Origin of the sequence: Peptoniphilus sp. oral taxon 836 str. F0141, assembly GCF_000179335.1 — a bacterium.
In the GTDB taxonomy this organism is placed as follows: Bacteria; Bacillota; Clostridia; order Tissierellales; family Peptoniphilaceae; genus Peptoniphilus_A; species Peptoniphilus_A lacrimalis.
Map to the genome: position 1 here is coordinate 1 of NZ_AEAA01000121.1, position 57671 is coordinate 57671.

Genomic DNA, 57671 nt, shown 5'->3' on the forward strand with positions numbered 1-57671 from the left:
GCCACCTTGTGAATGAGCGTTTTGAAATGATAGAATAGAAAAAGCCGACTACTGAATTAATTTTTGTTGTTTCAGTATGTCGGCTTAATTGTTACTTTCATTTCAAATTTTAAAAGTCAAGGGCGAGCGTTAGCGAGTTTATTTACCCTTGACTTTTAAAAAGCGAATGGTTGTTGCTCCCTGCAAGGGTTTGGCTCCGCAGGACGCAAGCACCCTTTAGGGTGTATAATTGCGCCCTTAGAAAATCTAAGGGATATTTGATTATTTTATTTTTCTTAATTTTCTCTCATTATTTTTAGTGTTTCTTTGAATTCTTTTGTCTTTGTTGCTTCTTCTAGTAGGATTTTTATTTCTTCATCTGTTAGTTCTTCTGCATTTTCTATAAGGCTTTCTAATATTGCTCCTCTAGTTATTAGCCTATGAGTTCTTTCTTTTCTTCTTTTTATTATGTCTTGTTTTAATATCTTCTTTTCTTGATTTTTTAGTTGCCTTAATCTTTCTTCTGTATCATCAATTTTATCTTTTATTTCTTTTGACTCTTGTCTTATTTGATCTAAATTTTTCATACTGATCTCCTTTCTTGTATTAAAAAAGAGATAACATTTCTGCTATCCCTTTCAAAGTTTCACTATTAAAATTTTATGTCTTTTGAAATATCATCTATGTATCTATAATGATTTTCTATTTTTTATTCTTTCTCCATTTGTTCCATTATTTTTTTATTATTTTATAATAATTTCCTCAAATTTAAGATTTAAAAAGGCTAAGTTTTTCTTACCAATATATCTTATATTGAATTAAAATTGCTACCTTAAATATCTTTCCGATTGTCGCATATACATATTATAATACTCTCCTTTTTTTGCCATCAATTGTTCATGTGAACCACTTTCTTTTATTTTACCATTTTCTAAGAAGTATATTGTATCCATTTTATATAAATTAGACAGATGATGAGATATTAATATTAGAGTCTTATCAGAGCATTTCTCCATCAATAAATCAAATATTTCACTCTCAGCAAGAGGGTCTATATTACTTAATGGTTCATCAAAAATGTATATTTTTTTGTCTTGAGAAAAAATTCTCGCTATTGCAATACGTTGCTCCTCTCCTCCCGAAAATAAAGTCCCTTTATTACTAAATTCTCTAGATATTTCTGTGAATATCCCGTTATCACAATTTTCTATCCTTTGCAACATTCTTAGTACTCGTAGCACTTCTATTACATTCCCAAAATCAACATCTTTCTCTGTTACTTCTTTCATTAAAACATTATCAATTATAGGTAACGAATACATTTTGAAATCCTGAAAAAGAACACTTATATTGTCCCTTATAATATTTATTTTTAAATCTTTATATAATTCATTTTTAAAATATAAACGACCCGATGTGGGATCATATAATCTACACAATAATTTTATTAATGTAGATTTACCTGCTCCATTTTCACCAACTATAGCAACTTTCTCTCCTTGCCTTATTTTCATATTTAGGTTTTCTATGGCATATACATTTGTTTCTGGATACATATAACTAACATTTTCTAACTGTATCTCAAGATTTTTCTCATCAACATAATCTACTTCACCATCATATACTTTTACATTGTATTCCAAAAAATTGAATAGATTTTCTAAATACAAACCATGTTCATATATTTCTGGAATAACCCTGAATAATGTGCTGATATACTCAATCAATCGCTGGTTACTGCCGGCTAGTGCTACAAAATCTCCTATAGAAATTAATTTAAAGAAAACTTTTCGTACAATATAAATTACTGTAATCAGATTAACGCCTTGAACAATCAAGTTCTGAAACACTAATACATATGAGTATTTTTTAGAAAAACTTTTAATTATTTTAATTATATTTGACAAATTATAGTTAAATTTCATTTTAATCAAAGATACGAATCCAGAGTGCATTCTTACATCCTTAGCATATTCTCTATCAGTACTAATTTTAAGAAAATAATCCACTTTTCGCTCTAATGGTGTTATTTTTTCATAAAAATCATATTGCATACTTATAGCTTTTTTATTTAAAAATAAGGACATTAATACACTTGAAAATGAAAATATAATTACAATTGGTTCCATAGTTATTATTAAACCAATAAATGCACCAATTCCTAAAATTGATGTCACAAAATTTGAAAGTGTTTCTTGAATATCTTCTATTCTTTTCTCTATCTGATCTTTAGATTTTTTAAATTCATCGTAATATTCCATTTTTTCAAAACACTCTAGCTCAAATTTAACACTCTTATCAAGCAGTAATTTTTGAAAATGACCCACTATAATTCTTTTGTTTTTAGCTATAAAAAACTGCTCTATAAATATATTTCAAATAAACAAAGTATAAATTTCTAATTATCTTTTTATATTTTCTTAAATGCTCGTAAAGCCTTATTCTATGTGCTTTCGAGTATTTTTACTGTAGGAAGATACTTCACGTTTCTTTGCATATTTCCTCATGTCTTAGCTGTCAGAAGTGGTAAATAAGTAGTAAATTCATTTGTACTACTAAGCAACAAGACGCTCCTGTTGCTTCTCTTTATTCAAGCGTTTCATTTCTGCCATTGCAGAATCGAATGTTGCATGTGCGTAATAGTTCAGCGTCATGGCTATATTAGCATGTCCCATAATGTACTGTAATGCCTTTGGATTCATTCCTGCATTTGCATAGTTGGTACAGAATGTATGTCGCAAACTATGTGGAGTGATGTGTGGCAATTTATCCTCGTTATACTTATTGTATTTCTTAACAAGACCTTTCATCATGCCGTTGTAATCACTTGCCACTTTTGGATAGTTCTTTCTATTAAGAAAGAGGAAATCACTATATCCATCAATCTCAACACGCTTATCATTCTTTCGATTCGCTAACACTCGCTTAAATGCTTGATAGGCTTCTTCAACCATAGGAACTTGACGTTCGCCACTTTTGGTCTTTGGTGTTTCAATGTAGTACCCAATTTCAGTATCTCTCAATAGCTGATGGTCTATATTGACAAGACGATTCTCAAAATCTAAATCTGGAAGTGTCAAACCACCAAACTCTGAAATACGAAGACCTGTTTTTAAGAGTATCAGAATTTCATCATAATTTTTGCTGTAGGTTTTATCAGCTTTTGCAAAGGCTAACAGTTTTTCTTCCTGTTCTTCTGTTAGTACGGTCTTAGGGACAGTATCATCATCAAGAACTGCTTTCAGTTGAAAGTCAAATGGATTCTTCCGAACACAATCATCTTGTATAGCAATATAGAATGAAGCCTTTAAAGAACGTTTGTAGTTATTGATGGTTTGATAAGCATAACCATTTTCACTCATTCTAATAGCCCATTCTTTAGCGTCTGATGGCTTAATACTGTCAATACTTCTTACACCTAACTTGTCTTTCTTCAAAATATCCATAAGATATTTGCGTCCAGTTTCAGTGTTTTTTCTAACCTTTGGTCTTTGAGCGTTCTGTTTTGCGTAAAGCTGGCAGAGTGTCATTTTCTTTCCTACAACATCAATACCATCATGAATGTCTTTCTGTAACTCTGCGATTTTCTCTCTAAGTGAGATACAATCACGCTTTCCTGCTGGTACTCGGTCTGTAGCCACAAGTTTCCACGAGTAAACAAATTGCGGTTCTCCAAATGAATCTATATATTTGTATAAGTATCTTCCGTCTTTTCGTTGGCTCTCTCCAGTCTTTAAGATTCGACCTTTATTGTCACGTCTTTTTTCTGACATGGCATTTGCTCCTTTCCTTTATGGAAAGAGCCTTGATACGACTTAATACTATTTTATCATATACAAGACCCTTTGGCGACGCTAGATTGCGTCCAATGTATCTATAATTTTTTCAAATTGTTTTCGTTTAATCTGAATACGATTGCCATTCATAATCAGCCAATTTGCATTTTTATTTTCCTCTGCCAAGCGTCGTAGCTTGTTTTCGCCAATACGAAAATATTTTGACGCTTCTTCAATGGTTAGGGTATAACGTTCCCAAATAGGAATGTCAGTCTGCTTCATAAAATCCTCCTTTCCAAATCACTTATTTGGATTTCATAAAAGTTGTTTTACCAGCAATCGAACAGCTTTAGCAAAGCTCACGGGAGTTCCACCCCTGCATGGTTCTCATGTAGCCATACTCATTGCCTGCGACGGTTTTATCACGCTCGGACTATTGACTGTATGGGAGTATCATTATCACGATAAGAATGTCGTTGCAGGCAATCCTGCTAAAGATTGCTTCTCGGATCACTAACATGAATCGCTCGCTATCTTTATAAGATAGGTCATGGCGGTTAGTTCCGTTGGCTCTTTTCTTATCGAAACGTATTCGATTACTTTTATTCAGTTTTCAAAGAACAATGGCTCGTTAGCCTATCAAAACACATTGAAAGCTCAATATGCTTTGGTGGAATAACAAACCTCCCTGTTCGGGAAGCGTGGAATGGTTTAGCACGCTTCCACGAAAGGAGAGAGGATATTACTTAATTTCAAATGACAAAATCTTTGTAATCAGTCTGGTTTCCATTCTTCCACGTAAGACTTCATCAACGACCATACTTTGATTGCCATATTCATCTTTCATAAGTCGTAGGGAACGCTTCGTTATGTACCCTCTGTAATGATGTAGAATCTGGTTAATCGCTTCGGTATCGCCATCTGTTGCCTTTACAATGAGAGGAAAGGGAATCATAGGATATTGTGTTTTCATTCTTCAAATTCCTCCATAAACTTTTTAATTAAGGCTAGTCCACTGGTTCTATGCCGATAGACAGTAGAACGGTTCAATTTCAACAGGTCTGCAATTTCTGAATCGCTCATGTCCATAAAGTAAAACAGCAGTAGAATTTCACGTTTCTTGTCTGGCAACTCACGTAATGCTTCACTCAACAAATCATTTTCAACGCCTACTGATAACCCATTGAGTGTAAAAATCTGAAAGTCAGTTGAATAGTTATCTGTTGTCGCAAACTGGCTAACAAGATAATCGCCAACATCCGAAAAGGACACCTCACGCTTTGCAATCCTTGAAAGATAAAGCATATAATTCTTTCGCTCGTCTTCCATAGCACGTTTACAGATATAGTCAAACTGATTTTCTATTGTGGTCTGAAAAGAAGATGGTTTCATGTTTCTCACCCCCTTTCTGTCTAGGAAAGGAAGTGAGCCTTGCTCGTTTATCTCCTTTCACTCTTAGTCCCAATGTGAAAGGGGGATTTGTTGCATTACTGATAAATAAACTTTGTAAAAAAGTTCTGAATAGCCAAAAAAGCATATAAACAGATTTATTTCTCTGTTTACATGCTTCTGTTATTCTATCTATATGATTTATAAAACCACATTGGTGGACGTACTTATCTATTGCAGATAGACGACTTTTTTTGACAAGAACCCAATGTAAGGAAATTTATTGTATATGATGTACTTCATGGCGACGTTGACCTCCAACAAACCGCCATTTGGAAGTAATATACAATATTTTAACAGCGTAAATAGCACTACCATATAACGGTTTTTTTTATTGGCGTTTAGTAGTGCTTTTTATTAAATATAAACCTATAAACCATATAACACGTTTTTCTATACCTGTTTTTAATTCAGTAGGAACAATAAAATGTATAGAGGTGGTCTACTATGCGTAAAAAAGAAGATAAATATGATTTTAGAGCCTTTGGTTTAGCCATTAAAGAAGCTCGATTGAAACGAGGTTTAACTCGTGAACAAGTGGGAGCATTGATTGAAATTGACCCACGGTACTTAACTAATATTGAAAATAAAGGGCAACACCCCAGCATACAAGTTCTTTATGACCTTGTATCGTTACTTCATGTTTCCGTTGATGAATTTTTCTTACCTGCTAATAACTTGGTAAAAAGCACCCGACGATTACAGATAGAGAAATACATGGATAGCTTTACAGACAAAGAACTATCCTTAATGGAATCTTTAGCCAGCGGTATCAACGAAGCAAGAAACATCGAAGACTAATTAAAAGAATCCATACATAACGGAAAGAGCCGATAAAATGAGATTGTATTAATCTCATTTTATCGGCTCTGCGTCTTTGCGTCTGGCTCTGTAATCACAGTTACTTTGAACTGCTTTATTTCAATTAAATTTTCTTGTCTGCATTTCGGACAATAGAGGAGGAATTTTTTTAATTCAGTATCTTCCCTTATCTTTAATCGTGTTTTATTTCCACATACAGGACACAATATCCACTTGTAGTTTATAATAACTATCTCCTCCTTTACACTTTAATTCAAATCTTTATTAAAAAATATTTCATCTTATTTAACAAGAAACCATATTTATATAACAACATAAAATACACTAAGTTATTTTATTGAACATATATCGTACTTTATCTATCCGACTATTTGGACGACGGGGCTGGCAAACAGGTTCACCGGTAGTAACATGGTACCCTTTTAACTCTGTTAAACAAACACTACGTCCATTTGTAAAGAAAGTTAAATCACTACGATATTCTTGAATACACCGAGCAGGGATTTCTCCACTAAGAATGACCTCATTATTTTTCAATTGAGTGTCTACGATGTTCGCACAATATTTAGGAGCATCGTTGTATGCTCGTGAAAGATATTCCTGTGGCGCATAAATTTTAAAACTAAGATATGGCTCTAACAATTCTGTTCCAGCTTTTTTTAAGACTTGTTCCAATACAATAGGAGCAAGCATCCGAAAATCTGCTGGAGTACTAACAGGGCTATAGTATAAACCGTACTTAAAACAGATTTTACAATCCGTCACATTCCAACCATATAATCCTTGTTCGCAACCATAGCGTATCCCTTCCATAACTGCATTTTGAAATGATTGATTTAAGTATCCAAGAGAAACCGAGCTCTCATACTGCATTCCACTTCCCAACGGAAGCGGTGATACAGATAAACCAATGGAAGCCCAGAAAGGATTTGGCGGCACTTCGATGTGAATGGTATATTCTGCATTTTTTAACGGTCTCTCCATATAAATGACTGTAGGCTCTTTTAGTTCTATCTCCACATGATACTTTTCTTGCAACAGTGCACTAATCACTTCCATTTGTACTTTCCCTAAGAAAGAAAGTATAATTTCATGTGTCGTAGAATCCACGTAATATCGTAGAAGCGGATCACTATCTGAGATTTCCAAAAGGGCATCAAGCAACATTTCTCTCTGTTCAGGTTTACTCGGTTCAACAGTTGTTTGTAGTAGAGGGTGCGGATTTTCAATCTTTTTTCTCTGTGGCAATAGTTTTGTATCTCCAAGAACACTATTTAACTTCAAAAACTCATTTTGCAAAATAACAATTTCTCCAGAATAAGCTCTATCAATCTTACATAATTCACCATTTATTGAAGTATACATTTCTGTAACTTTTATTTTTTCTTTTTCTGATACTCTAACCGAATCTCGTAAATGTAGTACTCCACTATAAAGGCGTATATATGCAAGACGTTGTCTTTTTTTTGTATATTCAATTTTGAAAACATTTCCGCAAAGTTCAGACGGACCTCGATGTGTTGATGAATAAAATTTATTAGTAATAACTTCTATAAGGTTATCAATCCCTATATTACTTTTTGCACTTCCATGATAAAGAGGGAACAGAGAACAATTCTGAAATCTTATGCTTTCCTCTTGTTCGAGTTCCAATGCTTCTAATGATTTACCGGACATATATTTCTCTAAAAGGTCATCGTTTCCCTCTATTACCGTATCCCATTGTTCAGATTCGGTAAAGTTCGTCACACACATATTAGGATACAGTTCTACCTTCTGTTTGATTACAATTTCGGCAGAAAGTTTCTCTTTAATATCCTGATAAACCGTTGATAAATCAATTCCATTTTGGTCAATCTTATTGATAAAAAAGATTGTGGGAATCCCCATTTTCCTAAGTGCATGAAATAATATACGAGTTTGTGCTTGTACGCCATCTTTTGCAGAAATCAGTAGAATTGCCCCATCTAAAACTGATAATGAACGATATACTTCTGCTAAGAAATCCATATGTCCTGGCGTGTCTATGATGTTCACCTTCGTATTTTCCCACTGAAAAGAGGTTATTCCTGTCTGAATTGTAATTCCTCTCTGACGTTCTAAAAGCGTATTATCCGTCCTCGTTGTACCTTTGTCCACGCTTCCTAATTCTGTAATCGCTCCACTGTTATATAATAAGCTTTCTGTTAAGGTAGTTTTTCCTGCATCAACATGAGCTAAAACTCCAATATTAATAATTTTCATGTGATTTTCCTCCATTCAAAAACCCAAAAGGGCATAAAAATCCCAGTGATAAATACTTTTATCACTGGGATTTTTATGCATAACCATAGGTATACAAAGCATACAGATATTCTCTGGATACTTTAGAATCACATGATAAAGGTATTCTTAAACTGGGTACAAAAAACTAAGCCCTCCTAAAAAAGGACATCTAATTATTTGTTCCCGCTATCAAATTGACAGTTTATTTAAGAATACCTTGCCGCATATTTATTAACTCCTTTTAAATAGTCACTTAAATAATAGCACGTAAGAGCATATTTGTAAAGGAATCTCCAATTTTTTATCAAAGAGAGTACGTGATTACAAAATAGCTGTAATAATGTACCAATATTTGTTATTCTATAATCTTCCAATTACTCCCGTTCTTTTCAAGTACCAAATCAAATTGAGATACCTGCGTTGCTTTGGTCTGCTGGTCGATATACTCCACTGTCAGCGATACCGTGACTTGATTATCCTTACGATTGTGAATAGGATTTACCAGTTCTTGAAAGATGTACTCTTTTCCGATTGGTTTTAATATCCCGTCATTCACATAGTAGGAAAGTTCACTGGCTGTCGCTGTAGGATAGAGCTTGAAGAACGTCGTTAAAAACTCATTGATTTCATTGGTTGTAATGGAATCAACCGTCCCCTCACTTTCAATGGCTTTTGGTTTATAACTTGATTTCTTAGGTATGTTGGTAATGGTCGGATTCTTAACCAGTACCATATTTCCAGAACCATCTACATAGACACTCACTATATAAGCAGAGTGGACGGTCTTTGTATTTTCTCCCTCTGTAATGAGCTGGTCTACACTGTAGGTTACATTAAACTCATTGTCGCCAGTTGGCTCTACCGTCCATATCTGAAATCCTCTTACAGAAGACGATACAGGAATATCTTTGCGTACTGTATCAACATTGAGAGCTTGAAGTTCATCTGTCAGATAGCCTTTTAGACTTTCCATTCGATTATCAATGGACTTATCGGATTGCTCCCATGAATAGTAGACTTTCGCAAAGTTCTCTACAAAATTTTCTACATGATGAGTATCAACGTATTCCTTTTCTATGATAGTTGTTTCGTGAATAGTATGAGTATCTATAGCTGTAAAGTGCTTGAATATCGCAAAGCTGAAACTAAGCCCTAAAAGTACCCACAAGGCAATCACAACCTTTTTATGAGGATTGACCTTATAGTAGACACGAGGTTTCTTTTCCTTTGGTATCTGTTTTTCTTTATTCTGATTTTTTCTAAATTTCATCATTAAATCTTCCTTTCTCATTGTTTGATTCGTCCTGCTCCCACTAAATGCTGTTGCCAGTAGGGGCTTGTTAAGTCGGCATAACCGATTGGGTCGCCTGCATGAAACATACGGTTATTGCCAAGGTATATCCCAACATGAGTAATATAAGAGCCAGCGTTATAGGTAGAATGAAAGAAAACCAAATCGCCAGCTTGTGCTTCCGATAGTGGGATATGCTGGGTCACATCATATTGCTGTTGTGCGGTTCGTGGTAAGTTAATTCCAGCTTTTCCATACGTCCATTGTGTCAGTCCGCTACAATCAAAAGAAGTAGTCGGGGAAGCTCCACCGTAAACGTATCGCCAGCCCTCATATTTCAGTGCTTCGTCCATGATGGCTTGTACCGTATCATCATCAAACTCTGTTGTGACAAGATACTGCGTTACCAGTTGCACATAAAACATATTGCCATAGTTGTATCGCCAGCCCCCATTGATAGGTATGGCTATGGGATTGGGGTAAGACACTTTTTCGCCACCTGAATACTCTTTTGAGAAACTTTGAGCCAGTTCAAAGGTATATTTATTTCCACGATTAGCCACATACCCTAAGAAACCACCACCATAATTGTAGGACTGGATAACCGATTCTAAATCTACACTGAGCCTTTCGCTACTGGCTAATAATTCACTGAAATACTTCACACCTTGCTTAATGGATTCTTCTGTACTCAATGAATTAGGTGGAAGACCGAGGGATTCCGAGGACTGCATAACATCTTCCGCAGTACCGCCCGATTCCACCTGTATAATCGCAAGAAGTATGTTGACATATTCTTCAACGCCATATTCTTTGGCATATTTTTCTACCATAGGCTTATGAGCCAGCACTTCTGCGGAAACATTCACACCTCCATAATGAATATTGGAAATTCCGCTGTCCTGTTCATCTGAAAATAAAATGGCAACAAACAGAAGCAGTGAGAAGACCATCAAGAATAATCCAGAACCACCAATCACTAAAGTTTTCAACTTCATGGTTTCTTACCGACTTTCTTAATGGTGGCGGTTTTGATTGGTGGTCTACTTCTTGTATTTTGTAGTGGTACTCTTTGAACAGTAGACGGACGTTCTTTTGTGATTGGACGTTGTGAAGTTCTATCTGCTGTAGTGGTTGAAGTTGCTGGCTTTTGAACGGTTTTTTCTTGAACGGTATTGCCTTGGCGTTCCACTTTTGGACTTGAAAAATCGGACTTAACTGCTGGACGCTCTTGTTTGGCTTGTTGAGATTCCTTATATGAAGTCTGAATATTAGACTGTTTTGAGGTCTGTTCATCATGATATTGTTCTTGTCTTGTAGTCGGTCTTTCATGAACAGAAGAAGCAGGCTGTTTTTTCTGTTTGACCTGTTCCATTTCAGAGCGACGCTTCGCAATGGTTTTTCGCCTTTGTTCCTGCTGTTCCTTGCGTCCACTGGCTCTGTCCGCTTTGGTTTGAGAAATACTACTGGTTAAATCACGGACATTCTCTTTTACTTTGGATTTTCCTTGATATACTGCATATCTTGCATTGGTCGGCAAATCTTTAACCTGTTCTTTCAAACCACTAGCAGTGTCTACCATTCTGTCTTTGGTATCAGCTACTGTACCGATGGTTTGACCGATACGTTTTCCAAGTGTTGATTTTTCCTTTCCGTCTGGTCGGGAGTGATCTGCTTGTGTCCTTGCAGAACTCCCCGAACCCGACTGTCCTTTTTTACCTGTAACAATGGCAGACCCAGCCCCTAGAGTAGTCATGGAACGTCCAAGTTTCCGCTGTAGACGGTGCATGTGAGCGTGCATAAGCATACGAGGTTTTCTCATCACACGACTTCCCACACTTTGAGAATCGTTACTCTGTAGAGAAAACATACTCATTAAATCGCCCAGCTTGAAGTAGATTCCTGCAAAGGTCACAATCTGTAGAAAAGCAATCAAAAAGAACGGATAACCAGCCGATAAGGTATAGAGCATGGTTGAAATACTAAATGCTGTCGTAATAATCAATGTGATTCCAGCTCGTGTCAAAATGGTATTAAAGAGCTTTGTTATGGCTCGTTTTGACATACCATCAAATGATGGAATCATGCTTAAAATAAAGCTCACAGGCAGAAACATAGCATAGATGATAAAAAGTACCTGCGAGAAAATCATGATTCCTGTTAATAGGAATACAAATATGGAAATCCCAATATTGAAGACAAATAGGAAGAAGACTGTACCTAAACGGTTAATGGTCTTTGTAATGGTTAGATTGGTATTGCTTCTGTCTTCAATTTCTTCCGCAACAATTTTTTCTCTGTCTTCGCCATTGTTGGAATCTGGGCTGGTGGAGAGCAGGCTTTCCACACGGTCAATACCGATACTTTCAATGTCTGAACTGTTGTATTGAAGCAGTAGCCACGGTTGCTGAACCTGTATGGAAAACAGGCTATCTCTGATTAAGTCCACGCTGTCCTTGCCTTGACTATCGGAATGGGGCATGACAATCTTCGTGCCAAGTGATAAACTGGCATTACTGATGTCTGATGAAAAGTCATTGATTTTTTTAATGTAGTCGGGAGCGTAGGCAATAAAGGAAGCCGATAGGATAAACACCAGCACAAAATTCATAATGGCATGAATTGCCTTTGTGGTTTCTCTCTTTATCAGTCCCGTATAGGCAACATAAACCCCAAGAACCAAAATCAAGAGTAAGAGGAATCCAACATAGAAACCCTCTGTTGAAAATCCGTTTGCACTCACACCAGCTAAGGTCTGCATATTCTTACCAATGGAATCTGCTGTAGCGGAAATGAAGTCTAAGGAATAGGCTTCCTGTACTAAGTAACCTGTCGCATTGGAAACATACAAACTGATTGTCCAAATAAAATTGGTAATGGCATATAGTCCATACATGACCTGTTTTCCAATCCCGTCCGACCAGTTCCACGGAAGCCAGCCCCAGCTATTATCCACATAAAAATCCAGTTGATAGTTTTCAAGTGGGTATCGGCTGTATTCATTTGCCACATTGACCGTATCATCTACCAAGCCCGCAGCTTGAACCACCGTTCCCAGCATGGCTAAAAGAAAAATGGCAATCACAAGTGTGAAAGCCACTGTCATTGCCACTTTACCTAGACGTTTCAGCGTCCAGTTTGATTTTATTCTGTTTACTATTGATGGTTTCACATTTACACCTCTTTTCGCACAGGTGGTCTGGTATCAAAGGCATGGAGCAGTTCTTCAAATACAGGGTGGAACTGTATCACACCGACACGACCATATAAATCACTGATAAGGCATTGCCCGTTTTCCAAATCACGCAATCGCTTCTGATTGTTTTCGTCCTCTGGGTCTACACCAAAAAAGGCTAAGGTCTTTTTAATCTCGTTAAGGTCAGTGGAACGAAATGCAAATTTTAAGCCGAGGTTATTTTTCAGTTTTTCATCTAAGAGGTCGTCTGTATTTTGGGTCACGAAATATACCCCAGCGTTCATAGCACGACCAGCCCGAACCAGCTTCATAGATAGTGTTTTTCCTTGTGCTACCTGTAAAAAGCTCCATGCTTCGTCTAAATCTACAATCTTGAAAATGCTTCGGTCTGTATGGATAAAGTCTAAAGCAAAGGTACTAATGACAATCAGCATAGCAACGGATAAAAGCTCCATAGTGGTATATTCCTCAAAGGAAGTTTCCTTGTCGGGAAGTACCAAGTCCGCAACCTGTATAATGTTCAGTTGTTTTTCTAAGCTGATAGACTGCTCCACATAACCATTACTGAATAATAAATGTGCAAAGTCATAGTCTGTAAAACTTTCGATATGGTCGGCTATACTGGTACTTAGTGGCGTATTCTCAACCCGTAATTCCTCAATCACTTTCATCAACCCTCGTACTTCACTATTGGTTACTGCACGAATGGCTTTTCTAAGGATTGGGAAGCGTTCCCCATCACGAGAGGAAATCCCCGTAAGGAATGTCAGAATATCAATAGCCAGTGATTCAGAATCTTTGGGATTTTTCATAATCACATAAGGGTCAAGTAAGCCTTTGTTTTTCTCATCAGAAGTCAGAGTGACGATATTGATTTCATGGGAAATCTCTGGCAAGGTTTCTTTCCATCTGCCACGTTCTGCTTTTGGGTCTACAATCACTGCTTGTGCCCCATAAAGCACCGCATAATAGACGATAAGGTTATTCGCAAAGGATTTACCACCACCCAGCGAACCAACAAAAGCCGACGCTAACGCATTGGTTACTGAACCCTTAACCCCTTGACTGGCAAGAGCAGGTTTCAGATAGACATTGCGTCCAGTATCTAAGCTGTAGCCAACATAAATCCCCTCATTTTCCCCCAGCATTTGAGTAGCACCAAAACCTAAACCAGCGAGGAAATCAGAGGTCACGTATTGAATATAATCATTCATATAACGCTTGCTGGCAGGTAAAAATTCTTCATGTAAGCCGAGCATATCCCCAAATGGTCGTACCAGTTTTACGCTTAAATCGTCATAAAAATCTTTCACTTCATTACAACGACGTTTGAGTTCGTCAAGATCATTTGCTGATACCCTTACCACATAAGACAGCTTGTACATAGATTCCTTGCTTTGGTCTAAATTGGTTTCCAGCTCATTCACACTTTCCAGAGCTTCCGCCACATTGGAGCTGGTTTCATTATCACTTTGCCAAGCGTGGTTATCCAAGTCTTTCAGTTCTTTCTTTTTATTGCGGACAGTAGATAGGGCTTTACGATTCGCTACAATTTCCACATTCATTGACGTATCAATCGGGAATGTAAATTGCTGTTGCTGGTAGTAGAAGATTTCAGAGGACGGGAAGTCCAGTTCTCCGACAATGCTGTTAATGGTAAAGTAAGCTACATAGACGGTTTCATCTTCCTGCTGGATTTTCAAATATCGCTGTTTTTCTTCCACCAAACAGCGAGTAGGCTTAATCAAGTCATAGTATTTAATCAGCGTTTCATTATCCAGCTTTTTCTTTGATAGATGGTACTCATACTCTTCATAGGCAGTGCCTGTCTGTCCGTAAAGGTGTTCAATCAGATAGCCGAAGTCGTCCTTATCTAACCTGCGGATTTTGAAACGACGAGAGATTTTATTTTCTAAGAGCTTTTCCATCTTCTGAAAACGCAGGATTTCATCATTACTCATACTAACAAAATCGCCCATCAGCTTATGGTTCACATCATAGACAAAATCAGACAAAGCATTTTTTGCTTCAACGGTAAGACTTTTCATAGAAAACTCCTGATCGTTGAGAAGCAACTTAAAGCCGATAAAGAAACGGTAGTTCACTTGATTTTCGCCAATCATGGATATTAAAGCGTCTGTCTGTTGGTCGATTTTGTCATAGGCAACCGCTTTGAGCTTGCCAGTGACTTCATTTTTGGAACGCTCTTGTGCAGAACGTATGCTGGATTCTGTACTGATTTGTAAAGCATGAATTTTGCCATCACGATTTTGTGCGATAAGCTGTCTGAAAGAATCATGCACTTGTATTTTCTGTTCTGGACTTAGAAATGAGTAATTGTAAGGAACAAGCTCATAGTAAGCATAACATTCCCCGTCTTTATTCCAGACGAGATTGTTTTCAATGTATTTAATTGGATATGCCATAAAATTCACTCCTAACTGCTGTAATGGCTTCTTGTGGCTGGTTTCTGCCAAGCGTTACTTTTTTTCCTGCATAGGTCAGCTTTGGTCGCAGTGCATAAGCAATGACAGACTTCAAAAATCCATAAGGCTTTTTACCATCAAAAGTTTTTGTAGACATAAACCATGTGAAAGCCACAGGAATCCCAAAGTATTTGAGAAATGCTCCCTCTATCATGGAAAGAGGGGGCAAGTTGCCAAGTATCATCACTGCAAAGAGTGACACGACAAACCATGTCATTTGCGTAAAGGTTATGGGAAACGGAAGTCTAAAATCATTGATAGAATACAGTACCTTTTCCACAGACCAGATACTGGTATAGCTTCGTATTTTCTTCATGTAATCAATCCTTTCATAAAAAATAGGGGTAGCTGATTGAGCCACCCCGTAAAATAGAAAATCTGCCAGTAGTAATGTACCGACAGATTTAATAGACGATTTCAAAAATCCCATGATTGGTTGAGATAAACGTTCCTGAAAGGTCTAAATCCCGACCATAGGCTTGATAATCAATATAGTTTTGAAGACTAGCTGGTACTTCGCCTAAAGCACCCGTTTCTTCAATGTAGTAGCGTGCCACGTCATACATATCATCACAATCGGAATGAATGATAATATCCTCTTGATGTTCGCTTAGTTCTTCAATGCTTGAAAAATGAGTGAGCAGAGCAGATAGCTCCGATTGTAATTCTTCGGGTAATTCCGATACCATTTCCCATAGTCGATTGAGTTCGCCAATGGAAGTGTATTCGTCAACCGTAAAGGGTAACTCGTAGTCATGAATGGCGTATTCCTCATATTCATCATTCAAGCCGATTTTCTCTTTGACTTCCTCAAAGTCAATGGGAAAGGTAAACCACGCACCGACCAATTCGCCCTCATTGTATTTGCCTAAATTCGCAATATAGACTTGCATATCGTCCATATATTCACGTCCTTTCTTTGTAGAGATTCAAAAATCCCTACCGCACTTCGTTTGGTGTACCATTCCTTTGCGGAACATAAGAAAACCACTTATATTCCACAAAAGAACGGTTTTATTTAAGCACCAATAATGCGATTGAATAGCTCTAGTAAAATGTCTTTTACTCCAGCAGCGTTGAAGACTAAGCCAACCGCAATAATCGCAATAATTAAAAAGCCAATCAGTTTGCTAAACTCACGCTTGAAGCCAAGATACAAGCCAATCACAACGATTGCTAAAAGCACCAGTGATTGAGCGTTTGATAGAAACCAGTTATAAAGGTTTTGTCCAAAATTCATAAAAATGTTCTCCTCTCTATATTCAATGAATTTGTATTTGAGTTATTTTTTTGTTGTTATCACGTCCTGTTCTTTTACTGACTGTTGCTTCAAAATCTGCTTGTGTCGGTCTGTCAGTTTCGCATGGTCGAGAATGTCTTTTACAACCTGCGTCTGGTTGATTTCATCAAGTTTAATCGCAACCTTTAAGGTCGGGGCAACTTGATGAGATAGCCAGTTCAGCGTCCTTTGGAAGGAGTAAGGCTCTGGTTTTGTGGTTAGTTTTAATCGTTCACGATTGTTCCCAATAAACCAAGCCCATTCTTCATTCAGTTTCCAATCAGAACGAGGTTTGGAATCGTCTTTATCTACAAAACGGATATACCGATTGATAATTTTAAAGGCGGTATGCTCTGGATTGTCATAGACGAGTAAATCACGGACTGCATAATAGGCACGCTCATTTTTCAATCGAATCTCAAAACGGTTTTTTACTTCTGCGTCTTCAATGGGAATATCATTTTTCTTGTACTGCTCGTAGTCCTTTTCATAGATACAGAAATAAACTTCACTTTGTAATGAACCGATATAGAGGGTGTTTCCCATACATTCCTTTTCCTCTTTGCGTACCAGTTCGCCACTGCGATAGCTTTTAAAACTGCGGAAGACGGAGATACATTCTTCCTGTTGGCACTTTTCAGTGAGTACAGGGATATTCAAAATCCCTGTCTTATCGTTAATGGCAAGGTCAAGGCGTTTCATCACACCGCCAGCCACCAAAACGTCCATAAAGAACTCATACCAGCTTCTTTGTTGTGCCAGAAGATAGCTTTCAAATTGTCTGCACCCACGACCTTTCAATTCCACCAGAACTCCTTTGTCCAGTTCATGGGAGCAAAGGACGAATATGTCGCCTAAAGCATAATGCTCTGAATAAGAATAGAAACCATAGTCCTCATGAAGAAAATAGGACAGTTTCAGTTGTAAGATGTTTTCGACCACCTGCTGTACGTCTGTTGTCGGAAAGCGAATCCTTACATAATCAAACAGCATTTCAAGGGGAGCGTCGGGATTGAAGCGTTCCAGAGCTTCCCAAAGGGACTGCTGTAAATCCTCTGATGGCTTGACTTTTCCTGTTTCAATATCGCTTAGATACTGCCTTGTAATACCAGTCGCAACAGCTAAACGGTTTTGAGATAGTCCATAAGCCAAGCGTTTTTCTTTTAAATGCTGTAACCAAGTTTGTTCATTCAGTAAAAATCCCTCCAATCAAAAAGGCGTATGTCAACTTTTAAAGCCCATTTGACATACGCTGAAATTTTGTAAATCCCTTGTAACCAAAGGATTTTCTAATGTTTTTTTGACTGTTTCCTGTCGATTTGTACCCCCCTGTTAGATACGGGGGGTTAAGTGCTGGCGTGGCTATTGCCACACCAGCCAGCAAGATCAGTCCACACCTGCGACTTCCGCTTCGCACGTCGCCTGCGTGGACTGTCTGCTGTTGGATAACTTTTTAATTTCCTCCAAGAAATCATATCCTTTTGGTACAAGGGGAGTATAAAACTCTGATATGACACTTGTTCCTACATCAACATAGCCACGACCTTTGATTCGCTTTAAGAAGAAATCCTTTTGTACGTCACTGCCAAACATCATGCCATAGCCCATTTCAGACATACGACCTAAAGCCACTCTGAAATTAAACTGATCACGGATTCCGTCGCCTAAATATTTTGCGTCTGGACGTTGACAAGCCAGTATTAGAAAGAAGCCAGCTTGACGACCTAACATGACAATCTGTTTCAGCTTATTCATAACTGCGGTGTTTTCTTTTGTTCCCAGCATTTCCATGAAAGCGACGTATTCATCAAAGATTAAGAAGTGTGCCGGGAGACCTAAGTAAGCATAATTTTTGCCAGTCTTATAGTTCTTCATCTGCTTCATTTCCTCACTACGTTTCATCATTTCTTCATAGAATGTTTCAATGCAAGAAAGCAAGTCTTCTTTTCTATAGTAGACATTTGCCATCACAGAACCTAAGTCCGCAAGGTCAGCATTTTTCGGGTCAAGAATATACAGTTTTGAATCTGTATGAAGCAAGGCTTCAATCAGTGTCAGTATAAAGTAAGTTTTACCGCCACCTGTACCACCAGCAATCAACATATGAGGGAGCTTATCATATTCCCACCATACGTTTTTCATTAAGCGAAGTTTACCATCTTTAGCTTCTACTTCATCAATAGAAATACGACTGGCTATGGTGTCATAGAGCAAAGTATATTCCACATAGGAATCCTTTAACTCTTTATCCGTCAGCTCACAGTACAAGCCACTCTCTAATTTCTTTTCCAAGTGTAAGAGTTGGTCTTGATATTTTCCCAGCGTGATTTCCACCCGTATCTGTATCAAGCCATTTTTAAGTCGATAATACATTTTAGGGAAGTAGGTTATCTTTTCCTTTGTACGACCAGCACTATCTTTAAAGAAACCCTCTGTTTTGACCTGTTCAGATTCATACCACTTGTTTTCAAGTATCATCTTTGCCAGTTTTTGACGGTGGTAAAGTTGTTTAACCGTATCATAGCGAACCCGTTTGAATACAAACGCTACCAGCAAGCAGATAAGAATTGCGACACTGAAACTGATAATTAAATAGGGAATGTCAATCTTATCTGCTTGTGATAGGTTAAAATCCTGCCAGTTGATCTGCTGGATTGTCTTCACATGAAACAGTCCGACAACCAGCAGGAAAACAGGCAGGAGTGACGCTATCGTAAAATGAAAGACTAAATCTTTACCAGATGGGCGAATCCTTTTACCACGCTGTTTCATACGAAAAAGTCTCCTTTCTACCTAGCGACTATTTGTCTTGTGTCGGTTCTTTCTTTGCTTGTGGTTGAGCTTTGAATGAACTAGAATCCTTTGTCAGCACAATATCGTCTGCCTTGATATACCAGTCAACATCTGCTCCTTGATAGGTGGCAGTAGCAACGGTGTCCGCAATGGGATTGATAAGTTCCACCCGTGCGTTATAATCAAACTCTTTCAAAGGCACGCTGGCAGGAATACTTACTTGAATCATGCGTCCTTGTCCTTTGGATTTTAAGTCATAGGTACGTTCCTTGATTTCATCTGAAACCGACCCGTCTTCATTTTGGATTCTCACTTCACGACGTAGAGCAGAGAATTTCAATTCTCCAAAAGTCGTGTCTTTATCTAATACAATGCCATTTGCTAATCTCATCATTTTTCCTCTCTTTCTTTATTCTTTTATCATGTCGTCAGCATGTAAAAGGTAATTTGTAAAACCACGAGTGCCGATTTTGTAGCCCTCTGCGGTAATACGTGGATTGACTAACTTCACACGTTCCTCAAAGCCGAAATGTTTTTCGCCAGCTTCAGCAGGAAGCACCACCACAATATCATCTGCTCTTTGAACATCAGAATAGAGATTATAGCTTCTTGATAAGACAGTTAGCCGTCCGTTGATTCTTCGCTGAACGACTTTATCCTCGCCAGCAAATTCTAAATTGCCGAATGTTTTTTCCATGTTGGGAATCACAAATTTAAGTTCCATATTTTTACCTATCCTTTCTTTTTTATTGGCTGAATGAATGTTTGATGGTCTTAAAGAGTGGGGAACGACCTTTTGATTCTTGATTTTTTGTTTTCATAAGTTCACTTCCTTTCAAAATCGGGTAAAAAAATAGACACCTCATTTTTTGAAGTGTCTACCTATTAAATATTCAAATTTTATTGGAAGTATCTTTATATCTTCACTTTTCAAGGATAAATCGTCGTATCAAAGCTCATTCATAAGTAGTAAATTAGTAGTAAATTGAGTGGTTTTGACCTTGATAAAGTGTGATAAGTCCAGTTTTTATGCGGATAACTAGATTTTTATGCTATTTTTATCATTAAAATAATCATATTAGTAAAGAAAATTATAATTATATTTGTTATCAAAGCATCGTATTCAACTTTATTTATTAACATATTAAAAACATACTTAAACAACAAAATATTTATAATGGCTTGAACACTTTTTAAAACGGCATTTGCTATAATCAATGGAATTTGACTAGGTGTACATTCTTTTATTATTTTAACCACTTTTATGTTATAAACTATGCTTTTTTTCTTTTTCATTTCCACACCACAATTATTTAATTACTTCTTAAAATGAAATAAGAAAGCTCATTTACGAGCTTTCTTATTTTTTTAACACCTAACCTATAAACCATCCACCTGTACAACCTTTGCACCCTGAGCTACAGCCTGTACAAGCATTTCTACAACCCTTACATCTGTCATGATATCCACAAGCAAAAGGTACTATGTCAGGTGTATTTGGCTTTGTGTAAAGCATAAAATCCATACAATGCCCTCCTTTCCAAATATATTTATAATTGAATTAATGCAATTATAGCAATGTTAAAACGCAGGATTCATAATCTACCCTGAACCCCAAATCTTTTTGCAATTTGTATTTTTCACAAATTTCATTCCACCATTTTCTACAATTTTTATCAGCATATAAAAGCTCAGTCTCAACATTTGCAAATATGCTTTCGTCCATATCAAATTCACCAACTATATTAGGATTATTTCTTATAATCAAGTCAATAGTTCTAATCGAATTAAATTTTTGAACTCTAATCATAAGATTTTTTACTTCTTCTGATGTTAATTCTATATTCCTCTCACAATCCATTTTTATACCTTCTCACTTAATAATTCCATTTATCAGCAATTGCTCTCTCATCATTAAAAATCATTTTTGAAACATAATCATTGTATTTCAATATCTTAAGATCATCTGGAATATATATATTTAAAACTTCATTATTTTCTTGCAATAAGTTTGCAAAGTATTTCTGTGCATTTGCCTCTACGAATGATATTTTGCATTGAGTAGATGAAGGAACATTTACCTCACCTGTTGTAATTTTATTATCTAATAAACATCTCTTACATGCATTTGCATCACATTCTAAGCACATTGCCGACTTGCCCCTAAAATATTTACGCTTTTCAGAGAAATCTATTCCATCTTTTAGATTCCCTATATTCCAGTCAGGATTAGTAAAATAGAATCCTGGGCATACATAAAATTTACCATTTGGAGCCAGTGCAACTGAATTTATCCCTGCTGCACAATCCCTAGTCTCGTTCTTTTCTAGCATTATTCTGTCACTCAAAACATTTATCTGTAGAAAAACACCTCTTTCAACAAATAAATCTACAACATACTCACATAATCCATGCAATTGATCTTCATATAGTGTAATGTCACTATCGTTCCACAAATTCATATCACTAATAAACAGATTTATTCGTTTAATTCCGTTGTTGCAAAACCTCTCAATTGTGTTTTTTAACTTTCTAATCTCATTTTTTCTCAAAATGTAGTTTATAACTGGTGTCTCTATATTTTCTGAATATTCATCAACTACAGTTATAGATCTTTGCGGATTTTTAAAAATTCTTCTCCTGTCTATTTCAAAGAACACTTTCTTTTCACTATCTAAATCAATTTCATAACTACCCAGAAAAATAGGCAATACTTCATTGTCTAGACAAAATTTCAAAGCATTATCATATAAGTCCTTAGACATATAATTCCCCTCATTATATCGCTTTGTATAATTGCAAAAAGAAGGTGCATCATCTGATGTAATAAAATAAACATATTTAAGTTCATTATGTTTTGAAAACAACACCTTTTCAATAACTCTATCTGATGTCTTCCCTGTCTCTAATTCATATCTTTTCCAAAAATATTTATTTGCCCTCACATTAGCCTTATGCATTTCGCATATATGCTTTACTCTGTTATATAAAGAGCCATTCTCCTGATAATTTTGTGCTACACACCAACCACAATCAGTTCCAACATTACAATTATTACATTCTTCATCACTTACAGAAGTCCAAGTAGTTCCACATAAAGCTCTCAAGGCATTATAATCTACACCTTTATCTATACTTCCAACTATCATTCCCTTTTTATCATCAGAACACATTTCTAAAAATCGTATACACGGATAAATATTCCCATCTGTATCAAATGCTAAGCTCTTATATCCAGCTCCACACCTATTTTGATTCAACGAATTACTAGCAAGTGGTAACCCTCTTCTTTTTTCAAAATACGCTACACTATGGGTCAAATATCTACCACTTTCAAACATGTAATCCGCAAGTTCTTTAAGTTGATTTTCAAATATACTTGGATCTTCTTCTTTCCAAACATCTTCATAAACTAAATTCGACTCAACATTTTTAAATCCAAGATCCCATAAGTGAATTATACTATCTTTTAGATATACTAAATCCTCACTTGAAAATGTCGATTTTTGAAATATTTCATCCTCATAGTCTTGTTTGTATTTGTAAAACGATTTAATAACCTTGTCATAAGAACCTTTTCCATCCCTAGTAATTCTTGTTAAATCATGTTTTTCTTTAGTTCCATCAATACTGAATCCAAATCCAGCATGATACCTGTGCTTTTTTAAATAATCTTCCATTATTTTTGAATCATATAATGTCCCATTTGTGGAAAAGGAAAATTGAAGATTATTAAACCATTTATGCCTTTTGCTATATAGCAACAGACAGATATAATCGCTTATTTTATCTATCAATTCCATTTCTAATAATGGTTCTCCACCAATAAAATCAATCAATAAATTATCTGATAAGTTATTACAATATGGATCATTCACAATAAAGTCTACTATTTTTTTGGCTGTTTCAAATGTCATCTTTTTGAAATTATTCTTCCCAACCATATAACAATATGTACATTCCAGATTACATTCTTCTGTTACACACATAGTTACATTTAAATAATTACCTTTTTCCCATGATATTTTAGAAATCCTATCATTTCGAAATGATCTACTAAGTATTGAATTTATGTCTGCTATAGCCATCATTTTCCTCCTAAGTATCTAATTTTAGATTTTCCATTCTTTTTGAATTCAATACGCATGATGTTATTAATAACATCAAATATATTACACAAAGTGCAACATTTCCACCTGACTTAGAAAATCCAAGTTTATTAACCACAAATATCTCTATAGCTACAAGCACAATAGAGCCAATTAGCCCTATTACTAACCACAAATCACCTTTATCTAAATCAATAAAGTACAAAGCCAAGTAAAATATTGATACCATTTGTAGAATAAAAGCTAACAAAATATTTAATAAAATAATAAAATCCGAAAAACCATAATCAAAATAATGCTTACCTGCATGAATTGATATATAATTCAGGATTACTAACATTAATACAGACAGAAAAATAATAACTATTTGACTTACATATTTTGACAAAATTATGTTTTTCTTTTTTATCGGTAACATGAACTCGTATTTATACAATTTTAAATCATAATCTTTTCTCTGTGATAAAAGTATTAATAAACTGTTGGAGAATATTACAACTGCGCAATATGCAAAAACAAGCATTTGCGTGCTAGAAAAAAGATTTATCAAAATCCAAATTGTAAGCAAAAACGCATTCATTACACATATGTTTTTAATATTTTTATAATATATTTCTAATAATAGACCTTTCATATATTAGGATTCTCCTCCCTCTGTCAAAATCAGCAAAATTTCATCAAAATTAGGTTTATTTACAACAAATTCTTTATACTTATTCTTTATCTTCGATATATCTTTTACTAAAATATTTACTCTCCCATATTCTCTCCTATATGAAATTATGTCTGTTTTATCGACTTTTTCTAAATCCGTATCATTACAACGAAGTATCCCATAGTTATATAACAATTCATCTTTTTCTTCGCTCAACACGACTTTACCATTATCCATAAAAACTATATAATCAGCTATTTTTTCCAAGTCTGTTGTAATATGTGATGATATATATACCGAGTGTTCTGGGTTTTCTATAAATTCTAATAATATACATAAAATCTCATCTCTACTTACTGGGTCTAACCCTGAAGTAATTTCATCTAATATGAGAAGTTTTGTTTCATGAGACAATGCTATAGCCAACGATAACTTTTTTTTCATTCCAAATGAAAATTGCTTAGTTTTCTTGTCTATTGGCAAATTAAATCGATTCAAATAATTTTTAAAACTATCTTCTTCCCAATTACTATAATTAAATTTCATTACCTCATTTATCTCATTAGGCGTTAATAATAATGAAAAGTTTGGGTCATCTAAAACAACACCTATGTGTTTTTTAATATCTACTTGATTACAATCTTCAGTACCAAATATCTCTATTTTTCCATCATCTTTTTGAAACATTCCAAGTATACAAGAAATAGTAGTACTTTTCCCCGCTCCATTTCTTCCTATATTTCCTACAATAGATCCATAAGGTACTTCAATATTTATATTTTTCAAAGAAAAATCATTTGTTTTATTCTTTTTATTTAATCCAGATACCCTTAATGCTAATTTATTTTCATATGAATCCATCATTGCCCCTCCTCATATATCTTTTTTATTAAATCTATCAAATCATCTATTGAAATAGAACTTGATTGTATGCTCTTGACAATTTTCTTAGCTAAATCTTCCACTTCTTTATATGTTTCTATTTTTTGTAATTCAATATTTCTTGCTGATATAAAACTGCCTTTGCCATGAATAGTTTCAATAAATCCATCTTTTTGTAAATTTTCATAAGCCTTTTGAACTGTAATTACAGCTACCTTAAGATTTCTAGCCAATACTCTCATAGATGGTATAGAATCTCCAGTTTTCAAATCTTCATTCATAATTTGTTTTTTTATCTGATTTTCGATTTGTTCATAAATCGGTTCGCTAGAATCGGTATTTATTATAATATTGATATTGCACCTCCTGTTTCAGAAGTGTACTTATGTGTACTTGTTATTTTAATAATACCACCAATAAAAATTTTTTTCAACCCCCTTAATTTCCCAATTTTGAGTATAAAAAAAGACGATATAGTTTTAATTTCTATCGTCTAAATCAAATTATTCTAATATACGTCAAATTTATGTTACTAAAGTACTAATTTCTTCCATTTTCTAACCTTAGTTCTAAATGTACCAAATGGTGCTACTGTATTTACATGAATAAATTTATACACTTCCCAAGTTGCTGTTTTTGTTGCTTCATCTGCCCATTTTCTCATATGAGGTTTAAATAATTCTTCTTCTGTTAGCTCATCTATCATAAGATAAATATCTTCAATATTTTTTGTTAATTGTTCTTTTAGTTCCTTTAAAGATTTATGAGCGTAAGCTTCTGTAAACCATTGATATAATTCGGCTAATTGATTCCACTTGAATTTATCTGATGGTGTTTTTACTTCAAGTCCTTTTTTCTCATCTTCTTCCCATTTCAATACTAAAGCTGTCCAACCTACTTGATAGGCAAGATTTTCTGCTGGTGTCCTATCAACTTCGTCTACTCTTTTATCTTTTAATTCTTCTGGGATATTATCAAACTCTGAAATATATTTTGCAAAAGTTTTTTTAATCTCATTTTTTAATTCTTCCTTACTTTCATAAGACCTCATATGCCTACCTCCATGGTTTGTATATAGATATTTTGCCAAAAATAATTATATCTTAATATTTAATCATAATCTTCCAGTAACTTGTAATTCTTATGTTTTGTGATATCAAATTTATCAGATAGTAAAAGTCTTACTACTCTTATCTGGTATATACACGTGCCTCCATCCATTACTGTTATTTCAATAAAATTTTAGATAACTTTATTAAGATTTTCTTTGATTCCTTATAAATCAAGTTTAAAGAACTATAAGAATTTAAATCTCTTGTTCAAATTCATCTTCAAAACTAATAATATCATTAGGAGTGCAAGATAGAGCCTTACATATTCTTTCTAAATTCTTAAATGTAATTGGTTTATCCTTGCCCATTTGTGCCATAACATTTGTTGTAAGCCCTGCCATAGCTATTACATCAGTTTTCTTTAAACCTTTTTTTGCTAACTGTATCCATAATGGTTTATAGTTAAGTGCCATAATATCCCTCTTTTTATGTTCATTAGATTTATTTAATTATAGCATAAATATTGATTTCATTCAATCTTACATTGATTTAGTGATTTATTTTAGAGAATTTGTTGTGTTATTCCGTCCTTATTTTGCCATAAATTGCTTAATACCTTGAGATTTAGCACCAGGGTTATCATTACCATAACCTTCCATTAAGTTAATAACTCCCCATGCTCCTAAACCTGCACCAATTGCAGTTACAAGTGTTTTTAAAACTCCAACTCCAGCTGTAAAAAATTCCATATTATTCCTCCTCGTTTTCTTTCTTATTTTCTATTTTGTTTAGTGATTTAACTATAAAATTCTTGTAGACCTTATCTCCTTTTTTATTCTCTTTGAGATATCCAAAGACATGGATTAGATCTCCTTTTTCAAATTCTTTTACAATTTCTACCTTTTCTCCGTATACTGAGCAATTTGTATATTCTTTGCCCTTTCCATAATTTTTAACAAGAGCAAAATTTGCTACTTGAACACTTTCTCCATCTTTTTCAAATTCTGAAAATTCAGCTTTCTTAACTACATTTGCATTAATATTTATCATTTCTCTATCCATTAATTTCTTCTCCTTAATCTAAAAATTTCAATTAAAAAAGCGACTGAACTTATATTTCAATCGCTAAATGTCTTATATATTAAACTATTTAAGTGGGACTTCTTATCCTTACCATTTTTACCTCCTAATTTTGAGTATAAAAAAAGACGATAGAGCTTTTAATTTCTATCGCCTATTAATACCTTATTTCTAGTCTTCTAAAATAGATACTTCAAGGTCTATCGCTTTAAATGTAACAGTTATTCCTACTTGGTCCTTTACTGTTTTTTCAAATAGCTCAGCTATATCATATGGGGACATATCATATATATCTTCATACCATTCATTACTTTCATCGTACATTGTCTCACATATTGCTTCAATATAATTTTTCTTATCCCTTGTGAGTTCTGTGTCACTTTCTAGAATAAACTGCTCACCATTTATATTTAATATAATTAAATATGATTTTCTATTTTCACACATTTTGCTTTCTCCATAAACTCAAATATTTAGCCTATTTATTTTATAACTTGATTTTAACTTTACCTTATCTCTATTTGTTAAATACTCTTCTACATCAAACAAGTTTTTCTTATCATAATCTTCCAATAACTTGTAATTCTTATGTTTTGTAATATCGAATTTATCAGACAAGAAAGGTCTTACCCCTCTTAGCTGGTATATGCACTTACCGCCATCCATTACAGTTATTTCATCTTGGCTCATAAGTTCCTTGCCAGTTTTTTGGTAATTTAAACCAAAAGATTTCTGGTTTGATCTTGTTTCTGATGTGTTATATAGGTCTATGGTTTCTTTTCCTAAGGTTTCTGATAACTCTTTTACTGTTGTTTTTTCTTTTCCTCCTAGAAAGAGTGTTGAGTCACAGTTACCAACTATTGTATCTGCATGGTCTTTATAGATTGCTTTTAATTGTGATTGTGCTTGTAATATTATGCTTGCTGATATTTCTCTTGAACGAATTGTCGCAATCAGTTTTTCAAATTTAGGAATCAAACCAATATTTGCAAACTCATCAAGTAGACACCTAACATGAACTGGAAGTCTTCCACCATACACATCATCTGCCTTGTCACATAATAAATTAAATAGTTGAGAATACATTATTGAAACTACAAAGTTAAATGTATCGTCAGTATCTGATATTATTACGAATAAAGCAGTTTTTCTATCTCCAATTTTATCGAGTTCTAATTCGTCTTCACTCATTAGCTCTCTAAGCTCTCTTATATCAAAAGGTGCTAGTCTTGCTCCACAAGATATTAGAATTGACTTGGCAGTTTTTCCTGTAACAACTTGTCAAGGACTTTCTAATCATTTTTATCGACTTTTTGATGTTTTTCTCTCTCCATTTCTCTAAGCATTATGCGTTTTAATTTGTCTTGCATTGTTTCCGTTGCATTTTCATTAAAGTGAACAACAACCTCATAGGTTGCTTTACCAATTTTCTTTATCGTCTTTGTTCCTTTATTCTGTTCATTTTTATTTTCGTTCATATATTTTTCCTCCTGTTTGTTGCAATTAAAAAAGACGATAGATTTTTACTTCTACCGCCTTGCTTAAAGCTCATATAACTGTCTATTCTGTTATCTGCATATTAAATTTTCAAATCCTTATTGTTCAGCATTCCGCCAAACATCGTATGATACATATCCTTGGAAGATTCCTCTATCTTTGTAATACTTGATATTTTATTTCCTGCATCTTTTGATGAAGCTCCGCAAAGATAAAAGGCTTCACTGTCTGTTCCATAGTCAATGGCAATATATCTATCGTGATACTTTTTACCTGCAATTTTCATCTTCAGATTGATATTAGGGTAATCTTTTCTAAAATCGTTTAGGATATTTTTTGTCAGCATATCCTTGTTTTTCACATTGTCGCTAAAGACTATAATTTCAACATTGTCTTTTGCAGCCCTTAATAATTCTAAGGTTTTCAAGCCTATATAGTTGTCTATCACATAAATACTTTTCTTTGCAGACTTATATATTTTGGTATAGGCAACATCTGCTTCAATCTTATCTCCGTTCATTAAAAGGAAATGCTTGTATGTGTCCGGATCTATAAAATTATCCATAACCTTTTTCAAATCTTCTTTTGTAGCCATTTGCGACTTTATTTCAGCTATATCCTTTGTGTTTTGATTTGTCTGTACTGCTATTTGTACCAATTCTTTTGAGCTAATAAAATCTTGATTTTCGATTATAAAGTCTTTCATCTGCTTAAATGTTCTAATTAAGGCTCTACTTTGCCTAATCGCAAGTTCACCTCTTAATACCGTCATAAGCATATAAATACCTTGTTCTGTAAAGGCATTTGGTAAGTATCTTGAACCGCCCCAACTTGAGGTGAAATTTTTGCACCTCAAGTTTTCAAATTCATTCTCGGTCAGTTGAAACATAAAATCTTCGCCTTCAAACTTCTCAATATTGTTTTTCACCTGTCTATTAAAGTTTTTTGTTTCATAACCATATATTTCAGCTAAATCTGCATCAAGCATTACTCTTTGCCCACGAATAAGATATATTTTTTCTTGTATAGTTTTATCATCTACAATAACTATCTCTTTATTCTCTTCTGCCATGAAATGCACCTCCAACATTATCTAAATTCTTTTATATTTTTCTACTCCGCCTTCAGCTTTTCCGATGTGTTCCACATTTTTTACAAGTCTCTTATTTACATTTTCATAAAACCATCTGCCAATCAATGCCGGCGGTGTTGCGATTAACTCTCTCAAAACAAATTCTTTGCCCTTCGGTAAAGAGCTAATTTTGTTTAATAAGGTAGTATATAGGTCAGCATAGCTTGTATTTTCTTGTAAACTGCTACACTTACAATATTCAGTAACGCTTGGGAAACCTCCCTCTATTGCTTTTTTAGTTAAAATTTCAAGTTCTTCATCGGTTACAGTAAATTGAATTCGCATTTATATATCCTCTCCTTATAACTGAGTTTATTACCATATCACTATCATTTTATCATAAATACGATATTTTTTTCATACTGCAATTTTAAGCCCTATTTTACACTTAGCTATAGTCTGATACCTATTTTATCATTAACGCTCTAAAAACACCTTTCCACCGTCTTATACGAGGTCTACAAGTGTTCCCCCTTGTCATAATCTTCAAAGGTATATACTTTTGATTTATGGCTTTCTTTTAATTTACCTTTATCTTGCTCATACCAATGAACTAAGGTCGCATAATGATCTTTATAGTTTCTTCCCGTGCTTTGCATATAGGTTGACAGCTTCTCTATCATTTCTTCCCTATGACCTTGCATTTTATCCTTTAACTTCCCATATTCTTCATCGGTTAAGGAAACATTTTTATATTCTCCATAAAGGTTGGGGGATATTTTTTCTATCTCCCCCTCTTTTTCTAACTCTATATCTATCTCTTTATCTATCTCTATATCTCCGTTGCAGTTTTGTTGCAAAAGGTTGCAAGGTGTTGCACCAGTGTTGCATTGCAACGCTTTTTGTCCTCTCGATTTTCTTGAACGCCTTGTAGAAGCTGTTTCTGAACCTATAAGACTTGGAATTTCTGTTAAAAAATACTCGTCATTTTCTGTAATTATCTCCATCAATCCTTGTGCTACAAGATAATTTACTATAACCATTACATCATCTTCCGTTTCATCAATCGTTAAGGCAAGCTCTTTGATAAAGTCTGTTTCTACTCCATCATAATACAGCTTCCCACTATCTTTTAAGCTAAGTAAAAGCAATTTAAGATAAATGATTGTATAGGTATCTCCTCCTGATATTTTTCTTAGCCTTTTGATTCTCTTATCTGTAAAAAAATCTTCTTTCAATTTTAACCAATAGTATCTTCTGTTGTCTGCCATTTTTATCTTTCCTCCCCTTTATTTTTATAATTTTCTTTAGCCTTTTCTTTTGCTTTTTGTTTGTACTGACCCTTTCTTTCCTCTTGCTCTTGAAATTTTTTCAGTTGTGCAATTACACTTGGTTTATCTCCCCTCTTAATTGCCTTGTCTATCTCTATAGATAAATCTATTCCATACTCGTCACCCACAATCTTTACTGCATATTTGATATGATCTATCTGCTTAAATTCGTCTTGAACTTTAGCTTTATCTTCAGTTAAGTCTTGTATCTCTTTTTCAAGGCTTGATATTTCTTTCTGCCAATCACTCGACTTTATAGCTGATGTTCCAGTAAATTTTTCTATAGTCTTTCTTGCTTTTTTGTAGTTTTCAATTTCATCTTTATGTGAATTGTAAAATTTATCTTTAAGAAAAGTTTTATCTTTATATTCCTGATATACCGCCTTATTTTCTTTGATGATGTCTGCACAAATAAAGCAACGATTTAACTCCTTTATTCTTTGGGTTTTGCTTTGAATATCTTCACTTATCTTTTTACTTTGCTTTGCCAGTTCAAAAACTTTTTCTTGTAGGTCTGCTATGGTTTGAAGATGATTATCTTTTAGATAGTAGATTGCTTTTACAAATCTCTTTAGGTCTGCATTTCCCTTTTTTATCTGTCCATAGTAGGATAGATTTTTTGTTTTTTCTCCCTGTATTTCGTTGTAGATAGAAATATATTCATAAAGGTTAAAGAGTTCTGCTTTGTTCTCCAGTTCATCTTTCTTGGTCTGTTTATACCCATCGTATTTTGCTTGCAGATTTCCAAGTAAAGAGTCTATCCAAGAAGTGATTTCTTTTATCTTGTTCTTGATAGCTTTTACTAAAGAGTTATGTTTTTTTATTTCTCTGTTGATGTTTCCTTTGTCGGTTTCGATTCCTTTTTTCTCTAAGGCACTGGCACTTGCTCCCATGTGAATGGTTGGGATTTCTTCTATCCCTTGCCTTTTGTAGGAACGATGATCCACTCTCTTTTCTTGATGATTTTTTTCTAAATACTGATTACAAAGTCTTGCAAAATTCTCTCTCCATTTCTCTGCGTTTCCTTTATTGTTCCAGTCTGTCAGCTCTACTTTTCTTGTTTTGTAGTTCCCGCTTTTTAGTTTTATCTTTTCTCCATTTTCATCAATTACATATTCTTTTTTGCTTTTTGCCTGCCACTCTCCTTTTTCATTGATTGGTCTAAGGGTAGTCATAATATGAGCATGTATATTGTTGTTATCTTCACTTGTTCTATCATGGATTGCAAGGTCTGCTATCATTCCTTTTGATACAAAATTTTCCTGTATAAAGTCGGTAATGAGTTTCTTGTTTTCTTCAAAAGATAATTCTTTTGGTAAAGCGATAATGAAGTTTCTTGCAAGCTGTGCGTTGCTTGCTTTCTCATTTAGTTCAACGCTGTTCCATAAGGTAGTTCTATCTTTTAATGCTATGGGGACATTCTCCGGCAAGAAAATTTCTGAATGTAAAAGTCCTTTTTTATTGTGATAGTCATGAACTTCTCCGTCCCATTCATTTTTGATTTTCTCGCAAGAGATATATGCTGCACTTGCAACTGCCGATTTACTTTTTCCTCTGCTTATCATTGAAATATTAAAGTGAAATGTTTCTGCCACTTTTAAACTCCTTTCATTTTTTTATTTGTTTTCAGGTAAAGAAAAAAGCAGACGGGTTATTTTTTGTATCTTTTCCTATCTGCTTTATCCGTATGTTTTTATTAGGTTTTGGATTTTCAAAGACTTGCTAAAATCCCTTAGTTTACTAAGGGCGCAATTATACACCCTAAAGGGTGCTTTGCGTCCTGCGGAGCTTTTTGCCCTTGCAGGGAGCTTCTGAAAAAACTAAGGTCTTTTATTTTATCTACTCTATGTCTGTTTCATCTTCCATATCTTTCCCATTTATCATTTCTTCATAGGCTTGTCTGTATTCTTCTGTGTGAGTAGAGATATTTAACAGTTTTTCTATCTCCTCATTGGTAAATATTAGAGGATTTTTAATGACCCTTTCTACTATCAATCCCCTTTGTATGAGCCTGTGATTTCTTCTTTTTCGTTCCTTTTCATTTGCCAGTTTTTCTAATTTTTTGCCTTGATTTTGTAATTGTTTCAGCTTTACATCGCACTTTTCTCTTTCTTCCTGAAGTTCAGAAATTTGTTCCTGTACTTCCTGTAATGTTTTTTCTTTCTTCATTTTTAATTCCTCCGTTTTGGTATCTGCTTGTTTCCATAAAGAAAGGTTAAGCACCTTTTTTGACACTTAACCTTTCCAAGTTTTTAGATTTTATCTTCTAAAATCTTTCTCAGTTTTTCTAAAATCCTATCCCTCCTCCCACTGATTGCTTGATGTGTAACTTTCTCTCTTCTGCTGATTGACCTTAGACTTTCTTCTTTGTAGAAGATGGCTTCCATTAGTTCTCGTTCTTCTTTTGTAAGAGTATTTAATGCTTTATGAAGTTCTTCAATTCGCATTTTTACTTCTACAATTTTTTCTAAGTCTATCTTTTCATCTATGATGTTATCTACAAAGTGTCCATCATGATCCAGTGCCGAAAATGGTATTACATTATGCTTCCAATCTTTTCTTTGGAGATACTTTTCATGCTCTGTTATCTTCCAATAGGCTTTGTAGACTTCTTCACTTACAGGTACGGCTTTGCCTTTTACATAAAGGTAATATTCTTTCTTTGCCACTTAGTCATCCTCCTTTTTAAGTTCTCTGTTTTGGTTTTGAGAATAAAAAAGGAGGACTTCTACACTTTGGCGTAAAAAGTCCTCTCGGCTTAAAAACTAATGTTTTATATAATTTTCTATTTGGTCGTTTCTGGTAAAGTATTATTGCTATGTGTAAGCAATTCCAAGAATAAAAAAGGATAATTATATCGTTCTGTGAAAACCGAAACTATAAGTTTTGACATAATTATCCCTCCATTATTTTCCCTCCTAAGTAAATTTATTATTAAATCACTCCTGCTTTTTCAAAATGCTTTTTGAGTATCTTTGTTGCAACGAATGCTCCTATGCAAGCAAGAACAAATGTTATCAAGGCAAAGCCTACTGCCCATGAAACTTTGAAATAAGATAATGCTTCATTTATTTGTGCTTCACTCATTTTCCATTTTGATGCTCTTTCCACAAAAGAAGCTGTTCCGAATAAAATCACAGGAATTACTGTCCCTAAAAAATCCGCTAATGCAAATATCCCATATCCAATAATCATTCGTCCCTTGCTCTCATAATTTCCTATAATCAAATCACATATAATTCCACCGATTACAGCAAAGACTGCATGAGGCAAATGTCCTCCTGACAATGCAATTAAACCAAGAAGCGTTCCTGATATTGTAAATACGCCCTTCTTTTTAACTTTCAAAGCCATAAGGATATAAACGGTAGCAGCTACCATAAAGCTAACTCCTGAAGCAATAAATCCTCCAATCACTGTTGTTGCCATAGCAAATGCAACCGCCATGTATATGACAATTCCAATTGCATTAAAGATTCCGATTGTAATAAAATCACGACCATTTAATTTGTTTTTCATAAAAGTCCTCCTAATAAATTTTCTGTATTACTATCACAAGAGCAATCATCAAAGCTCCTAATAGTCCAATCAACAAATCCGTTGTTCTAAACCTCAATTTTGTTAATGTAACCCTGTTCTCATCACTATCAAGTCCTCTAATGAGTGCTGAAGCTGACAGTTCATCTGAAATCTTAATCATTCTCATTAAAAGCGGAACAAGCGTATATTCAATATATTTAATTGGATGTAGCAAGGGGAAAAATCTACTTGTTACGATTCCTCGAATCTTCATATTCTCTTTTAATGCCTTGAGTTCTATTTTTATAGTTGGTACAAACCTAAGCAAAACACTAAAAGGTATACCAATGCTTCTTGGTACTTTCATTCTATTTAATGCTTCAAGCATTTCACTTACACTTGTAGTCTTTGTTATATATCCACCAAACATAGCAATTAAGGTCATCCTTGATGCAAAGTAAATAAACATATATATTGCAAATACGATACTTGCTTCACAAAACTTTCCAAGCCATAACTCTATGCAGTATAAAATCACAAAAAACAAAATAAAGCGTAATGCTCTTTTCCACATACTGCTGTATACATACAGAAAAAAGGCAAAGAGAATCAGTCCGAAAAGTAGAATTGTATCGCTTATAAAAAAGCTCGTAAATCCAACAATTGGAAGTAGAGTAAGTTTTATTCTCGGATCGACTGTTTTTCTATCCATCAAGTTATCTACCTCCTCTCATCTTGTCCAATATGAGAATTTTATTACTTTCACTCATATTCAAAACACTTTCTATTTTTCCATCTCCCATTACCCAGAGCTTACTCACTGTGTTCGCTAAAAACTCAAAATCATGACTTATCACCAAAACTGTTGTTCCATTTTTTAATTGTTCTTCAATTAATTTTGCCACTGAAAGCATTGAGTCTTTATCACAACCTGATGTTGGTTCATCATAGATAAAAACTTTTGCCTGTTTCATCATTCCACAAGCTATTGTGAGTCTTTGTTTTTCTCCTCTTGATAAAGCAAACGGATGCTTATCAATGTATTTATCTAAGCCAAGTACATTCAAAATAGACTTTGCCTTTTGAGTATTTTCTTTTTTATCTTTACTTGAAATACCAAGCAGCATTTCATCAAGTACACTTTCCGAAAACAACTGATAGTCTGAATCTTGAAAGACAAAATATGACATATCCATTAAATCTTTATGATTAAGCGAATTATCTTTCCCCGTCCATATCTTCCCCTCTTTTATCTTCTCAAGTCCTGAAATCACTCTTGCAAAGGTAGTTTTTCCGGTACCATTTAAGCCGATAAGACCAATGGCTATTCCGCACTCCATATTAAAATCAAGATGATTTAAAATGTACTGTTTTTGCTTCTTTCCATCCTTAGCTACATTCGGATAGCAAAATCTCAAGCCTTTTCCGTTTATACTTTCATCATTTAATTGATATGAGTCTTTCTTCTCACTTATCCTATATTCTTCTAATTCAAGAGTTCTTAGTCCATTCTCATCCCAAAACTCCCCTTCAAGATGAATAACTTCTTCCCGACTCAAGTCCAGTGCAATTTCTCCATCTTTCACCAAAAGAAAACGGTCAAATAAAGATTTTACATAGTACAAACGATGTTCAATTAGAACAACTGTTGTTCCTTTTTTCTTTAATTTTTCCAAAATTAAAAATAGGTCAAATGTTGCTTTCATATCCAAATTTGCTGAAGGTTCATCTAAAATTAAAACTTTCGGATTCATCGCATAGATACTTGCAATAGCTATCTTTTGTTTCTGTCCGCTTGATAATTCAAAAACAGATTTTCCTTTCAGTTCCTCAATATCCAGTTCTGCATATACTTCTTCTACTCTCTGTTTTATTTCATCTCTTGATTTGCAAATGGTTTGAAGCCCAAAAGCTATTTCTTCATCTGTCGTTGTCGTAAAAAATTGACTTCTTGGATCTTGAAATACAGTCCCTACAATATGCCCTATTTCATGAAGCGATAATTTGCTTATATCTTTTCCGGACGCAAAGGCTTCCCCTTTCATTTTGCCTTTGTAATAATGTGGAATAAGACCATTCATCACACTTCCAAGAGTACTTTTACCACTTCCACTTTTCCCTGAAATTAAAACAAATTCACCTTTTCTAATTTCAAGATTGACATTTTTTAAAGCAGTTCGTCCATCTTCCCATTCATAATAAACATTTTTTAGCAAAATCATGGTTATACCTCATACTGAGCTTTCCATAATTTTGTGTAGTAACCATTTTTTGCAAGAAGTTCGCCATGCTTTCCTTTTTCAAGTAAATTTCCTTTTTGAAATACGAGAATTTGGTCAGCTTTTTGAATTGTTTTTAAATGATGAGCCACTACAAGTACAGTTCTATTCTTTGCAAGTTCTGTAATAGCATCCTGTATCAAAGATTCGTTTACAGGATCAACATTACTTGTCATTTCATCAAGAATTAAAATCGGTGCATCTTTTAGAAAAGCTCTTGCAATAGATATTCTTTGTCTTTGTCCACCTGATAAAATTCCTCCATTTTCGCCAATATCAGTTTCATAACCTTTTGGTAAGCTCATAATGAAATCATGTATCCTTGCCTTCTTTGCAGCTTTAATGATTTCCTCTTTTGTAGCTCCTTTTTTACCTACTCTAATATTTTCTTCAATCGTGTTATCGAATAGTTGAACATTTTGCATGACAATACTGATACGATCCAAAAGCTCATCATAAGGAATATCCCTTATATCAGTTCCTCCGAGTGTAATTTTCCCTTTATGCACATCATAAAATCTTAGAAGTAAGTTTGTTATAGTAGTCTTTCCACTACCTGATTCTCCAACTAAGGCTGTCATTGTTTTTTCAGCAATAGAAAAACTCAATTTTTCCATTTTAAATTCATCTTTTTCATAGGAAAAATCTATGTTTTCAAAAGCTATATCATTATCTTTCGGAACAATTCCATTCACTTTATCCGGGATTACATCTGCATATAAAATTCTTGAAAGTCTTTCGTAACTATCTACCGCCGAAACATAGTACATATAGTGTTGTTCCATAGAAGCGAACGGCTTATAAAACTCTTTTGAAATTACCGCAAAGATAATAAAATTAAGCACATCGAGATTTCCCTTTATAACAAGTATTGCTCCTGCAATTAAAAGAACTAAATATCCAATATCCAGTAAAAAACCAAATATAGATAACTGTTTTGCCTTGAATCTTGAAGCTGCTTTACTTGTTTCTCCGAACTTTTTCGTTTTGTTCATAAGCTCATTATCTAAGCTCTTATTGTTTGAAAAACTCTTTAGTACAGGTATTCCTCTAACATATTCAACAAATAAGCTAACCATATCAAGAAGTGCTGAGTTGTTCTGATTTTCTATTTTTTCAGATTGCTTAATTGTCAGATATAGAAAGATAAGTGCAATCGGAACAGATACAGCCATAATAATAGCAAGTTTGAAATCAATACTTGCAAGACCAACAAATACGACTGCACCTATCAAAAAATCACCAAACATTCTTGACCACATGTGTCCTACAACAAGGGACATATTATCAACATCTTTGTGTAAAATTGTATTGATCTCGCCCAGTCTTTCGTTGGTATAAAATCCTAAGCTGAATTTTTTTAATTTGATAATCATGCGTTCTCTGATTTGCTGAACAATATCAAAACCTGCACTATGCTTTTTCATATCTGCAACCATATTACAAATACCTTTGAACACTACAAGTAATCCAATCGCAATAAAATATTTATATAGACTTGCTAAGCTCGTTCCATCGAATATTTGGAACAGTATAGAAAATACGATCACAATCATAGCTATGGAGCTTAGTCCATAAAGGGCAAAGAATACACTCGATATAATCAAATCTCTCTTGCCAGTTTTTGTAAGTAGTTTTAACATTTCTCTAAACATTTTCTGTTACCACCTCTTTCAAATTCCATCTATCTACCTTGTTCTGTGCTTCAACCATATCCTTATAAAAATCACATCTTTTCATCAGCTCTTCATGGCTTCCTGCATCAAGAACAACACCCTTATCCATAACAATAATTTGGTCTGAATCTCTAATCGTATTTAGATGATGAGCAATTGTAATGATGGTTTTATCCTTGCTTAAATCGTCAATTGCTTCGCCGATAAGTCTTTCATTTTCACTATCAACAGCCGCCATTGCTTCATCTAATATTAAAATCGGTGCATTTTTCAGTATCATTCTTGCTATAGAGATTCTTTGTTTTTCTCCACCGGATAACTTAACTCCCATTTCACCTACTCGTGTTTCATATCCATTTGGCAATGCTGAAATAAAATTATGGCATCTTGCTTTTTTAGCAGCTTCTATGACTTCTTCTTTTGTTGCATTTAGTTTTCCAATTGCTATATTTTCAAAAATACTTAAGTCAAAAAGGATAACTTCTTGTTGCACACTACCAATCAGCATTGAGATATTTTCTTGACTATATTCTTTTATATCTTTTCCATTTATCAGTATTTGTCCTTCATCTGCATCCCAAAATCCCATAAGCAAATTAGATACCGTACTCTTTCCACAACCGCTTGCTCCTACAAAGGCGTTCAAACTATTTTTCTTAAAATTCAAATTGATATTTTTAAGCTCAAAGCTATCTTTTCCGTATGCAAAATTCACATCTTTAAATTCTATGTTTCCAAATTCTAAACCTTGTTCTGTCTTTTTGTTTGGAAGTGGAACTGTTAATACTTTCCCTATCGCCTTTAACGCTTCCTTAAACACAATAGAAAAATGTTGCAATGTAGCTGTCTTACTTATAGAAGCAGTAAAAGCAGACGATAAAATAATGGCAAGGATAAAATTAGGCGTTGTAATATTTCCATGATAAAGAAATATGCTTCCCAAAATCATGACAATAACCACTCCAATTTCCATAAATATGTCAATGAGTCCCATTGGAATTGTAACCATCCCCATGCTCTTTTTAACCCAGTAAATATATTCTCTTGCCGTTTTTAATGTTCTTTCACTAATTTCCTCTTCTTTAGCAAAAGCCTTAATCACAGAAATATTTTTTACATATTCCATTAGCTCTTCTCTCATTCTGTTTTCATGATTGAAGTAAATCGCAAAGTTTTTATCCATTGTTTTCTGTGAAAGAACTTTTACCAAATACATGAGTGGAACTCCGGCAATCATCCCAAGAGCAAGACGCCAATCCACAAAAATCATAGCTACAAAAATAATGGTAGGCAGAAGTGTAACTGACATTATTTCAGGGAGACCATGAGCAAGATATACTTCCACTTGTTCTACATCATGTTGGACAATGTTGGTAAGCTCTCCTGTATTATGTTCTTTAAAGAATCCCAAACTTAGTTTTTCCAGATGACCGATAATATCTAACCTAAGTTCTGTTAATTTTTCGTATGCTTTCTCATGGGCAACCTTTGTTGCAAAATAATAAAACACTCCTTTTAATACAAACGATATAAAGATTCCCAAAAATATATACTTTAAATTACCTTCGTTAATATTGTTTGTAATTAAAGAACTAATCAAATATACGAGTAAGATTTGTGGTATCAAATCAAATACTATTTTTAAAGCAAGAAGTGAATTGGATAAACCGTTTTTCCCAATCACTTTTTTTCTTAATTCTTTTTCCGGCATGAACAACTCTCCTTTCAAAATTGAATAATATTGAATTTTAATTCAGTATTAAGGTTTAAATTAAGACTTTGCTGATTACGCAAAGTCTATTTTTTTGTGCTGATTATAGGGATTCCACTCCCTTGTAATAACACCTTGCAATAAGTTTTAGCATATCTTTTGCCCACTTTTCACTTTGATAATGCCTTGCTATTTCAAGAAGTCCCTCTGTAAAGTTACTGGCTAAAATATGGGCAAGCATTGGATCATATTCCTGTTTCGATTGTCTTTTTAAACTTACTTCAATATGAACCTGCATTTGTGATATGAGTTTTTGTTTTGCTTCTGTATGCTTTGTACCTGAGCTTTTATCCATTAAAATAATTAACTTCTTACGATCTTTTAAAAGTTCATGAATATAATTTTCTCCAACCTCATCAAACCTTTCAGAAGCAGAACCTTTTTCCAAAGATTCTTCCTCATTAAAAGCTGACTCGAAGTTTATATAAACAGAACTTACTACTGCATCAAACAAAACTTCCTTATTTTTGAAATAGGTATAAATGAGTGCCACAGGAATATCTGCTTCTTTTGCAATTTCTGTTAATTTGGCACCTCTATAATCCTTTTTATAAAATACTTTTTCTGCTGCTTCGAGTATTCTATTTCTAACTTCTTCTTTTAATACTTGTGCCATAGCACACCTCTTTCTATTCCAATACTGAATATATATTTAATAATAAATCAAAATTCAATATTTGTCAAGATAGGTTTAAATATTTGTTTTTATATACTCACTCACCGGTATCCCCACTCTTTTCAAAACCTTTATTTTCTCCTGTTTCTTCTGTTCTCTCCTTGCCTTATATTTATCTTCATACTCTTTCTGTTTTCCGCTTGCTTTTCGTTTCAGGTAATTTTGATGTAGCTTGTCTTTTCTTTTCTTTATTTTTCTTTCTTCTTCCTCAAGTTTTTGTTTTTCTTCATCACTTAACTCCGCCTGTGGCAGTTCATAATTGCCTATGAAATTAAAGTAAATTTCTATCTTTTGCTTTGATGTCTGACTTCCTTTTCTATCTCTTTCATGTACGACAATCTTTTCTACAAACTCATTTATCATTGTGGTTGTAAGTTCATCAAAGTTTTCATAACGACTGATAAGAGATATAAATTTTTTAGCTCTGTCTGTTTCTTTTTCATATCTTGATACCTGCTGCTCCAAATCCTTAATTTCTTTACTTAAAGTTATCTGCTCCGTTTCATATTGGTTATTTAGTATTTCATATCTGCTATTTGGTATTTTGTTAAGGATCATATCTTCATAGATACGACACATCAGTCTTTCTAATTCCTGTAATCTTCCTTTGCTGTCAATAAGCCTTGTGCGTTTCTTTTCTATCTCTATTTTTTCCTTTTCTTCCATTTCATTTTGAATGGAACGGATAAAGGCTTCATTATCTTCATTAAGGTATTTTTTAATATCTTTTAGTGTTTCCCTAATAAGGTTTAAGACCGCTTCTGCTTTTATTCTGTGTGCTGATGGACAAAGTGTGCCACAAGGTGTTTTGGTATAGGCACTGCAAGTGTAATAGGGAATATTCTTATAATTGCTTGTTCTATGAACATACATCTTGCTCCCACAATCTGCACAATGCATTAGTCCTGTGAGTGGGTGATATTCTCCCCAACCGTCAGGATACCTTTTTACATTTCCTCTTATCCTTTGCACATTATCAAAGGTTTCTTGGTCTATGATTGGCTCGTGTGTATTTTCAAAAATAAGCCAGTTATCCTCGGATACATATTTGCTTTTTTTGTCCTTGAAGTGCTTTCTTGTTTTGAAATTGACTGTATGCCCCAAGTATTCCTGTTTCTTTAAAATGCTTGCTATTGTTGAGCTGCACCAACGATAGGGATGTTCAAAGTTTTTGCTTTGATATAGTCCATAGCCTAATTTCTGTTGATGATAGGCGGGTATATCTACTTTTTCACTCTCCAATATCTTTGCTATTCGATACGGACCATTGCCTTGCATGGTCAGGTTAAATATTCGCCTTACTATCTCTGCTGCTTTTTCATCTACTATCCATTTGTTTTTATCTTTTTCATCTTTGATATAGCCATAAGGCGGTGTGCTTGCAGTATGTTTCCCACTTTCGCCTTTTGACCTGAAAGTCGATTGTATTTTTCTTGATGTATCTCTTGCATACCATTCATTCATGATATTTCTAAAGGGAGTAAAATCATCTTCTCTGTAAAAACTATCTACATTATCATTGATAGCGATTAGTCTTACGCCCTTTTGTCTTAGTATCTCCATACATTGACCGACTTTGAGATAATCTCTGCCAAGTCTGCTCATATCTTTTACAATGATACAACCAATATTTCCTTGATTGACTCCGTTCATCATTGCCATAAATCCCGGTCTGTCAAACTGTGTTCCGCTGATTCCGTCATCTGTAAAGTGAATAATGTTTGACAGGTTATTTTTGCTTGCGTATTCTTCCAATATTTTTTTCTGATTGATGATAGAGTTACTTTCTCCTTGCAGTTCATCATCACGACTTAATCTCTCATAGAGTGCTGTTATCTTTTCAAAATTCCTCATTTTTACCCCCTTTCTCTTAATTTTTCAATAAAAAAAGAATTAAGAAGTACATATTTCACTAAAATAGTGATTAAGTGTTCTCCTTAATTCTATTACTCCTGCTGCCAGTTTATATTTCTTATATTGCTTAACTGCAAAATGACTTGGATCTTTCTTTTCAAGAGCTTCAAAGAGCCTATCAATTGGGTTCATATAGGTTTCGTCATCTTCTCTGACTTCACTTGCGTCAATCATATCCAAAAGTGTCTTAAAGTTCTTTTCTTCTTCTGGTGCTTCATAATAGATATAACCGATGAGGGCAGTGTAATATAACTTTTCAGCCTTTACCCAAAAATCTTCTCCTGCCTTTTCTCCATCTCCCTTGGTGTTGGCGATAATTGTTTGGACAAGTTTTAAAATATCTTTTTCACTTCTCAAGTATGCAAAGGGATTGTATTTCATAGATTTTTTAAAGTTTATTGTGTTTAAAATCTTTATGTCATATCCATTTTCATATAGCATTTTTCCACACTCTAACACAAGTGTACCTTTAGGGTCTGTTACTACATAGGAAGAGTGCATTTGCATTAGATTTGGCTTTACATAAAATCTTGTCTTACCTGATCCAGAACCTCCTATTACTAATACATTTTTATTTCTAGCATATTTAGGGTTTTTAGGTCTTGAGTTCATTGTAAGTCTTTCAGTATTAGTTATAAGAACATTGTTTTCAAACTTAGGGTCAATATATGGAGCAATATCCTTGCTTTCTCCCCATCTTGCAGATCCATATTCCTTGCCTTGCCTATATTTCTTTTTATTTTTACCTTTACTATAAACAATTAACTTTACAAGACCAGCAACTGAAATACCTACTAACAAGTCCCTTGGATTAATACTTGGTATATAGGATAAAGTTCCTATATCAGAAATTCCCACCATTATTCTATCAATAATATCTCCTCCTACATAAGAATTGATGTGCTTAGAAAAAATATTTCCAATATAGAAGAATGATAGATAGGGAATGTTTGATAATATAAATTTCTTTGGGTTGTCTATTTTAATTAGGTTTTTAATATCAGAAAGAATGGCTTCCAATATCTTATTCATGGTAGAAACCTTCACTATCTAATAAAATTAGTAGGTAGTGTCTTCCCTTTGGTGTTATCAATGTTTGTATGCCTACAAGTGTGCCTAGTGGATCAACCCATTCCTTGACTTCAAAATATCCCTTGTTCTTATCTGCATAAGGTAATAGCTTCTTTTTCTTATCTCTATAAATTAATCCCTTATCCATTAGAAAACTTATAAACTGATTTTGTGGTATTCCTAACTCTTTGGCAGTATTTCTAAAGTTTGTAAGTAGGTTATAATCTACTAATTTATCATAATAATCTGCCTTTGGTCTTAATTCTTCAATTTCTTCTTCTCTTTCGGCAATAATTCTATTGGCTACAAGAATTGCATCTGCAAGTAGATCTTCATTAGTTTTCTTTTCTTGCCCTAATATATATCCTCCATTCTTTCTAATACTTGGTAAGACTTCTCTAGTTACCCAAGCTTTGAATATTTTTGCTTGTGGTAGTTTTGATGAGAGGATAAGTGAATACAATCCTGATTCGTTAATTATTGAAATATTCTGTATTCCTCCAGGGGTGTTCCATTTCGTTACACCCTTATCTTCTTCATCTACATGGTCATAAACAGCTTTTCTTGGATTGACATATCCTAGCATAGTTGCTACTTCATTTGCTATAAAGAAAAACTCACCGTCTTTTTCTATAACAGTGAGTTTCCCAAAATTTTTATTTTCAAATGTTTTTAGATTACTTATCATAAGCTTTGCTCCTTATGTTTATTTTTAACTTTATCTTTACTAATGGTGTCCTTAGCCATATCTTTAAACTTATTTATAGTCTTCGTTATTGAATCTTTTCTATCGGCCTTTCTTTCAGAAGCCTTAACTGCTTTTTTAAAGGCGTGTTCCATTACTTTTATATCCTTAGATTGAAAAAACACAGAGTGGTTACCAGTTTCCTTATCTTTCATAACAGAAAACTTCACTCCGTGTTTATTTAAAATTTTCTTTAGTTCTTTTAACTCAGGATCTTTTAGATTAATTTCTTCTAACTGTCCCTTTTTAACCATATCTTTTAGTTTTACTTCTTCTCCGTTATTTTTTATTACATTTTTCAAACCTCCTTGTTCTTCTATTTGCTTGTGTACTTTCTTTAAGGCATCAAGAATTGCTTTACTTGTTGCTTTTGCAAGTCTTACTTCAAGATTAAGACTTGACCTTGATACTTCTTCATTAATCATCTATTCCACCTCCATATAAAAGTAACTCTTTGTATTTTCTTAACTTCTCTTGATGGATTTTTCTTCTAAAATCTTCTCCCGTAACTTTAACTGGTATTGTCATTTCAAGTATTCTTGAATATATTCTCTGATACTCAAGGTCAATGTCTGGATTTTGAATAATTTCCAATGATAAGTTTGTAGTAAAAATTGTCGGCCTACCCTTTAAGTATCTTGAGTTTATAATGTTATATACTTGTTCTCTTGCATAAGATGTATCCCTTTCAATTCCAAGGTCATCTAAAATTAACAACGAAATGTTTGATAGGTTATCTATAATTTCATTTGAATCTAGCTTAAATGCAGATTTTTGTATTTGATTTATAACCTGAGATAAATTCATAATCTTAACTTTAACTTGTTCTCTTTCAATTAATTCATTTGCAATAGAACAAGCAAGGTAAGTTTTTCCACTGCCAACATCTCCATAAAATAAAAGTCCAACATTGTCTTCCTTCATTTGTTCAAAACTTTTAGCATAATTGTAAGCAACCTTGAAAGCTTGACCTTTTTCATTTAAGTATTTCTCAAAAGTATATTGGTGTTGGAGCGGCGATGAGAAGCAATCTCTTTTCAATGATGATATTTTCATCAGTCTTTCTCTTTCTTCATTTGCCTTATCTCTTTTTATTTCACATTCGCATTTAATTCTGGGAATAAACTTTGTAAAGCCAAGGTCAAGTAATTCTCCATCGACTCTTTTACCGCATACCTTGCAATAGATATGCCCATTTCTTTCAATATCATTTTCTCTTAATACAAAATCTTTTAAACTTGTCATAAACTCTCTCCTATATCATAATTCATTTTTCTTGTTGACTTGTCATTAACGTTTTTTGCCTGATCATTAAGATACCAATTAATTATCGTTGCCTTGTGGTCTTGATATTCTCTGTTATTTGCTTTCATATATGACGATAATCTATCAATGTATTCATTAATTCTACTTCCTAACTCATTTGTTAAGTCCTTATATTCTTCATCAGTCAAAAATATATTTTTATATATTCCATAAGGTTTTTGCCCTTTACTAAAATCATTATTTCTTAACTCATTATTACTAATATTGTTATAGTTACCTTCCGATTTTCGAAAATCTTGACTTTCGATATTCGAATCTCTTGAATTTCGATTATCGAACTTCTGGAATTTTGTTTTTCGAACTTCTTGATTTTTTAATTCCATATTATTAAATATGCTCATAAAGTCTTTAACATAAATTCTGTTAGGCTTTCCCAGTCCTTGTCTTTTCTTTTCAATCAGTCCTATCCCTGATTTAATATCAAGTTCAGCTATTAATTTATTTGCTTTTTCACTTGCACAATTAAATTGATCTTTTATACTTTCAATTGTGTAATAAATAAAGACTTTTCCGTCTTCATCTATCCAGCCATTTTTATATGAAAGACCCATTCGATTAAGCATATATGAATACAAAACTTTAGCTTCAATAGAAATGCTCTCAAAAATTTCATCTTCCATTAATACCATAGGCAACCTAATGAAGTTATACATTTCAGATTGCCTATTATAAAAATAATCAAAATTCATTCCTACCTCCTTTCTTTGAAATAAAAAAAGACGACAGAATTATTGCTTTCTATCGTCTACGGTTGTCTTATATTTATTTTTCTTCAAATTGATTTTATTGTATAGTTTAATAATTCTAATAATCCAATAACATATATACCTAATTTAGGTAATCCAAATGGACTAAATAAAAATGCTAATATTAGTGCTTCAATTACAATTTGCTTGTCTCCTTGAAAAATGCTAGCTATTCCAATTATAAAAATCAAAGTAGAAACTACGCTTAACAACGCAGTACTCAAACTTAATATGAAGGTTAAAAAAGCTATGAGCAAACTCAACACTAATCTTATCGGTAATAAAATTATTCTAATTATCCATCTCATACATACTCCTAAAAATTAAACTGGGATTCATAACAAACCCCAGTTTCATAATTAGCGTGTCCTTTAATATAATTTTGATCCTGCTGGAATATTATCATCCAGCATTATTAAGTTAAGTTTTTCTTCACCGTCATACTCACAAATTGCAGATATAATCATACCTTCTGAGTCGATTCCCATCATCTTACGAGGAGGAAGATTACAAATTGCAAGTAGTGTCTTTCCAATTAAGCTCTCTGCGCTGTAATATTCCTTAATACCAGATAAAATAACTCTTTCTTTTTCAGAACCATCATCTAATGTAAATTTCAAAAGTTTTTTTGACTTAGGAACTTCTTCGCAGTATTTAACCTTTACAACTCTAAAATCAGATTTTGAGAAAGTTTCAAAGTCTACCATATCTTCAAATAATGGTTCAACTTTCACTTTTGAAAGGTCAATTTCTTCTGTCGTAAGTTTGTCGTAAGTTTCGTAAGTTTCTTTTGAAAAACCCCCATTTTCTGCCTTTTCTAAGCCTATTGGCTTCATTGTTGGGAATAATATTATATCTCTTATGCTTGGTTGATCAGTTAATAACATTATCATTCTATCGACACCAATTCCCAAACCACCTGTTGGAGGAAGACCAACTTCTATTGCATTAATAAAGTCGCTATCCATTGGATGAGCTTCTTCATCTCCCTTTTCATGTTCACGAACTTGGGCTTCAAATCTTTCTCTTTGGTCTATTGGATCATTAAGTTCTGAAAAAGCATTAGCAAATTCCCATGTATTAATAAAGGCTTCAAATCTTCTTGTAAGTCTTGTGTCTTTTGGATCCTTTTTAGCAAGTGGTGAAATATCTACTGGATGACCAGTTATAAATGTTGGTTGAACTAATTTTTCTTCACAGAATGTTTCAAAAAATTCTGATAAGATTTTACCCCAGCTTGATCCTTCTTCGACTTCTACGCCTTTTTCTTTTGCAAGTTGTTGAGCTTGTTCATCCGTTTGTACCTTGTCAAAATCTACCCCTGCATATTCTTTAACAGCTTCAATCATTGACATTCTTCTCCATGGTGCTTTTAAAGAAATTTCTGTGCCTTGGTAAGTTATTTTATCTGTTCCTAAGACTTTTTGAGCTGCGTATTCAAAAATATTTTCTGTTATAGCCATCATTTCATCCATGTCAACATAAGCTTGATAAAGTTCTATGTTAGTAAATTCAGGATTATGTCTAGTGTCCATTCCTTCGTTTCTAAACATTTTTCCCATTTCATAAACCTTATCAAAACCACCAACAATTAATCTTTTTAAAAATAGTTCATTGGCTATTCTAAGTTGCATATCAATATCAAGAGTATTGTGATGAGTTAAGAATGGTCTAGCATTAGCTCCACCAGCTACTGTACCAAGGATTGGTGTTTCAACTTCAATAAATCCTTTATCATCAAGGTATTGCCTTATCGCTTTTATAATCTTAGTTCTCTTTAAAAATACTTCTTTAATTTCCGGATTAACTATTAAATCTACATACCTTTGTCTGTATCTTAAGTCTGGGTCCTTAAGTCCGTGGAATTTTTCCGGTAAAATTTGAAGAGATTTAGAAAGAAGATCAAGTTTTTCTGCATTAACTGTAACTTCTCCAGCTTCAGTTTTGAAAACTTTACCCTTAACTCCAATTATATCTCCCATATCAAGACCCTTAACGTCTTCATAATTTTCAAGAAGGATATCTTTTCTAGCAAAAACTTGAATACGTCCCTTGTAATCTTGTAAGTCCAAAAAACAAATTTTGCCGTGTCTTCTTTTACTCATCACACGACCAGCGATACAAACATCTTTCCCATCAAATTCTTCAAAATTATCTTGAATATCTTTTGAATAGGAGTCTACATCATATTTTTCAAAAATAAAGGGATCTTTATTTTCTTTTCTCAATTCTTCAAGTTTTTGTCTTCTCATAACAAGAATTTCATTTAGATTATCTTTATTTGTATTTTTCATAGTTCCTCCTAAAAACTAATGGCACAAACTTTATACTTTATAATTCCGTCAGGGATTTCTATTTCAGTTATATCTCCAACTTTTAATCCTATAAGTCCAGCACCAACTGGAGATTCATTAGAAATCTTTCCTGATAATGGGTCTGCTTCGGCAGATCCAACTATGGTATATTCATCTTCATCTCCTGAATCTAAATCTTTAACCACAACAGTTGAACCAACATTAACCATATCGTGGTTTAAATCTTTTTCATCAATAACTTTGGCATTTCTTGCCATCATTTCAAGTTTTGCTATTCTTTCTTCAACGTAAGCTTGTTCATTTTTAGCTTCATCGTATTCGGAATTTTCGGACAAGTCACCATATCCTAAAGCAACTTTAATTCTTTCAGCAACTTCTTTTCTTCTGACAGTTTTTAAGTATTCGATTTCATTTTCGATTTTTTCCAAACCTTCAGGAGTAAAAAATATATCTTTATCCACTAATATCTCTCCTCTATTGTATAAAAAATAAGGCGCTAAACGCCTATCAGTCAATTTAATGTAATTAATTATAGTAAATGTAGCCCTAAAAGTCAAGAATCTTTTAAATTATCGCATTTGTTCCCTATATTCTTCTAAAATTTTTACGACATTTGTATAATCATTTTCAACGTTTAATTTATTCCTAATTTCTTTAGAATTTTTTAAATTTTTTAAATAATAAGCATAAGTTTTTCTCATATTTAGGATTGCCTGTCTTTGTCCCTTATAATTAACTTCCAAATATAAATGCCTTAATAATATATCAATCCTCTGATTAAAATTTAATTCTTCATATTTTTCACCCTTTAAAGCTTTTTTAATTTGTGAAAAAATTAAAGGATTTTCAATTGCACCCCTACCTATTGCTATACCATCAACATCATATTTTTTTATTTTATATAAAGCATCTTCAACAGTTAAAATATCCCCATTACCTATAAGAGGTATAGTTAAGAATTTTTTGATCTTAATTAAATATTGCCAATCACTTTTATTTTTATAATATTCTTCTCTTGAGCGTGGATGAACAGTAACTGCAAAGGCTCCTGCATCTTGGGCGGCTCTAATTATATCAAGAGATAGGGTGTTATCGAAAGATTTTCTAGTCTTTATACTAATCTTCTTGTTTGAATTTTTAACTGCACCCTTAACCAATTCATAAACTAGGTTTGGATTTTTTATCAAGGCTGATCCGCAACCATTTTTTACAATTTTAGGAGCTGGACAGCCCATATTAATATCTATATAAGAAAAATCAAAATCATTTAATAAATATGAAGCTTTAGAAATAGATTCGACATCAGAGGCGAAAATCTGAACACCTGTATTTTTTTCTCCAGGAAATTTTTTTAGAAGTTCAAGAGTTTTTCTGTCATTAAAACACAAGGCCTTTGCAGAAACCATTTCTGTAACTGCATGGTCTAGTCCATTTTCATAGATTAATTGTCTAAAGGCTCTATCTGTATATCCTGCCATTGGAGCCATGAAAAATTTAATCAAAGTATCACCTAATTATTCATATCGTATATAATTTTTAAACCTTCCAAAGTTAAATCTCTATTTATAATTATATTATACTTAGAATCTGAACATAAAAGATTAGAAAAACCACCAGTAGCAATTATTGAAACTTCATCATTTCTCCAATTTTTATTTTCTAAAATTTTTTCTATAATTCCATCAAGCATAGTTGTATAACCATAATAAAGACCTGACTGTATTGCACCTACTGTATTTGGTGATATTAAAACTTCAGGCTTAATAATTTCTATCTTGGGTAGTTTGGAAGTTCTTTGGAAAAGAGCTTCTGATGATATTCCTATACCTGGAAGAATCATTCCACCAAGATAATTTTTATCTTCATCTATTATACAAAAAGTCATTGCAGTTCCAATATCAATAATAATTGCGGGTATTTTATAGAGTTTAATAACCGCAACAGCATTTACTATCCTATCAGCTCCTACTTCCTTTGGATTATCATAATTAATATTAAGTCCTAATTTAAGCTCTGAGCTGACGAAAGTCGGCTTTTTGTTGAAGAACTTAATAGACATTGAGGATAAGGTATGGGTTAAGTTTGGCACTACTGATGAAATTATTACATCATATATGACAGATGGGTCTATATTTGAATGAGTTAATGAATTCATGAAAATCAATCCATATTCATCGCTAGTTCTTATCTTATCAGTTGAAATTCTGAAATCATGAACTAACTCATTATCTTTATAAACTCCATATACAATTGTGGTATTTCCTACATCAATTACTAATAACATTTTTATCACCTTCAAAATTTTATATTAATTAATACCCCAAAAAGTAAAATCAAATTATTTAAGTTAACTCTATTGACATTTAGGTAAACATTAAATACAATAATTCAGGGAGGTATTTATGAGAATTAAAACAAAAGACTTAACTAAAACAGCACTTTTGGCAGCACTTATTGCCATAGGAGCCTTTATCAGTATTCCTATTGGACCCATACCCTTCACTTTACAAAACTTTTTTGTTTTTATGGCAGGCTTATTACTTTTACCTGAATATGCAGCCTTAAGTGTATTATCCTATGTCCTACTAGGACTTGTTGGTTTACCAATATTTTCCGGATTTAAAGGAGGTATAAATTACATATTCTCACCTACTTTTGGATTTTTAATAGCCTTTATAATAGGTGCCTTTGTAATTTCTAAACTAGCTCACGGAAAAACAAAATTTACAGAAATTTTAATAGCTCTTATTATTGGAGAAGTTATTTTTTATGCAATTGGTCTTCCTTACATGTATGTCATTCTTACAAAAGTGGTAGGAACTCCAATGACCGCATCTAAAGTATTTACAGTTGGGATGATTCCTTTCTTAATTCCCGACTTAGGAAAAGCTGTTATTGCAGCTTTAATTGCTCCAAAGATTAGAAGAGCTTTATAAAATACTTATACTTTATACTTCATTGACTGCTTATGCAGTCTTTTTTTATTCTTATTTATTATATCAAAACTTTTAATAACTACAATTTTTAATTATATATTTTTTACAAATCATGTTATAATATTTGACAAGGAGGTTATCTATGAATAAAAACCGTAATAATAAACCTCACGGAATAATAAAATTATCAAGTATTTTTAAAATTTTACTTCTATTAATTCTCGCAGTTATTATCTTTGTAGGAACAATAGTTACAACCCTTGTTTTAGGTATTTTTAAAAAATCACCAGAAATTGACCCTACAAATTATAGGACTATAATGGCTGAAACATCGAGAATTTATTCTGATGATGACCAGCTAATACAAACTTTGGTCGACGATGAATTCAGTGAGTTCGTACCTATGGATAAATTCCCCAAATATTTATCCAATGCCTTTGTGGCAATTGAAGATGAAAGATTTTACGAGCATAATGCTGTTGATTTTAGAAGAGTTTTAGGGGCTTTAGTCCATGATATAAAAACAAGGTCCATGGAGCAAGGTGCCTCAACAATAACAATGCAGCTTGCTAAGAATCTATACACATCTTCTTCTAAAAGTATTCCAAGAAAATTAACAGATATTTATTATGCTTATCAAATTGAAGCTAATCTTACAAAACCACAAATCTTGGAAGCCTACCTAAATTGTGCATCTTTTTCTAAAGGTACTATTGGAGTTGGAGCTGCTGCTCATTCTTTTTTCGATAAGGATGTTTCGGACTTATCTTTGGCAGAATGTGCCCTGCTAGCTGGGGTTACTAATAGACCAGAAGAATTCACTCCTTATAATTATGCTGAAATTCAAGCAGAGGATGACCCTGAAAATGTTCAGGTAGTTTTAAGACCTAATGTTAATTCCAACTATGAAAATCCAGAAAATTTAATTAATTTTTCTGAAAAGTTAATGGAACTTGGAAAAATTGATAGTTTTGATTTGATTCAAATTAAAAACAATACCTATATTCCATATAAGGCAGTATTTAATCCTAATGCCAAAACAAGGCAAGCTCGTGTTTTGAAAAAAATGTTTGAGCAAAAGCTCATTACTGAAGATGATTATAACAAAGCTTTAAATGAAGATATAACAATAAAAATTGGAAAAAGACGTGAATATGGAATTTCTTCCTTCTACACTGATTTAGTTCAAAAAGAAGTTAAGGGAATACTTTTAAAACTTGGTTATAGTGACGAGGAAGCGCACAACAAGCTATTCAATGGAGGTCTTAAAATTTATACCCCCATGAATATGGAAATTCAAAAAATATTAGAAGAAACCGTTGCTGACCCACAATATTATAGAGGTTCATTCACAGATAAATCTGGTGTAGTCCAACCTCAAGTAGCCTGTGTTATTATTGACCAAAAAACTCATGAAGTTAAAGCTCTAGTTGGCGGTCGTGGAGTCGGTGGTGGCCAACTATTAAATAGGGCGACAGTAAAAAGACAGCCTGGTTCTTCTATCAAGCCAATTTCAGTTTACCTTACAGCTTTTAATAATGGTACTACTGCTGGTGATGTATTTTTAGATTCACCAATACCTAAAAGTGCTGGCTTCAATAACCCACCGAGAAATAATGCAAATTCTTATCGTGGATGGACAACAGTTAGAAACTTAGTAATAAGATCCTCTAACGTTGGTGCTTTCCAAGTATTAAGAGATATTTCTGTAGATAAGAATTCAAAAAGTAATAAGTTTTCAACTTATCCTAAAGTATATAATGATGAAGAATCAATAAATAAAGTAGTAGATACTCTTGAAAGTATTGGAATAACATCTATAGTTAAACCAGACCCATCTAAACCAAACACTATACTGACAAATGATATGAGTTTCTCTCCACTTGCACTTGGTGGTATGACTCATGGAATAAGCCCCTTACAAATGGCTGGAGCATATACAACTCTTGCTGATGAGGGTAAATATTCGAAACCTATTTTAATTAGCAAGATTCTTTCTAATAATGGCGACACTATTTACAAGGCTGACGTTGATGAAAAGGAAATTACTTCAAAGCAAAATGCTTATATTTTAACTGATATTTTAAAAGATGTTGTAAAAAGAGGTACTGGTAGAAATGCAAGTTTCAGAGGAATGCCAGTAGCCGGAAAAACAGGTACAACTACTGATAAAAGAGATGTTTGGTTCTGTGGTTATACTCCTTACTACACAGCTTCTGTTTGGATTGGATGTGACAAAAATCAAACCTTGCATTTTGGTTCTGATAGAGCTGCTTACCTATGGAAGGAAATAATGAAAAAAGTTCATGAAGGTCTTGATGATAAAGATTTTGAGGAACCTGACGGAATTTATACAAAATATGTAAATGGCAGAAGAGAACTTTTCGCAGATGGAACAGAACCTCACTACACAAGCAAGTTGTATTGGGATGATAATGATGATGACGAAGAATCACAAAAGCCTAAAAAGAAAAAATCAGACAACAATAATAACAACATTGATAAAAAGAATGAAAATTCAAACGATGAAAATTCTCATAAGAAAAGAAAGAGAAGAAAATCTGATAACAATAATAATGTAAATTCAAACTCTAATAATAAAGATAAGAAGAATTAATACTTTTTAAAGACTCATGAAAATCTAAACTTTCATGAGTCTTTATTTACAATAATTTATGTATACTTGAGCTTAATAGTGTTATTATAATCCCAGCAAAAAAATTACCTAAGATTATAACTAATAAAGACTTTTTTGTGTTTAAGTTAAATAGACCTGCTAACAAAGACCCAGACCAAACTCCTGTTCCCGGTAAAGGTATCATAACAAAAATAAATAAGCCTAATATACCTGAATTCTTTATTTTACTCCCCTTTATCCTAATCCTAGTTTCTAATTTTTTTATATAGATACTAAATTTATCCTTCTTTTTAATTTTTTTGATGATTTTGTTTACAAAAAAAATAATAAAAGGTGAAGGTATTATTGATCCTAAGAATGCAAAGGTAAAACTTGTTATATATTTCAAATTTAATGATATACCAAAAGGTATTGCCCCTTTCAATTCCAAATATGGAAGCATTGCCAAAACCATTACGGCAAGTTCTCTTGGTAAATACATCTCAATTATTTGGGCTAATGAATCAAACATTAATATTTTCTCACTTTCATTAGAGTTTTTTAAATTATATCACATAAAAATTAATTTTCTATAAAGAAAACCCCAACTGATGTTGAGGCATTCAAAAATTAAATATTTATTTATCTTCTAATGGACTGTCTTTTTCTTGAAAAGTATCTTTATCGAGTGCTGAATCTTGAAGAATACTTTCTTCTTGTTGGTCTTCTTGTTTTTTTACAATTTCTTTATTTTTTTCATCATCTGCATAGAAAATTTCTAAGAATTCCTTTCTGTAGACAGTTTCTTTTTCTAATAAAGCGTTAGAAAGTCTTAATAACTTAGGCATATTTTCTTTCAATATATTTCTACATTTTATATATGCTTCATTAATAATTCTTGCTACTTCTTCATCAATTTCAGCTGCAGTCCTTTCTGAATAAGGTCTTTCACGGCCTAAATCTCTGCCAACAAATATTTCATTGTCACCTGAGTCATAATTAATTGTACCAAGTCTATCACTCATACCATATGTCGTAACCATAGACCTCGCTATTTGTGTAGCTCTTTGTATGTCATTAGATGCTCCAGTAGAAATATCATCTAAAACTAAAGATTCTGCCACACGTCCGCCTAATAATGATACGATTTGTGACTCCATCATACCCTTAGTTACGAAGGAAGCATCATCCTCAGGAGCATATGCTGTAAATCCTCCAGCTTGTCCTCTAGGAATTATAGTAATCATATGAACTGGATGCTCTTCTGGTAAAAATTGTGACACTATAGCATGACCTGATTCATGAACAGCTGTCAATTTTCTTTCCTTATCTGAAACTACTCTTGATTTTTTAGCTGGTCCCGCTTGAACTTTTATAGAAGCTTCGTTAACATCTTCCATTGTTATTCTTGCGTTGCCATTTCTAGCAGCAAGTAAAGCTGATTCATTCATAAGATTTTCCAAATCTGCTGGGGTAAATCCAGGTGTTCTCCTTGCAATAAGTCTTAAATCAACATCTTCTGCAAGCTTTTTACCTTTAGAATGAACTTTCAAAACTGCTTCACGAGCACGAATATCAGGCTTACCAACATAAACCATCCTATCAAATCTACCTGGTCTTAATAGTGCAGGGTCAAGTATATCCTGCCTATTTGTTGCTGCCATTACAATAACGCCCTCGTTAGTTCCAAATCCATCCATTTCTACTAATAATTGGTTAAGGGTTTGTTCCCTTTCGTCATGACCTCCGCCAAGTCCAGCACCACGTCTACGACCTACAGCATCAATCTCATCTATGAAAATTATGCAAGGTGCATTTTTCTTAGCAGCTTCAAATAAATCACGAACTCTCGATGCACCAACACCTACAAACATTTCTACGAAATCTGAACCACTCATTATAAAAAATGGAACTCCAGCTTCTCCTGCTACTGCACGAGAAAGATAAGTTTTACCAGTTCCTGGAGGACCTACAAGTAAAACACCCTTAGGTATTCTTGCCCCCATTTCAGTAAATCTTTTTGGATTCTTCAGAAAATCAACAATTTCTCCAAGTTCTTCTTTTTCTTCAACTAAACCTGCAACATCCTTAAAGGTAATCAATTTTTTTGAATCTTTATTGATTAACTTAGCTTTAGATTTTCCAAATGATGACATCTTACCTCCACCACTATTTTGTTGCATAATCCTATACCAAATAAATATCAGTGCACCTATCATCAAAAATGATGGGATGAGGTCAAAATAAAAAGGTGTTACTTTTTTAGGTTGCAGATTATATTTAATTTCACCCTTAGAAACCTTATCGGAAATATATGAATTAAAAAGGTCTTGTGAGGCTGAATCAGGTAAAAGTGTTATAAATCTTGTGTCATCTTTCAATTTAACATGAGCTATAGTATTAGTACCTTCTTCCATGGTAATAGATACAACATTATTATTTTTTAATTCTTGTACAAACTCAGTAACACTTTTTTCCTCAACAGTTTGTTCAGGTGGTCTAAAATATCTAATTGTAGCAAATAATAAAATGATTAGGACAATATAAAATATTGTTCCCCCCATTCTTTTTTTCAAAATATATCTCCTCCTCTATTTATGAAGAATACTTTCATCAAGGACACCAATATATGGTAATGATCTGAATTTTTCATTATAATCCATACCATATCCTACAACGAATTTATCCTCAATTTCATATCCAATATATTTAACATAAATATCAATTTTTCTTCTCTTGGGTTTTGAAAGTAAAGTAGTAATAGCAACGCTATTAGCCGCCCTACTCTTAAAAAGGTCTGTCAAATATGATAAAGTTAAACCTGTGTCAATAATATCTTCTACAAAAAGTACATCTTTACCTTCAATATGTGTAGAAATATCCTTTAGTATCCTAACTTCCCCTACAGATGTTGTTCCGCTATATGAAGAAACATCCATAAAATCATATTCTAAATCCAGATCAATTTCTCTCATTAAGTCAGCCATAAAAGGAACAGCTCCTTTTAAAATACCCACCAATATAAGTTTTTTACCCTTATAATCGTTGCTTATAATTTTACCTAAT

General features: G+C 33.4%; 62 protein-coding genes and 4 pseudogenes (1 of these 66 running past the window's edge). 4 read left to right on the forward strand and 62 right to left on the reverse strand.

Annotated features, from left to right (window positions below):
* Positions 1 to 275: 275 nt before the first annotated feature.
* From HMPREF9131_RS06230 to HMPREF9131_RS06245, 4 genes are all read right to left on the reverse strand, one after another.
* Positions 276 to 566 carry a DUF3847 domain-containing protein gene (locus HMPREF9131_RS06230; protein ID WP_009346049.1) on the reverse strand — a complete coding sequence of 97 codons (291 nt, stop codon included), beginning with the start codon at positions 564 to 566 and terminating at the stop codon, positions 276 to 278.
* Between the two features lie 240 nt (positions 567 to 806).
* Positions 807 to 2306 (reverse strand): ABC transporter ATP-binding protein, encoded by a 1500-nt coding sequence (locus HMPREF9131_RS06235; protein ID WP_009346042.1) that lies wholly within the window; start codon positions 2304 to 2306, stop codon positions 807 to 809.
* A gap of 228 nt (positions 2307 to 2534) precedes the next feature.
* Positions 2535 to 3752, reverse strand: coding sequence for a tyrosine-type recombinase/integrase (locus tag HMPREF9131_RS06240; RefSeq protein WP_001291561.1), 1218 nt, complete (start codon positions 3750 to 3752; stop codon positions 2535 to 2537).
* Positions 3753 to 3833: 81 nt separating this feature from the next.
* Entirely contained in the window at positions 3834 to 4037 is a 204-nt protein-coding gene (locus HMPREF9131_RS06245; RefSeq protein ID WP_000814511.1) for an excisionase, read from the reverse strand.
* Here HMPREF9131_RS06245 and HMPREF9131_RS08765 point away from each other — a divergent pair.
* Positions 4021 to 4272 carry a hypothetical protein gene (locus HMPREF9131_RS08765; RefSeq protein ID WP_001845478.1) on the forward strand — a complete coding sequence of 84 codons (252 nt, stop codon included), beginning with the start codon at positions 4021 to 4023 and terminating at the stop codon, positions 4270 to 4272. The genes HMPREF9131_RS06245 and HMPREF9131_RS08765 overlap by 17 nt on opposite strands.
* A 225-nt stretch (positions 4273 to 4497) precedes the next feature.
* Here HMPREF9131_RS08765 and HMPREF9131_RS06250 read toward each other — a convergent pair whose 3' ends face one another.
* Both HMPREF9131_RS06250 and HMPREF9131_RS06255 read right to left on the reverse strand, forming a co-directional pair.
* Positions 4498 to 4728: a helix-turn-helix domain-containing protein gene (locus HMPREF9131_RS06250; protein WP_000857133.1), complete on the reverse strand. Its 231-nt coding sequence runs from the start codon at positions 4726 to 4728 to the stop codon at positions 4498 to 4500.
* The gene (locus HMPREF9131_RS06255; protein ID WP_000804885.1) at positions 4725 to 5147 is read right to left on the reverse strand and encodes a sigma-70 family RNA polymerase sigma factor; all 423 of its coding nucleotides are present in this window, start codon (positions 5145 to 5147) and stop codon (positions 4725 to 4727) included. Before HMPREF9131_RS06255 ends, HMPREF9131_RS06250 begins: the two co-directional genes overlap by 4 nt.
* A 504-nt stretch (positions 5148 to 5651) precedes the next feature.
* Between HMPREF9131_RS06255 and HMPREF9131_RS06260 the strand changes: the two genes are divergently transcribed.
* Entirely contained in the window at positions 5652 to 6005 is a 354-nt protein-coding gene (locus HMPREF9131_RS06260) for a helix-turn-helix transcriptional regulator (protein WP_001227347.1), read from the forward strand.
* 59 nt (positions 6006 to 6064) lie between these two features.
* Here HMPREF9131_RS06260 and HMPREF9131_RS06265 read toward each other — a convergent pair whose 3' ends face one another.
* From HMPREF9131_RS06265 to HMPREF9131_RS06510, 53 genes and pseudogenes are all read right to left on the reverse strand, one after another.
* A complete protein-coding gene (locus HMPREF9131_RS06265) occupies positions 6065 to 6232 on the reverse strand; it encodes a cysteine-rich KTR domain-containing protein (protein WP_032459511.1) in 168 nt (55 codons plus the stop codon).
* A 118-nt stretch (positions 6233 to 6350) separates the two neighbouring features.
* The gene (gene tet(M), locus HMPREF9131_RS06270; RefSeq protein WP_000691736.1) at positions 6351 to 8270 is read right to left on the reverse strand and encodes a tetracycline resistance ribosomal protection protein Tet(M); all 1920 of its coding nucleotides are present in this window, start codon (positions 8268 to 8270) and stop codon (positions 6351 to 6353) included.
* Between the two features lie 15 nt (positions 8271 to 8285).
* On the reverse strand, positions 8286 to 8402 hold the full coding sequence (locus HMPREF9131_RS08285) for a tetracycline resistance determinant leader peptide (RefSeq protein ID WP_001791010.1): 117 nt from the start codon (positions 8400 to 8402) through the stop codon (positions 8286 to 8288).
* Between the two features lie 244 nt (positions 8403 to 8646).
* Complete coding sequence (locus tag HMPREF9131_RS06275; RefSeq protein WP_001224320.1) at positions 8647 to 9582, reverse strand: conjugal transfer protein; 936 nt, start codon at positions 9580 to 9582, stop codon at positions 8647 to 8649.
* Entirely contained in the window at positions 9579 to 10580 is a 1002-nt protein-coding gene (locus HMPREF9131_RS06280) for a lysozyme family protein (RefSeq protein ID WP_000769868.1), read from the reverse strand. The genes HMPREF9131_RS06275 and HMPREF9131_RS06280 overlap by 4 nt, the downstream gene beginning before the upstream one ends.
* Complete coding sequence (locus HMPREF9131_RS06285) at positions 10577 to 12754, reverse strand: CD3337/EF1877 family mobilome membrane protein (protein ID WP_000804748.1); 2178 nt, start codon at positions 12752 to 12754, stop codon at positions 10577 to 10579. The genes HMPREF9131_RS06280 and HMPREF9131_RS06285 overlap by 4 nt, the downstream gene beginning before the upstream one ends.
* Positions 12755 to 12756: 2 nt before the next feature.
* Complete coding sequence (locus HMPREF9131_RS06290) at positions 12757 to 15204, reverse strand: ATP-binding protein (protein ID WP_000331160.1); 2448 nt, start codon at positions 15202 to 15204, stop codon at positions 12757 to 12759.
* On the reverse strand, positions 15188 to 15580 hold the full coding sequence (locus tag HMPREF9131_RS06295; protein ID WP_000723888.1) for a conjugal transfer protein: 393 nt from the start codon (positions 15578 to 15580) through the stop codon (positions 15188 to 15190). The genes HMPREF9131_RS06290 and HMPREF9131_RS06295 overlap by 17 nt, the downstream gene beginning before the upstream one ends.
* A gap of 88 nt (positions 15581 to 15668) precedes the next feature.
* A complete protein-coding gene (locus HMPREF9131_RS06300; protein WP_000342539.1) occupies positions 15669 to 16166 on the reverse strand; it encodes an antirestriction protein ArdA in 498 nt (165 codons plus the stop codon).
* Between the two features lie 116 nt (positions 16167 to 16282).
* Positions 16283 to 16504 (reverse strand): hypothetical protein, encoded by a 222-nt coding sequence (locus HMPREF9131_RS06305; RefSeq protein WP_001009056.1) that lies wholly within the window; start codon positions 16502 to 16504, stop codon positions 16283 to 16285.
* A 42-nt stretch (positions 16505 to 16546) separates the two neighbouring features.
* Complete coding sequence (gene mobT, locus HMPREF9131_RS06310) at positions 16547 to 17752, reverse strand: MobT family relaxase (protein ID WP_000398284.1); 1206 nt, start codon at positions 17750 to 17752, stop codon at positions 16547 to 16549.
* Between the two features lie 22 nt (positions 17753 to 17774).
* Positions 17775 to 17927 carry a hypothetical protein gene (locus tag HMPREF9131_RS06315; RefSeq protein WP_000879507.1) on the reverse strand — a complete coding sequence of 51 codons (153 nt, stop codon included), beginning with the start codon at positions 17925 to 17927 and terminating at the stop codon, positions 17775 to 17777.
* 2 nt (positions 17928 to 17929) lie between these two features.
* Positions 17930 to 19315 (reverse strand): FtsK/SpoIIIE domain-containing protein, encoded by a 1386-nt coding sequence (locus HMPREF9131_RS06320; protein ID WP_000813488.1) that lies wholly within the window; start codon positions 19313 to 19315, stop codon positions 17930 to 17932.
* A gap of 28 nt (positions 19316 to 19343) precedes the next feature.
* Positions 19344 to 19730 carry a YdcP family protein gene (locus HMPREF9131_RS06325; RefSeq protein ID WP_000985015.1) on the reverse strand — a complete coding sequence of 129 codons (387 nt, stop codon included), beginning with the start codon at positions 19728 to 19730 and terminating at the stop codon, positions 19344 to 19346.
* A gap of 15 nt (positions 19731 to 19745) precedes the next feature.
* On the reverse strand, positions 19746 to 20060 hold the full coding sequence (locus tag HMPREF9131_RS06330; RefSeq protein ID WP_000420682.1) for a YdcP family protein: 315 nt from the start codon (positions 20058 to 20060) through the stop codon (positions 19746 to 19748).
* A 323-nt stretch (positions 20061 to 20383) separates the two neighbouring features.
* Positions 20384 to 20632 carry a hypothetical protein gene (locus HMPREF9131_RS06335; RefSeq protein ID WP_009346075.1) on the reverse strand — a complete coding sequence of 83 codons (249 nt, stop codon included), beginning with the start codon at positions 20630 to 20632 and terminating at the stop codon, positions 20384 to 20386.
* 79 nt (positions 20633 to 20711) lie between these two features.
* Positions 20712 to 20861: a hypothetical protein gene (locus tag HMPREF9131_RS08400; protein WP_009346097.1), complete on the reverse strand. Its 150-nt coding sequence runs from the start codon at positions 20859 to 20861 to the stop codon at positions 20712 to 20714.
* A 45-nt stretch (positions 20862 to 20906) separates the two neighbouring features.
* Positions 20907 to 21197 (reverse strand): CXXX repeat peptide modification system protein, encoded by a 291-nt coding sequence (locus HMPREF9131_RS06340; protein WP_009346044.1) that lies wholly within the window; start codon positions 21195 to 21197, stop codon positions 20907 to 20909.
* 16 nt (positions 21198 to 21213) lie between these two features.
* Entirely contained in the window at positions 21214 to 23424 is a 2211-nt protein-coding gene (locus HMPREF9131_RS06345) for a radical SAM peptide maturase, CXXX-repeat target family (protein WP_009346040.1), read from the reverse strand.
* A gap of 10 nt (positions 23425 to 23434) precedes the next feature.
* Positions 23435 to 24079: an ABC-2 transporter permease gene (locus HMPREF9131_RS06350; RefSeq protein ID WP_009346091.1), complete on the reverse strand. Its 645-nt coding sequence runs from the start codon at positions 24077 to 24079 to the stop codon at positions 23435 to 23437.
* Positions 24080 to 24082: 3 nt separating this feature from the next.
* A complete protein-coding gene (locus HMPREF9131_RS06355) occupies positions 24083 to 24964 on the reverse strand; it encodes an ABC transporter ATP-binding protein (protein ID WP_009346093.1) in 882 nt (293 codons plus the stop codon).
* Entirely contained in the window at positions 24961 to 25338 is a 378-nt protein-coding gene (locus tag HMPREF9131_RS06360) for a GntR family transcriptional regulator (protein ID WP_074017833.1), read from the reverse strand. The genes HMPREF9131_RS06355 and HMPREF9131_RS06360 overlap by 4 nt, the downstream gene beginning before the upstream one ends.
* Positions 25339 to 25514: 176 nt before the next feature.
* Positions 25515 to 26033: a ClbS/DfsB family four-helix bundle protein gene (locus tag HMPREF9131_RS06365; RefSeq protein WP_004830103.1), complete on the reverse strand. Its 519-nt coding sequence runs from the start codon at positions 26031 to 26033 to the stop codon at positions 25515 to 25517.
* A 62-nt stretch (positions 26034 to 26095) separates the two neighbouring features.
* Positions 26096 to 26215: pseudogene (locus tag HMPREF9131_RS08965) on the reverse strand (conjugal transfer protein); the annotation flags it as partial.
* Between the two features lie 73 nt (positions 26216 to 26288).
* Positions 26289 to 26507 (reverse strand): helix-turn-helix transcriptional regulator, encoded by a 219-nt coding sequence (locus HMPREF9131_RS06370; RefSeq protein ID WP_004830100.1) that lies wholly within the window; start codon positions 26505 to 26507, stop codon positions 26289 to 26291.
* 123 nt (positions 26508 to 26630) lie between these two features.
* Positions 26631 to 26783 (reverse strand): annotated as a pseudogene (locus tag HMPREF9131_RS06375) (Maff2 family mobile element protein); the annotation flags it as partial.
* Between the two features lies 1 nt (position 26784).
* Complete coding sequence (locus tag HMPREF9131_RS06380; protein WP_009346039.1) at positions 26785 to 27096, reverse strand: single-stranded DNA-binding protein; 312 nt, start codon at positions 27094 to 27096, stop codon at positions 26785 to 26787.
* 189 nt (positions 27097 to 27285) lie between these two features.
* Complete coding sequence (locus tag HMPREF9131_RS06385) at positions 27286 to 27561, reverse strand: hypothetical protein (RefSeq protein ID WP_009346083.1); 276 nt, start codon at positions 27559 to 27561, stop codon at positions 27286 to 27288.
* 18 nt (positions 27562 to 27579) lie between these two features.
* A pseudogene (locus HMPREF9131_RS06390) lies at positions 27580 to 28395 on the reverse strand (VirD4-like conjugal transfer protein, CD1115 family); the annotation flags it as partial.
* Positions 28396 to 28406: 11 nt separating this feature from the next.
* Positions 28407 to 28592 carry a transposon-encoded TnpW family protein gene (locus tag HMPREF9131_RS06395; protein WP_001004887.1) on the reverse strand — a complete coding sequence of 62 codons (186 nt, stop codon included), beginning with the start codon at positions 28590 to 28592 and terminating at the stop codon, positions 28407 to 28409.
* Between the two features lie 101 nt (positions 28593 to 28693).
* The gene (locus HMPREF9131_RS06400; RefSeq protein ID WP_000797008.1) at positions 28694 to 29683 is read right to left on the reverse strand and encodes an ORF6N domain-containing protein; all 990 of its coding nucleotides are present in this window, start codon (positions 29681 to 29683) and stop codon (positions 28694 to 28696) included.
* 21 nt (positions 29684 to 29704) lie between these two features.
* Positions 29705 to 30028, reverse strand: coding sequence for a hypothetical protein (locus tag HMPREF9131_RS06405; RefSeq protein ID WP_001222545.1), 324 nt, complete (start codon positions 30026 to 30028; stop codon positions 29705 to 29707).
* A gap of 173 nt (positions 30029 to 30201) precedes the next feature.
* The gene (locus HMPREF9131_RS06410) at positions 30202 to 30954 is read right to left on the reverse strand and encodes a phage replisome organizer N-terminal domain-containing protein (RefSeq protein WP_000774839.1); all 753 of its coding nucleotides are present in this window, start codon (positions 30952 to 30954) and stop codon (positions 30202 to 30204) included.
* A 2-nt stretch (positions 30955 to 30956) separates the two neighbouring features.
* Positions 30957 to 32609 (reverse strand): MobQ family relaxase, encoded by a 1653-nt coding sequence (gene mobQ / locus HMPREF9131_RS06415; RefSeq protein WP_000852176.1) that lies wholly within the window; start codon positions 32607 to 32609, stop codon positions 30957 to 30959.
* 244 nt (positions 32610 to 32853) lie between these two features.
* Entirely contained in the window at positions 32854 to 33183 is a 330-nt protein-coding gene (locus tag HMPREF9131_RS06420) for a DUF3847 domain-containing protein (protein ID WP_009346081.1), read from the reverse strand.
* An 83-nt stretch (positions 33184 to 33266) separates the two neighbouring features.
* Positions 33267 to 33683: a sigma-70 family RNA polymerase sigma factor gene (locus HMPREF9131_RS06425; protein WP_001074477.1), complete on the reverse strand. Its 417-nt coding sequence runs from the start codon at positions 33681 to 33683 to the stop codon at positions 33267 to 33269.
* Positions 33684 to 33948: 265 nt separating this feature from the next.
* Complete coding sequence (locus tag HMPREF9131_RS06430) at positions 33949 to 34533, reverse strand: MptD family putative ECF transporter S component (RefSeq protein WP_000791747.1); 585 nt, start codon at positions 34531 to 34533, stop codon at positions 33949 to 33951.
* A 10-nt stretch (positions 34534 to 34543) separates the two neighbouring features.
* The gene (locus HMPREF9131_RS06435) at positions 34544 to 35248 is read right to left on the reverse strand and encodes an energy-coupling factor transporter transmembrane component T (RefSeq protein WP_025194627.1); all 705 of its coding nucleotides are present in this window, start codon (positions 35246 to 35248) and stop codon (positions 34544 to 34546) included.
* A 1-nt stretch (position 35249) separates the two neighbouring features.
* Positions 35250 to 36755 carry an ABC transporter ATP-binding protein gene (locus HMPREF9131_RS06440; RefSeq protein ID WP_000601969.1) on the reverse strand — a complete coding sequence of 502 codons (1506 nt, stop codon included), beginning with the start codon at positions 36753 to 36755 and terminating at the stop codon, positions 35250 to 35252.
* Between the two features lie 2 nt (positions 36756 to 36757).
* The gene (locus HMPREF9131_RS06445) at positions 36758 to 38467 is read right to left on the reverse strand and encodes an ABC transporter ATP-binding protein (protein ID WP_000488165.1); all 1710 of its coding nucleotides are present in this window, start codon (positions 38465 to 38467) and stop codon (positions 36758 to 36760) included.
* The gene (locus tag HMPREF9131_RS06450; RefSeq protein ID WP_009346073.1) at positions 38460 to 40199 is read right to left on the reverse strand and encodes an ABC transporter ATP-binding protein; all 1740 of its coding nucleotides are present in this window, start codon (positions 40197 to 40199) and stop codon (positions 38460 to 38462) included. Before HMPREF9131_RS06450 ends, HMPREF9131_RS06445 begins: the two co-directional genes overlap by 8 nt.
* Before the next feature lie 103 nt (positions 40200 to 40302).
* The gene (locus HMPREF9131_RS06455; RefSeq protein WP_000079886.1) at positions 40303 to 40875 is read right to left on the reverse strand and encodes a TetR/AcrR family transcriptional regulator; all 573 of its coding nucleotides are present in this window, start codon (positions 40873 to 40875) and stop codon (positions 40303 to 40305) included.
* A 75-nt stretch (positions 40876 to 40950) separates the two neighbouring features.
* Positions 40951 to 42789 (reverse strand): recombinase family protein, encoded by a 1839-nt coding sequence (locus HMPREF9131_RS06460; RefSeq protein ID WP_001243446.1) that lies wholly within the window; start codon positions 42787 to 42789, stop codon positions 40951 to 40953.
* Between the two features lie 96 nt (positions 42790 to 42885).
* Positions 42886 to 43881, reverse strand: a pseudogene (locus tag HMPREF9131_RS06465) (type IV secretory system conjugative DNA transfer family protein); the annotation flags it as partial.
* Positions 43874 to 44608, reverse strand: a complete 735-nt coding sequence (locus HMPREF9131_RS06470) for a phage antirepressor Ant (RefSeq protein WP_009346082.1) — start codon at positions 44606 to 44608, stop codon at positions 43874 to 43876. The pseudogene HMPREF9131_RS06465 and the gene HMPREF9131_RS06470, both read right to left, overlap by 8 nt.
* Positions 44605 to 45090 carry a PcfB family protein gene (locus tag HMPREF9131_RS06475; RefSeq protein WP_000606600.1) on the reverse strand — a complete coding sequence of 162 codons (486 nt, stop codon included), beginning with the start codon at positions 45088 to 45090 and terminating at the stop codon, positions 44605 to 44607. The genes HMPREF9131_RS06470 and HMPREF9131_RS06475 overlap by 4 nt, the downstream gene beginning before the upstream one ends.
* Positions 45083 to 45910, reverse strand: coding sequence for an ATP-binding protein (locus HMPREF9131_RS06480; protein ID WP_009346055.1), 828 nt, complete (start codon positions 45908 to 45910; stop codon positions 45083 to 45085). The genes HMPREF9131_RS06475 and HMPREF9131_RS06480 overlap by 8 nt, the downstream gene beginning before the upstream one ends.
* Positions 45907 to 46680 (reverse strand): replication initiator protein A, encoded by a 774-nt coding sequence (locus HMPREF9131_RS06485; protein WP_009346095.1) that lies wholly within the window; start codon positions 46678 to 46680, stop codon positions 45907 to 45909. Before HMPREF9131_RS06485 ends, HMPREF9131_RS06480 begins: the two co-directional genes overlap by 4 nt.
* Before the next feature lie 83 nt (positions 46681 to 46763).
* A complete protein-coding gene (locus HMPREF9131_RS06490) occupies positions 46764 to 47045 on the reverse strand; it encodes a CD1845 family protein (protein ID WP_001267200.1) in 282 nt (93 codons plus the stop codon).
* A 63-nt stretch (positions 47046 to 47108) separates the two neighbouring features.
* Positions 47109 to 49031 (reverse strand): lysine--tRNA ligase, encoded by a 1923-nt coding sequence (gene lysS, locus HMPREF9131_RS06495; protein WP_009346086.1) that lies wholly within the window; start codon positions 49029 to 49031, stop codon positions 47109 to 47111.
* Positions 49032 to 49039: 8 nt separating this feature from the next.
* On the reverse strand, positions 49040 to 49513 hold the full coding sequence (gene greA / locus HMPREF9131_RS06500) for a transcription elongation factor GreA (RefSeq protein WP_009346032.1): 474 nt from the start codon (positions 49511 to 49513) through the stop codon (positions 49040 to 49042).
* Between the two features lie 108 nt (positions 49514 to 49621).
* Positions 49622 to 50554, reverse strand: a complete 933-nt coding sequence (locus HMPREF9131_RS06505) for a tRNA-dihydrouridine synthase (RefSeq protein ID WP_009346063.1) — start codon at positions 50552 to 50554, stop codon at positions 49622 to 49624.
* A gap of 8 nt (positions 50555 to 50562) precedes the next feature.
* The gene (locus HMPREF9131_RS06510) at positions 50563 to 51336 is read right to left on the reverse strand and encodes a type III pantothenate kinase (protein ID WP_009346074.1); all 774 of its coding nucleotides are present in this window, start codon (positions 51334 to 51336) and stop codon (positions 50563 to 50565) included.
* Between the two features lie 118 nt (positions 51337 to 51454).
* On the opposite strand from HMPREF9131_RS06510, the gene HMPREF9131_RS06515 reads away from it, so the two are divergent.
* Positions 51455 to 51988, forward strand: coding sequence for a biotin transporter BioY (locus HMPREF9131_RS06515; protein ID WP_004824806.1), 534 nt, complete (start codon positions 51455 to 51457; stop codon positions 51986 to 51988).
* A 142-nt stretch (positions 51989 to 52130) separates the two neighbouring features.
* Positions 52131 to 54605, forward strand: coding sequence for a transglycosylase domain-containing protein (locus tag HMPREF9131_RS06520; protein WP_009346038.1), 2475 nt, complete (start codon positions 52131 to 52133; stop codon positions 54603 to 54605).
* A 46-nt stretch (positions 54606 to 54651) separates the two neighbouring features.
* Here HMPREF9131_RS06520 and HMPREF9131_RS06525 read toward each other — a convergent pair whose 3' ends face one another.
* The 3 genes from HMPREF9131_RS06525 to hpt all read right to left on the reverse strand — a co-directional run.
* The gene (locus tag HMPREF9131_RS06525) at positions 54652 to 55137 is read right to left on the reverse strand and encodes a small multi-drug export protein (protein WP_009346041.1); all 486 of its coding nucleotides are present in this window, start codon (positions 55135 to 55137) and stop codon (positions 54652 to 54654) included.
* Positions 55138 to 55243: 106 nt separating this feature from the next.
* The gene (gene ftsH / locus HMPREF9131_RS06530; protein ID WP_004824814.1) at positions 55244 to 57181 is read right to left on the reverse strand and encodes an ATP-dependent zinc metalloprotease FtsH; all 1938 of its coding nucleotides are present in this window, start codon (positions 57179 to 57181) and stop codon (positions 55244 to 55246) included.
* 15 nt (positions 57182 to 57196) lie between these two features.
* A protein-coding gene (gene hpt / locus HMPREF9131_RS06535) for a hypoxanthine phosphoribosyltransferase (protein WP_004824754.1) crosses the window boundary here: on the reverse strand, positions 57197 to 57671 show its 3' portion. 59 nt of this gene lie beyond the right edge of the window; 475 of the gene's 534 nt are visible here — the last part of the coding sequence; the start codon falls outside the window, past its right edge; its stop codon occupies positions 57197 to 57199.

Excerpts from the sequence above, each read along its gene's own strand:
- HMPREF9131_RS06420 (WP_009346081.1), bottom strand. The coding sequence starts at position 33,183 with ATGAAGAAAGAAAAAACATTACAGGAAGTACAGGAACAAATTTCTGAA.
- HMPREF9131_RS06480 (WP_009346055.1), bottom strand. The coding sequence starts at position 45,910 with ATGACAAGTTTAAAAGATTTTGTATTAAGAGAAAATGATATTGAAAGA.
- HMPREF9131_RS06380 (WP_009346039.1), bottom strand. The coding sequence starts at position 27,096 with ATGGATAGAGAAATGATAAATATTAATGCAAATGTAGTTAAGAAAGCT.
- HMPREF9131_RS06230 (WP_009346049.1), bottom strand. The coding sequence starts at position 566 with ATGAAAAATTTAGATCAAATAAGACAAGAGTCAAAAGAAATAAAAGAT.
- HMPREF9131_RS06245 (WP_000814511.1), bottom strand. The coding sequence starts at position 4,037 with ATGAAGCAGACTGACATTCCTATTTGGGAACGTTATACCCTAACCATT.
- HMPREF9131_RS06240 (WP_001291561.1), bottom strand. The coding sequence starts at position 3,752 with ATGTCAGAAAAAAGACGTGACAATAAAGGTCGAATCTTAAAGACTGGA.
- HMPREF9131_RS06460 (WP_001243446.1), bottom strand. The coding sequence starts at position 42,789 with ATGAGGAATTTTGAAAAGATAACAGCACTCTATGAGAGATTAAGTCGT.
- HMPREF9131_RS06490 (WP_001267200.1), bottom strand. The coding sequence starts at position 47,045 with ATGAGATGGATAATTAGAATAATTTTATTACCGATAAGATTAGTGTTG.
- HMPREF9131_RS06280 (WP_000769868.1), bottom strand. The coding sequence starts at position 10,580 with ATGAAGTTGAAAACTTTAGTGATTGGTGGTTCTGGATTATTCTTGATG.
- HMPREF9131_RS06485 (WP_009346095.1), bottom strand. The coding sequence starts at position 46,680 with ATGAATTTTGATTATTTTTATAATAGGCAATCTGAAATGTATAACTTC.
- HMPREF9131_RS06450 (WP_009346073.1), bottom strand. The coding sequence starts at position 40,199 with ATGCCGGAAAAAGAATTAAGAAAAAAAGTGATTGGGAAAAACGGTTTA.
- HMPREF9131_RS06345 (WP_009346040.1), bottom strand. The coding sequence starts at position 23,424 with ATGGCTATAGCAGACATAAATTCAATACTTAGTAGATCATTTCGAAAT.
- HMPREF9131_RS06410 (WP_000774839.1), bottom strand. The coding sequence starts at position 30,954 with ATGGCAGACAACAGAAGATACTATTGGTTAAAATTGAAAGAAGATTTT.
- HMPREF9131_RS06520 (WP_009346038.1), top strand. The coding sequence starts at position 52,131 with ATGAATAAAAACCGTAATAATAAACCTCACGGAATAATAAAATTATCA.
- HMPREF9131_RS06305 (WP_001009056.1), bottom strand. The coding sequence starts at position 16,504 with ATGAATTTTGGACAAAACCTTTATAACTGGTTTCTATCAAACGCTCAA.
- HMPREF9131_RS06340 (WP_009346044.1), bottom strand. The coding sequence starts at position 21,197 with ATGGATTGTGAGAGGAATATAGAATTAACATCAGAAGAAGTAAAAAAT.
- HMPREF9131_RS06475 (WP_000606600.1), bottom strand. The coding sequence starts at position 45,090 with ATGATTAATGAAGAAGTATCAAGGTCAAGTCTTAATCTTGAAGTAAGA.
- HMPREF9131_RS06385 (WP_009346083.1), bottom strand. The coding sequence starts at position 27,561 with ATGTGTGAAAATAGAAAATCATATTTAATTATATTAAATATAAATGGT.
- lysS (WP_009346086.1), bottom strand. The coding sequence starts at position 49,031 with ATGAAAAATACAAATAAAGATAATCTAAATGAAATTCTTGTTATGAGA.
- HMPREF9131_RS06370 (WP_004830100.1), bottom strand. The coding sequence starts at position 26,507 with ATGGCACTTAACTATAAACCATTATGGATACAGTTAGCAAAAAAAGGT.
- HMPREF9131_RS06350 (WP_009346091.1), bottom strand. The coding sequence starts at position 24,079 with ATGAAAGGTCTATTATTAGAAATATATTATAAAAATATTAAAAACATA.
- HMPREF9131_RS06335 (WP_009346075.1), bottom strand. The coding sequence starts at position 20,632 with ATGAAAAAGAAAAAAAGCATAGTTTATAACATAAAAGTGGTTAAAATA.
- HMPREF9131_RS06320 (WP_000813488.1), bottom strand. The coding sequence starts at position 19,315 with ATGAAACAGCGTGGTAAAAGGATTCGCCCATCTGGTAAAGATTTAGTC.
- HMPREF9131_RS06330 (WP_000420682.1), bottom strand. The coding sequence starts at position 20,060 with ATGGAACTTAAATTTGTGATTCCCAACATGGAAAAAACATTCGGCAAT.
- HMPREF9131_RS06260 (WP_001227347.1), top strand. The coding sequence starts at position 5,652 with ATGCGTAAAAAAGAAGATAAATATGATTTTAGAGCCTTTGGTTTAGCC.
- HMPREF9131_RS06510 (WP_009346074.1), bottom strand. The coding sequence starts at position 51,336 with ATGTTATTAGTAATTGATGTAGGAAATACCACAATTGTATATGGAGTT.
- HMPREF9131_RS06255 (WP_000804885.1), bottom strand. The coding sequence starts at position 5,147 with ATGAAACCATCTTCTTTTCAGACCACAATAGAAAATCAGTTTGACTAT.
- HMPREF9131_RS06355 (WP_009346093.1), bottom strand. The coding sequence starts at position 24,964 with ATGATGGATTCATATGAAAATAAATTAGCATTAAGGGTATCTGGATTA.
- HMPREF9131_RS06325 (WP_000985015.1), bottom strand. The coding sequence starts at position 19,730 with ATGATGAGATTAGCAAATGGCATTGTATTAGATAAAGACACGACTTTT.
- HMPREF9131_RS06365 (WP_004830103.1), bottom strand. The coding sequence starts at position 26,033 with ATGAGGTCTTATGAAAGTAAGGAAGAATTAAAAAATGAGATTAAAAAA.
- HMPREF9131_RS06405 (WP_001222545.1), bottom strand. The coding sequence starts at position 30,028 with ATGCGAATTCAATTTACTGTAACCGATGAAGAACTTGAAATTTTAACT.
- HMPREF9131_RS08765 (WP_001845478.1), top strand. The coding sequence starts at position 4,021 with ATGTCAGTCTGCTTCATAAAATCCTCCTTTCCAAATCACTTATTTGGA.
- HMPREF9131_RS06455 (WP_000079886.1), bottom strand. The coding sequence starts at position 40,875 with ATGGCACAAGTATTAAAAGAAGAAGTTAGAAATAGAATACTCGAAGCA.
- HMPREF9131_RS06295 (WP_000723888.1), bottom strand. The coding sequence starts at position 15,580 with ATGAAGAAAATACGAAGCTATACCAGTATCTGGTCTGTGGAAAAGGTA.
- HMPREF9131_RS06275 (WP_001224320.1), bottom strand. The coding sequence starts at position 9,582 with ATGAGAAAGGAAGATTTAATGATGAAATTTAGAAAAAATCAGAATAAA.
- HMPREF9131_RS06440 (WP_000601969.1), bottom strand. The coding sequence starts at position 36,755 with ATGATTTTGCTAAAAAATGTTTATTATGAATGGGAAGATGGACGAACT.
- HMPREF9131_RS06515 (WP_004824806.1), top strand. The coding sequence starts at position 51,455 with ATGAGAATTAAAACAAAAGACTTAACTAAAACAGCACTTTTGGCAGCA.
- HMPREF9131_RS06395 (WP_001004887.1), bottom strand. The coding sequence starts at position 28,592 with ATGAACGAAAATAAAAATGAACAGAATAAAGGAACAAAGACGATAAAG.
- HMPREF9131_RS06430 (WP_000791747.1), bottom strand. The coding sequence starts at position 34,533 with ATGAAAAACAAATTAAATGGTCGTGATTTTATTACAATCGGAATCTTT.
- HMPREF9131_RS08400 (WP_009346097.1), bottom strand. The coding sequence starts at position 20,861 with ATGGATTTTATGCTTTACACAAAGCCAAATACACCTGACATAGTACCT.
- HMPREF9131_RS06470 (WP_009346082.1), bottom strand. The coding sequence starts at position 44,608 with ATGATAAGTAATCTAAAAACATTTGAAAATAAAAATTTTGGGAAACTC.
- HMPREF9131_RS06290 (WP_000331160.1), bottom strand. The coding sequence starts at position 15,204 with ATGGCATATCCAATTAAATACATTGAAAACAATCTCGTCTGGAATAAA.
- HMPREF9131_RS06250 (WP_000857133.1), bottom strand. The coding sequence starts at position 4,728 with ATGAAAACACAATATCCTATGATTCCCTTTCCTCTCATTGTAAAGGCA.
- HMPREF9131_RS06445 (WP_000488165.1), bottom strand. The coding sequence starts at position 38,467 with ATGTTTAGAGAAATGTTAAAACTACTTACAAAAACTGGCAAGAGAGAT.
- HMPREF9131_RS06300 (WP_000342539.1), bottom strand. The coding sequence starts at position 16,166 with ATGGACGATATGCAAGTCTATATTGCGAATTTAGGCAAATACAATGAG.
- HMPREF9131_RS06525 (WP_009346041.1), bottom strand. The coding sequence starts at position 55,137 with ATGTTTGATTCATTAGCCCAAATAATTGAGATGTATTTACCAAGAGAA.
- HMPREF9131_RS06400 (WP_000797008.1), bottom strand. The coding sequence starts at position 29,683 with ATGGCAGAAGAGAATAAAGAGATAGTTATTGTAGATGATAAAACTATA.